Raw genomic sequence first — 55,988 nt, forward strand, 5'->3', positions numbered from 1 at the left:
CGGACCTGACGGCCCACCACCCGGACGCGCGGGTCTTCGAGGTGTTCGAGGAGGACGGCACCCCGCTGGGCCTGTTCATCGGCGACTTCCACGCCCGGGCGTCCAAGCGCGGCGGTGCCTGGATGGACACGCTGGTGGACCAGTCCGGGCTGACCGGGAAGCGGCCGGTGGTGCTGAACAACCTCAACATCCCGCGCCCGGCGCCCGGCGAGCCGGCGCTGATGGGCTGGGACGAGGTGCGCACGCTCTTCCACGAGTTCGGGCACGCGCTGCACGGGCTGTTCTCGGACGTGCGCTACCCGCTGTTCTCGGGCACCTCGGTGCCCCGGGACTTCGTCGAGTTCCCCTCGCAGGTCAACGAGATGTGGATGGTCCGGCCGGAGGTGCTGGCCAACTACGCCCGCCACCACGCGACCGGGGAGCCGCTGCCGGCCGGACTGGTCGAGCGGATGACGGCGGCCGAGGGCTTCGGGCAGGGCTTCCGGACGGTGGAGTACCTGGCGGCCTCGCTGCTGGACTGGGCGTGGCACACGGTGCCGCGGGGCGAGCGGATCGCGGACGCCGAGGAGTTCGAGGCGCGGGCGCTGGCCGCGGCCGGGATCGCGGTGGAGGCGATCCCGCCGCGCTACCGGACGGCGTACTTCCAGCACGTCTTCGCCAGCGGCTACAGCGCGGCGTACTACGCGTACATCTGGTCGGAGGTGCTGGACGCCGACACCGTGCGGTGGTTCGAGGAGAACGGCCTCGGCGTGCGGGAGAGCGGCGAGCTGTTCCGGCGCGAGCTGCTGGCGCGCGGGTTCAGCCAGGACCCGCTGGAGTCCTTCCGCGCGGTCGTCGGCCGGGCGCCGGAGACCGGGCCGCTGCTGGCCCGCCGGGGCCTGCTGTGACCGGCGCGCCCGGCTCTCCCGGTGCGCGCGACCGGCCCGGCGCACCCTGCGTGCCCACCGTGCTCATCGTGCGCTGAGCGAGACCGTCACGGTGGTGCCCGGGCGGGCGTGCGGGAGCCGGACGCGTACGGTTCCCGCACGCCCGTCCGTCGGCTGCTCGACCTCGACCCGGGCGCCGGCGGGGGAGACGGCCACCCGGGCGCCGCGCGGGAACGCGGCCGGGGGCAGCAGGAGTTCGCTGCCGCGGCCGGTGCCGTCGGCGCGCCAGCGCACGGTGCTGCCGCCGGGGCCGGAGCCGGTGCGGACCTCCGTGCCCGCGACGGCCACCGGGTACGGGCCGAAGGCGGGCTCGTCGCCGGGGGCGGGGCGTCCGGCCGGGTCGAGCGCGCAGTAGCCGCCGTCGCCCCGGCACCAGTACCACATCGTCCAGCCCTCGGCGAAGCCGTCCATCGCGGCGACCTGACGGCGGACCAGTTCGGTGTTGCCCGGGGTGCGGGAGTCCGGCGGGCCCCACTCGCCGACCAGCACGGGCAGGCGGTGGGCGGCCGGGTAGCCGGTGACCGCGGCGGTGTACCGCTCCACGAAGCCGCCGGCCGGGTCCCAGTCGGCGCCGCCCTCGACCGCGGTGTCGTAGAAGTGCGGCGCGTAGCCGAGCCGGGGCGCGCCGGGGCGCGGGTCGGCGAGCCCGGGCAGGTGGGTGGGCACGCCCTGGCCGACCAGCACGGTCGGCTCGACGAACAGCCAGGAGCGGGAGTCGACCCGCCGCACGGCGGCGATCAGGCGGCGGTACATGTCGGGGAGCCGGCCCTCCTCCAGGGCGGCGGAGGCGGCGGCCAGCACGGCCGGGTCGCTCGGGTCGCCGTCCACCGGGCCGAACGGCTCGTTGAACAGGTCGTAGCCCAGCAGGGAGCGGTGGCCGCGCAGTTCATGGGCGAGCCGGGTGTAGAAGTCGGCCTGCCAGGCGCGCAGGTCCGGATCGTCGTAGAGGTGCTGGAAGGCGGCCTGGACGGCCGGCTGGAAGTAGCCGGCGAACCAGTCGTCCGGGTCCGGGGTGAACGGCAGCCCGTCGTCCCGGGTGGCCCAGACGGGGATGCCGTTGGTGCCGCCGCCGAACTTCGGCCCGTACACGTCCTGGTGGAAGTCGACCAGGACCAGCAGGCCCAGCCGGTCGGCCCGGTCGAGGAGCCGTTGCAGGCGGTGCAGCTCGGTGGGGTCGAGCCGGCCGCGTTCGGGCTCCAGCCTGGTCCAGGAGACCGGCAGCCGGACCAGGGTGAAGCCCTGGGCGGCGACGGCGTCGAGGTCGGCCGGGCTGGCCTCGGCGTACTTGTCGAGGTTGAAGCCGCGCAGCCGCAGGCGGCGGCCCTGAGCGTCGGTGAGGGCGGTGCGGCCGTCGTCGGCGGTGACGGTGCCGGTGGGGAAGCGGTCCGGTGGCCCGCCGTGGTCCGAGGCGGGGGCGGTGGGGGCGGCGGTGAGGGTGGCGGCGGCGGCGAGCAGCAGGGCGACGGCGGTTCGGCGCAGGCGCATCGGGGACCTCGCACGGCGGGGGGTGGGGTGGGGCCCGATGATGCCCGGACCGCCGTGCGCGGCACAAGAGTTCGGTCCGCGAACGGTCCGGCCGGCGGTCGGTCGGCGGTTCGGCGGGCAGGCGGTTCGGCCGACGTCTCGGCCGACGTCTCGGCCGGCGGACGGCTCAGTCGGCGGACGGTTCGGGTGCCGGCGGCAGGACGGCGGTCGGGAGCTCCGCGGCGGCGGCCAGCCGGCCCCAGAGGAGGTCGGCCAGCGCCTGCACCATCCGGGTGCGCGAGCAGGGCCTGGCCTCCAGCCACCAGTCCCCGGCGGCCAGCACCATGCCGGTGATGCCCCGGCCCCAGGCCTCGGCGAGCAGCTCGCGGTCGGCGCCGAGGTCGACCTGGCTCTGCACGGCCCGGGTGATCTCCTCGGCGATCTGCCTGAGCGCGGGAGCGAGCGCGTTGCCCGCGCCGCTCGGGTCGCCCGGCTCCGGGTGGGTGAGCAGCCGGTAGACCTGGGGGCGGGCCTCGATCCCGGCGAGGTAGGTGTCCAGCACGTGCTCGACCCGGTCGCGGCGCTCCAGCGGTTCGGCGAGGGCGGCCCGGACGGCGGCCAGCAGTCCGCTGGTGTGGCGCTCGGTCAGGGCCCCGATCAGGCCGTTCCGGTCGCCGAAGTGGCGGTAGAGGATCGGCTTGGTGATGCCGGCCTCGGCGGCGATGGCGTTCATGCTGGCGCCCGGCCCCTCGCGCTGGATGACCCGGTCGGCGGCGTTGAGCAGCTGCTCGCGGCGGGGCTCTCGGGACATGCGCTGCTCCTCGGGATCGGGTTCGACGGGGCCTGCCTGGGCGTTGACACCGGTTACCAATCAGTAGCAGACTCCGACGATGTTACCCGAGGTAACACCCCGGTCGGCCGCAGGTCGGACGCCCACGTCTTGGGAGGAAAGCATCATGAGCAGCACGTTCTCGCTGGACCCGGGCGCGGACCAGCTCGCCGTACGCGACTGGCTGCACGGCTTCGCCGCCGACGTGATGCGGCCGGCCGCGGCCGAGTGGGACGAGCGCGAGGAGACCCCCTGGCCGGTCATCCAGGAGGCCGCCAAGCTCGGCATCTACTCGCTGGACTTCTACGCCCAGCAGTACTTCGACCCCTCCGGCGTCGGCATCCCGATCGCCATGGAGGAGCTCTTCTGGGGCGACGCGGGCATCGGACTGTCCATCGTGGGCACCACCCTGGCCGCCGTCGCGGTGCTGGCCAACGGCACCGACGAGCAGATCGGCACCTGGACCCCGCAGATGTTCGGCACCCCCGAGGACGTCAAGGTGGCCGCCTTCTGCTCCTCCGAGCCCGACGCCGGCTCCGACGTCTCGGCGCTGCGCACCCGGGCGGTCTACGACCGGGCCAAGGACGAGTGGGTGCTCGACGGCACCAAGACCTGGGCCACCAACGGCGGGATCGCCGCCGTCCACGTGGTGGTCGCCACCGTCGACCCGGAGCTCGGCGCCAAGGGCCAGGCGTCCTTCGTCGTACCGCCCGGCACCCCGGGGCTGAGCCAGGGCCAGAAGTTCAAGAAGCACGGCATCCGCGCCTCGCACACCGCCGAGGTGGTGCTGGACGGCGTCCGGGTGCCCGGCAGCTGCCTGCTCGGCGGCAAGGAGAAGCTGGACGAGCGGCTCGCCCGGGCCCGCGAGGGCGTCAAGCGCCCGGGCGGCCGGGGCAACGCGGCGATGGCCACCTTCGAGGCCTCCCGCCCGGCCGTCGGCGCGCAGGCGATCGGCATCGCCCGGGCCGCGTACGAGGTGGCGCTGGACTACGCCAGGACCAGGGAGCAGTTCGGTCGGCCGATCATCGACAACCAGGGCGTGGCCTTCCAGCTCGCCGACATGCGGACCCGGATCGACGCGGCCCGGCTGCTGGTGTGGCGGGCGTCCTGGATGGCGGTCAACAACCAGCCGTTCACCGCGGCCGAGGGCTCGATGTCCAAGCTGTACGCGGGGGAGACGGCCAAGTACGTGACCGCGCAGGCGATGCAGATCCTCGGCGGCAACGGCTTCACCCGGGAGTACCCGGTGGAGCGGATGCACCGGGACAGCGCCATCTACTCGATCTTCGAGGGGACCAGCGAGATCCAGCGGCTGGTGATCGCCCGGGCGATCTCGGGGATGCCGATCCGCTGACCGCTACCGGGCCAGCCAGAAGGTGAGCCCGGCGGTGAGCGCGCCCACCACCGCGCCGACGACGGTCTGCGCGGTGGTGTGGTCCCGCAGCACCACCCGGGACCACCCGATCACCGGGACCAGTGGGAGGAGCAGCAGCCAGAGCGGGCCGAGCGCGATGGCGAGGCAGACCACCGCGCCGGTGGCCACGGCGGTGTGCACGGAGACCTTCCACCAAGCGGTGATCACCAGGATCGGCACCAGTGAGGCGAACATCGCCAGCACCAGTGCGGTCAGGTCGGCCGGGGCGTCCAGTCCGATCATCACCCCGAAGCTGAGCAGCACCGAGCCCATGATCAGCGGCAGGACGGTCAGCCGGCGCTTCCGCTGGCCGACGTGACGGTCCGCCACGGTGCCCCTGCGCATGCCGTACCGGATGATCAGGGTCGGGACGACGGCGGCGAACACGACGGCGAACAGCGCCCAGCCGATGCCCGGCCGGCCGTAGCGGAGGCCGCCCAGCAGCGGGAGCAGCGCGATGATCACGTTCTTCGGCTCCAGGCCGTCGGTGATGCGGCGGGCCCAGGTCGTCCGGGGGGTGGGGGCGGGTGCGGCCGCGGTCTCGGCGGTCATCGGGGTGGGTGCTCCGGGGGGCGTGAAGGGGTGGACGGGTTTCGGGTGGACGCTCGTGCAGGGGGGCGGATGCCCGGAACCGGGGTCGCCCGGCACCGGGGGGTGCTCAGAACCGGGCGGGGCGGCCCTCCAGGAAGGCGGCCAGGCCCTCGCGGACGTCCGAGCCCTCGCGGGAGCGGAGCAGCCAGGGTGCCAGGGCCTCGTCGGCCCGCTCGGCCGGCGCGTCCAGCACGGCCTTGGCCGCGCCGATGGTGTGGGTCGAGCGGCGGGTCAGCAGCCGGGCGAAGTCGAGGGCGGCGGCGTCCAGTTCGGCGTCCGGCAGGACGCGTTCGGCCAGGCCCAGCGGCAGGGCGTCCCGGCCGGTCACCAACTCGCCGGAGAACAGCAGGTACTTGGCCCGGGCCGGGCCGACCAGCCGGGCCAGCCGTACGGTCGGCACCGCCGGGTAGACCACGCCGAGCTTGGCCGGGGTGATCCCGAGCCGGGCGTCCTCGGCGACGAACCGCAGGTCGCAGGCGACGGCCAGTTGGCAGCCGCCGCCGACGCAGGCGCCGTGCACCACGGCGAGGGTCGGGTGCGGGAAGGCGGCCAGCGCCTCCTCGGCGGCGACGTTGGTCTTGTGGTAGGCCTCCGCGCGGTCCGGATCGCCGTACACCTCGGAGAGTTCGGCGATGTCCGCGCCCGCGCTGAAGGTGTTGCCGGCGCCGGTGAGCAGCAGGACGCGCACGCCTTCGTGGCCGGCCAACTGGTCCAGCACCTCGGGCAGCGCCCGCCAGATCGCCAGGGTCACCGCGTTGCGGCGGTGCGGGCGGGCGAACTCCAGCACCGCGACGCCGTCCTCGCCGACGTACGCGTTGAGGCCCTCGGCCCGCGCGGGCAGGGCGGAGCGGTCCCGCGTGAGCAGCGGCTGGTCCATGCGCACCTCCGGTCGGTCGTGGTGCGCCAACTCTCTCAGGCGGCGCGGGTGCAGTAGTCGCCGAGTCCGTGTTCGACCAGGGTGAAGGCGCGGCGGGCCTCCTCCAGCGCGGCGGGCAGGGCGTCGGCGGCGCGCTCGCCGGCGAGCATCCGGCGGTGGTTGGCGGCGATCAGCGAGACCCGGACGGCCAGCACCTGGGCGGTGGCGACCCGGGCGGTCAGCTCGTCGTGGGCCGGGTCCTGGGCGAGCAGTTCGGCGGACAGCGCGGCGTGCGCCAGCTGGTCGAAGCCGAAGGTGGCGCGCGCGGTCAGCACCGGGGTGCGGTGGATCAGCCGGACCACGTCCAGCACCATCCCGTCGTCGTTCAGCCCGCTGGCCGGGTCGAAGCGCCCCAGGGCGGCGAGGAAGTGCTCGCGCAGCGCCGTCACCGCCGAGGTGCCCGGGGCGCGGTCGCGCACCGCCCGGGCCGGCTCGTCGAGGTGCTGCTCCATCGGGCCCATGACCAGGTCTTCCTTGGTGGGGAAGTAGTTGAAGACGGTCATCTTGGACACCTCGGCGGCGGCGGCGATCTCCGCGACCGAGACCTGGTCGAAGCCGCGCTCGGTGAAGAGCGCGATGGCGGTGCGGAAGATCCGCATGCCGGTCTGGAACTTCTTGCGCTCGCGCAGCGGGAGCGCGTCGAGGTCGACGTCGGGGCCGAAGTCCTGTGCGGGTCGCATCGCCATGGGGGGACTGTACCAGGCTCAAATGTTGACCCGGCAGAAAGATTTGCTCGGCCAAAAGATTGGTCTGGATGAAGAATTGACCCGGTCCAAAAACGCTGTCATGGTGGTGCCGTGCCCGCCGGACCGCACCGGTCCGGCCCTGACTCCACGGACCCTGGGGGGACTCGACCATGGCCACCGCCGTCGCAACCGCACCGCCCGACCCCGCCGCCGCCGCGCTGATGACACCCGCCCAGCGGAAGGTGGGCATGCTGCTCTGCCTGGTCACGATCGTGCTGGCGGTGCTCGACATGAACATCGTGTCGGCGGCCACCGTGCCGATCGTCCGGGAGCTCGACCCCGTCCACGGCGTCGACCGGCTGCCCTGGTTGGTCAGCGCGTTCGCCCTGGCCGCCACCGCGCTGCTGCCGCTGTACGGCAAGCTCTGCGACGTCTACGGCGCGAAGCGGGTGCTGCTCGGAGCCGTCGGCACCTTCCTGCTCGGCTCGGGGCTCTGCGGCGCGGCGCAGTCGATGGACCAGCTGATCGCCTTCCGGGCGGTGCAGGGGATCGGCGGCGGCGGGCTGATGAGCGTCACCATGGTGGTCATCGCCCAGCTCAAGGACCCGGCGGAGCGCGGCGCCGGCAAGGGCGGGGCGGTGGGCGGCATCGTCGCGGGCCTCGGCATGGCGGTCGGACCGCTGATCGGCGCGCTGCTCACCGACCACCTCAGCTGGCGCTGGATCTTCTACGTCAACCTGCCGCTCGGCTTGCTGGTGCTGGTCGGCGTCGCCCTGGTGGTCAAGGTCCCGTCGGTGCCCGGCCGCCGGAGCCTGGACTTCGTCGGCGCGGCCCTCGCGGCGGCCTTCGCGACCGGGCTGCTGCTGGTCACCGAGTGGGGCGGCAAGGACTACGGCTGGACGTCCCCGGTGATCCTCGGGCTGGCCGCCGCCACCCTGGGCGCGTTCGGTCTCTTCCTGTGGCGCCAGGCCACCGCGGCCGAGCCGGTGCTGCCGCTCTCGCTGTTCCGGATCCGTGCGGTGCGGCTGGGCTTCGCGGTCCAGGGCCTGGTCGGGATGGGCATGATCGGCTCGATCATGTACGTGATGCTCTACCTGCAGGTCGCCCGGGGCGTCAGTCCGACCGCGGCCAGCCTCTACCTGGTTCCGCTGGCGGCCGGGATGACCGGGGCCGGGATCCTGGTCGACCGGCTGACCGGGCGCGGCCACCCGCCCCGGACCTCCCTGGCCGTCGGCGCCGGCTGCGCGGCGCTCGCCCTCGCGCTGCTCGGCCTCAGCGGACCGGACACCGGGCTGTGGGCGGTGCTGGCCGAACTCGCCCTGCTGGGCTGCGGGCTGGGCCAGCTGATCGGCCAGTTGATCACGGTGGTGCAGGAGGCCGCGCCCCGGCACCAGCTGGGGGTGGCGACCACCGGCATCCGGTTCTTCCAGAGCCTCGGCAGCGCGCTCGGCGCGGCGCTCTTCGGCACCGTGCTGGCCCGGGCCTTCGAGGCGGGCGAGCCGGGGCGGCCGCTCGGCGCGGTCCGCACGCTGACCGGCGCGGCGCACGAGCACGCGGTGCGCAGCTTCACGGACGCGGTGGACGTGGTGTTCCTGTCGGCGGGCGGGGTGCTGGTCCTGGCGCTGCTGTGCGTGCTGCGGCTGCGGACGGCGCAGGAGGCGCCGGCGGCCTGACGGCCGGAGGCGCGGTGCTCGGAGGCGCGGTGCGGTTGCGGGGCCCGGTGGACGGGGAGTCCACCGGGCCCCGTGCCGTACGGGTTTCAGGCCTGGCTGGTCCACTCGGAGGCCAGGATGGCCCAGATCTCCTTGTCGTAGCGGACCCCGTTGTACGGGTACCACTCGCGCAGCACGCCGTCGCGGGTCATGCCGAGCCGCTCGGCGACCGCCCGGCTGCGGGCGTTGACGGAGGAGCACCACCACTCGGCGCGGTGCATGCCGCGGGTGACGAAGGCGTAGTCGAGCAGCTGCCTGACGGCGCGGGTGATCAGCCCGTGGCCCTCGCCGGCGGGCTCGGTCCAGGCGCCGATCTCGCAGACGCCGGACCGGGCGTCGAAGCTGACGAACATCACGCCGCCGACCAGCGTGCCGTCCAGCCAGATGCCGTAGATCCGCTTCTGGTCGGCGGCCAGGCCGTCGGCGTAGCGCTGGAGGGTGGCGCGGGCGGAGTCCAGGTCGACCGAGAAGGTGGCCCAGGGGATCCACGGGTCGGTGTGGGCGCGGGCGCGGTCGAGGTGGGTCAGGAACTCGGGGGCCTGCCAGGGCTCCAGCGGGCGCAGTTCGGCGTTCTCGGTGAGCGGTACGGCAAACACGGGCGGCCTTTCACGGGTGGTGCTGAGGTTGGCTGGACCATTCATAACAAACGTTTGGTATGTACGATAGCCCCCATGACACCGGCCCGTGGAGACCATGACGCCCGACGCTCGGAGGTTTCCGAGGGGGTGTGGCGGGTGCTCTCCACCCGGGGCTTCGAGGGGCTGACCCTGCGCGCGGTGGCCGCCGAACTGGGCGCGTCCACCGGGATGTTGACGCACTACTTCCCGAACAAGCGGGCGCTGCTCAGCCACGCCCTGGAGGAGCTGGACCGGCGCTCGCTGGCCCGGCCCCGGCGCACCGCTCCCGCCGACGGCAGCCCGCCGCCGGCCGGGCTGGCCCGGGTGCGGGCGTCGCTGCTGGACGTGCTGCCGCTGGACGGCGAGAGCGCGGCCGACAACCGGATCTGGGTCGGCTCCTGGGACCACGCCCTGGCCGACCCGGAGCTGGCGGCCGCGCACGCGGCCCGCTACGCGCGCTCGCGCACGGCGCTCACGGCGCACGTCGCGGAGGCCCAGCGGCTGGGGGAGCTCCCGGCGCAGGCCGACCCGGCCGCGCTGGCGGCGGGGGCGCAGGCCTTCGTGCTGGGCCTGGTGGTGCAGGCGCTGTTCGCTCCGGAGGAGTTCCCGGCACGGCGGCAGACGGAGTTGCTGGACGCCTATCTGGCCGGGCTGGCGGGCTGACCGGCGAGAGTCGGGGTGGGCCGTCGCGAGCCGGTGCGAGGTCGGCGCGAGCCGGTGCGAGGTCGGCGTGAACCGGTGTGGAGCGGCGCGAGTCGCGGTGGTCGCACCGGCCGGAATTCCGCTTGTTCCGATTGACCCCGTTTTCGGCCCCGTTTCCGCCGCGGGATGACACGGGTGGACACCGGGTCCGCGCGGCGGTCGCGCGGAGGCGGTCGGTGTACGGGATTACCGGGTGGCCCGCATCGGACACGGAAGGTGTCCGTCGGTGCGGCGGCCTGCGGGAATTGCGGGTGGTGCCCCCAGCAGGATTCGAACCTGCGACCTACCGCTTAGAAGGCGGGTGCTCTATCCGCTGAGCTATGGGGGCGGGACGGGCGGCGCCCTGGCGGGTGCGACCGTGGCCGGGATCGGGCTGGCGGGCGCCGGGGCGCGCGCTGTCCGGCCCCGTACCTGAGGGTGGGGGTGGGGGTGGTGGGCCCTCGCCCTGTCGGGGACAGGATAAGGGTGACCGGTTCCCCGGCCGGGTGTGACGACACCGCCGTTGGTGTGTCGGTTCGGTGGAGCGGTCCGATAATCGCAGGTGAAGGCCGTGAGTGCAGCGGTCTGGGAGTGTTCCGCGCCGGACGTTGTGCAGTCGTTACGGGGCTGCCTCCTCACCCGTTATGGATTCGGCACGGAGAATGTGTCGCCGACGGCGCGGGTGGGGGGCCGTAATCGCGGTTGCGCCGGTGGGGTGACGTGCGCGGACGGCTGTCGGGGCGCGTTCCGGGCGGCGTTCCCGGCGGCTTCCGGGGCGGGTTCGGCGGTGGTTCGGGGGTGCGCCGGAGGGGCGGCGAGCAGCGGGTTTGTTGTCATGGCCGCGAAAAATGAGGGCGGAAGCGGCGATGGAAGGCTGAAATTCACCCCTGCGAGTGACAAGAGTTGCACAGGCCCGAGTTATCCACAGGATTTCGGAACTCGGTGGCCCGGATTTCCTTCGGAGCGCACGCTCAAGGCGCACCGTCGATTCCGTACGGTGCACCGGTGAGAACGGAGGGTGTGCCGTGAGCGAGACGCACGTGACGGTGATCGGCAATGTGGCGACGGAGGTGAGTTACGGCGAAACCAGCGGCGGGGTGCCGATGGCCAACTTCCGGCTCGGCTGCACCGAGCGGCGGTACGACCGGCAGCGCGAGTGCTGGGTGGACGGCGAGACGCAGTGGCTGACGGTGACGGCCTGGCGGGCGCTGGCGGTCAATCTGATCGGTTCGCTCGCCAAGGGCGATCCGGTGCTGGTGAGCGGCCGGCTGCGGGTGCGCGAGTGGATGGAGGGCGAGGTGCGGCGGAGTCGGGCCGAGATCGACGCCCGATCGGTCGGACACGACCTCACCCGTGGTACCACGGCGTTCCGTTGGGCGGCCGGGGTGCGCGGCCAGCCGCCGGGCGGCGCCGGGCCGGCGGGGGCGGACGCGGGGGGAGAGGTGGTGCCGGAGTGGATCGTCAGCGCCGTGGAGGCGCGCAGGGGCTCCGCGGCGCCCTCCCCGGCGCCCCCGGCGGCGGTCACGGCGCCCGTGGTGCGGGCGCTGCCGCCGGGCGGGCGGTCGGGCGCGGGGGAGCCGGGCGAGGCGGACGGCAAGGAGCGAGGGGGTGATGCCGTGGAAGCTCCGTTCTGACCGGCCGACGACCTTCCCTGTCGACAAATATGTTGATCGAGAAGGCGGTTGTACCCGCACGTGCAATCCGACCGGATAACCGAATCCGACCCGTGACTTTCTGTCCCGCCGTCAGCTTGTGTGGGAGTTGGGAGGATTGATAACGATCCAGATACGGAATCGTCCTGATTTCGCATGGGGGTTTCGGGGCCTCCGGGGCTCAATAGGATTCGTCTGGTTCATACCCGCAGCAGCGCCACAGGGGGCATGCGCGGAACGGCAAGTCGGCGGGCCGCCCACTCGGAGCGGCCCGGCCCGGAGGGATCCCAGATGTTCCAGAGGCAGGGGCGGAGTCTGTCCCGGATAACCACTGTCATGCTCACGACCAGCTTGGCGCTGGGCGGTGGCCTGTTCGCGGCCGGTGCGGCGGCTGCGGCCGGCACCCCGAGCTCGGGCGTGACCGCGGAAGTCCAGAACGAGATGCTCGGCGAGAAGATCGACGTCGACGGCAGGACCGTCGACGGCGGGCTGTTCACCCTCAAGACGAGCGCCGGCGAGAAGCTCCGGACGTACTGCATCGACTTCGACAACCCGGTCTACCTGGACAGCAACGCCAAGTACCACGAGGCGGACTGGGCGTCGAGCTCGCTCAACAGCAACGCGAACGCCCCCAAGATCCGCTGGATCCTGGACAACTCGTACCCGCAGGCGAGCCTGGCGTCCCTGGCCGCGGCCATCCACGTCGACAACCTGAGCGAGGCGGACGCCGCCGCCGGCACCCAGGCCGCGATCTGGAAGTTCTCGGACAACAAGACCGCCACCCCGCGCAACGACAAGGCCAAGAAGCTGCGCGAGTACCTCGTCGGCGACGCCAACAAGGGCGTCGCGGCCGAGCCGAAGCCCTCGCTGACCCTCTCCCCGGACTCGGTCTCCGGGAAGTCGGGCGGCAAGCTCGGCCCGTTCCTGCTGAACTCCAGCGCCAACGAGGTCAAGCTGACCGTCACCGGCGACGCCGCGGACAAGGTCAAGCTGCTGGACAAGGACAACAAGCCGGTCAACGGCAGCCTGGCCGGCCCCATCGGCAAGGACACCCCGCTGTTCCTGGACGTGCCGGCCGGCACCCCGGACGGCAAGGCCGCCATCAACGCCACCGCCGAGGCCAGCGTGCTCGGCGGCCGGGTCTTCATGAGCGACGTGGACTCCCGCGGCCGTCACAGCCAGACCATGATCCTGGCCAGCTCCACCAAGGTGAACGTCGCGGCCGGCGCCAAGGCCACCTGGAAGCAGGGCAAGGGCGCGCTGATCGACAGCACCGCCAAGGAGGAGTGCGCCGCCGGCGGTGTGCGGGTGTCCGTCACCAACACCGGTGACGAGGCCGCCACCGTCACGGTCGGCAAGCAGCAGGTCGCCGTCCAGCCGGGCAAGACCGAGAGCGTCGTCGTCAAGGTCGAGGAGAAGACCCGCTACGACATCACCGTGTCCGGTCCGAACGGCTTCTCCAAGCAGTTCACGGGCACCCTGGACTGCAAGGTCGGCGTGACGCCGACCCCGGCCCCGACCACCCCGGCCGCGACCGGCAAGCCGTCCGGCACCCCGACCGCGACCGCGTCGAGCACCCCGAGCAACGGTGCCGGCCAGCCGGCCCCGGCGACCACCAGCGCCGCCCCGGGCACCGGTGGCCTGGCCCAGACCGGTGCCAATGACTCCACCCCGATCCTCGCCGCCGTCGCCGGTGGCCTGGTCGTGGCCGGTGGCGCCGCCGTCTTCGTCCTGCGCCGCCGCGGCCGCCACGGCCGCAGCACCGCCTGAACCGGCTGAACCGCCCGACCGGGCCGGGAGGCAGTGACCTCCCGACGCCCTGAGCGCGGCCTGGACGGCCCGGCTCCCCGCACCCGCTGCGGGTAGCCGGGCCGTCGCCTTTCCGGCACCGGGGAGGTGGAGACGGGGCCGGGCGGGCAGGGGTCGTCCCGGATACCCCCGCGGGGTCACCTGGGCGATTCGGGGCTCCGGGCCGGGTGCGGCACAATGGAAGGCTGCAAGCCGAATACTCCCGACGACGCCGGAGCGATCTCACGTGGCGGAATACATCTACACGATGCGCAAGGTGCGCAAGGCTCACGGAGACAAGGTCATCCTTGACGACGTGACGCTCAGCTTCCTCCCCGGAGCGAAGATCGGCGTCGTGGGCCCCAACGGCGCCGGTAAGTCGACCGTGCTGAAGATGATGGCCGGTCTGGAGCACCCCTCCAACGGCGACGCCTTCCTCTCGCCCGGCTTCACCGTCGGCATGCTCCTCCAGGAGCCGCCGCTGGACGAGTCCAAGACCGTCCTGGAGAACGTCGAGGACGGCGTCAAGGAGATCAAGGGGAAGCTCAACCGCTTCAACGAGATCGCCGAGCTGATGGCGACCGACTACTCGGACGCCCTGCTGGACGAGATGGGCAAGCTCCAGGAGGACCTGGACCACGCCGAGGCCTGGGACCTGGACGCCCAGCTGGAGCAGGCCATGGACGCCCTGGGCTGCCCGCCCGGCGACTGGCCGGTCACCAAGCTCTCCGGTGGCGAGAAGCGCCGCGTCGCGCTCTGCAAGCTGCTGCTGGAGGCCCCCGACCTGCTGCTGCTCGACGAGCCCACCAACCACCTGGACGCCGAGTCGGTGAACTGGCTGGAGCAGCACCTGGAGAAGTACAAGGGCACCGTCGTGGCCGTCACCCACGACCGGTACTTCCTGGACAACGTCGCCGAGTGGATCCTGGAGCTCGACCGCGGCCGCGCCTACCCGTACGAGGGCAACTACTCCACCTACCTGGAGACCAAGCAGTCGCGTCTCAAGGTCGAGGGCCAGAAGGACGCCAAGCGCGCCAAGCGGCTCAAGGAGGAGCTGGAGTGGGTCCGCTCCAACGCCAAGGGCCGCCAGGCGAAGTCCAAGGCCCGTCTGGCCCGCTACGAGGAGATGGCGGCCGAGGCGGACAAGATGCGGAAGCTGGACTTCGAGGAGATCCAGATCCCGCCGGGCCCGCGCCTGGGCAGCGTCGTCATCGAGGTCGAGAACCTCAACAAGGCCTTCGGTGAGAAGGTCCTGATCGACGACCTGAGCTTCACCCTGCCGCGCAACGGCATCGTCGGCGTCATCGGCCCGAACGGCGCCGGCAAGACCACCCTGTTCAAGATGCTCCAGGACCTGGAGACCCCGGACAGCGGCACGGTCAAGGTCGGCGAGACGGTCAAGATCAGCTACGTCGACCAGAGCCGCGCCAACATCGACCCGAAGAAGACCCTCTGGGAGGTCGTCTCCGACGGCCTGGACTGGATCAACGTCGGCCAGGTCGAGATGCCGTCCCGCGCCTACGTGTCGGCCTTCGGCTTCAAGGGCCCGGACCAGCAGAAGCCGGCCGGCGTGCTCTCCGGCGGTGAGCGCAACCGCCTGAACCTGGCGCTCACCCTCAAGCAGGGCGGCAACCTGCTGCTCCTCGACGAGCCCACCAACGACCTCGACGTCGAGACGCTCTCCTCGCTGGAGAACGCCCTGCTGGAGTTCCCCGGCTGCGCCGTGGTCATCTCCCACGACCGCTGGTTCCTGGACCGGGTGGCCACCCACATCCTCGCCTACGAGGGCGAGAGCAAGTGGTTCTGGTTCGAGGGCAACTTCGAGTCGTACGAGAAGAACAAGATCGAGCGGCTCGGCGCCGACGCCGCCCGTCCGCACCGGGCCACCTACAAGAAGCTGACCCGAGGCTGACACCCAGCCGTCACGACGGCCCGGCGGACCGCCCTGCGGGGCGGCCTGCCGGGCCGCGGCCCGTCGCCGCCGTCCGCCGCACCGGCGGTGCGCGGCGGCGGGCGACCGGACACCGAGGAGAACTCCCGTGGCTCGCCACATCTACGCCTGCCCGCTGCGCTGGTCCGACATGGACGCCTTCGGGCACGTCAACAACGTGGTCTTCCTGCGCTACCTGGAGGAGGCCCGGATCGACTTCATGTTCACCCAGGCCGCCGCGGCCGGTGCCGGGGAGTTCGCGGGCGGCTCGGTGGTGGCCCGCCACGAGATCGACTACAAGCGCCCGCTGGTGCACCGGCCCGAGCCGGTCACCATCGAGACCTGGGTGACGAAGATCGGCGGCGCCTCGCTGACCGTCTCGTACGAGATCAAGGACGTCGCCGAGGACGGTGAGGACATCGTGTACGTCCGGGCGTCCACCGTGGTCGTCCCCTACGACCTGGCCGAGGGCCGGCCGCGCCGGATCTCGCCGGTGGAGCGGGAGTTCCTCGGCCGCTTCATGGACGAAGAGCCGGTAGTCGCCACCGTCTGACCCCACCTGACGATTCGGACTGAACCGCTGTGACCATCACCGCCCGTCTCGCCCTGACCGACACCGGGGAGGCCGCCGACCTCTCCGCCTTCCTGCTGCGCCTGCTGCGCTTCGACCGGGCGGCGGCCGTCCGGCTCCAGGCGGTGGGCCCGGGCGAGGGGGACGGCGTGCTGGCGGTCTTCGGGCGGCTGCCGCTGGGCGGTTCGGGCGCGCTGGCGATCCGTACCGTGCGGTTGGACGGACTGGACGAGCCGGTGGACCTGACCGTCTCGGCGGGTCAGCTGCTGGACGGCGTGGACGCCGAGGCGGGCGCCGTCGCGCTGCCCGCGCCGGTGACCGGCCCGGCCTGGGCCGGGCTGCTGCCGCCGCGCACCGGCTGGCGGCCGGTCGGCGCCCCGCCGGTGGCCGAGGTGTACCCCGAACTCATGGCCGGGGTGCGGGAGTTCCGCGAGCGCAGCGAGGCCGTCCCGGCGCACCACCGGACCCGCGCGGTGCTGGACGCGCTGGCCGACGAGATCTGGTCCCGCCCGGTCACCGTGCTGCCCGAGCTGCCGCTGCGGGCGCCGCACGCCGCGTACGTGATCGGCTTCCTGAAGCCCGGCGCCCCGCTGACCGTGCACCGGGCGGGCGGCTGGCTGCGGTTGAGCGCCCCGGCGGGCTCGGTGGCGGTGCGCACCACGGCCGCGCCGGGCGCGGGGCTGGGGCTCAGCCCGGTCCGGTGACCCCGGGGGCCCGGCTTGGGTTCGTCCCGGGGTGGTGACCCCCAGGGGCCCGGTGGGGGCTCAGCCCGGGGTGTTGATCATCGAGGCGGCGGCGTAGGTCAGGTACTCGAGCAGCTGCTGCTCGTGCTCGGCCGGCAGCTCCAGGCTCGCCACGGCCGCCCGCATGTGGGTGAGCCAGGCGTCGTGCGCGGCCTTGTCGACCTTGAACGGCGCGTGCCGCATCCGCAGTCGCGGATGGCCGCGCCGGTCGCTGTAGGTGCGCGGGCCGCCCCAGTACTGCATCAGGAAGAGGGCCATCCGCTCCTCGGCCGGCCCGAGGTCGTCCTCGGGGTACATCGGCCGCAGCAACTCGTCCTCGGCGATGCCTTCGTAGAACCGGTGGGCCAGCCGCCGGAAGGTCGGCTCACCGCCGACCTGGTCGTAGAAGGTCTCCTCGCTCAACGTGCCTCGCCGGATCTCTCTCACCCGACCATGGTCGCAGACGCCGACGGGGTCGTACACCGGGACCAAAGGCGTACGACCCCGTCGGGACCGGACCGGCGGACGCCGGCCGAGGGCGTCGCATGGACGTCAGGGGAGGAGGGTCAGTCCTCCCAGCGGAACAGCTTCCAGGAGATGCCGGTCAGCACGGCCGCGAAGAGCAGCAGGCCGCCCATGGTCGGCACGGCGTCCATGACGCCGCCGCCGCGGGTGAGCACCGACTGGGCGGAGTCGACCAGGTAGTGCAGCGGCATGACCTTGGAGACGGCCTGCAGCCAGTCCGGGGCGCCGTCCATCGGGAAGAACGAGCCGGACAGGAACGACATCGGCAGCACGATGATCTGCGAGATGCCGTTGGCCGCCTCCTCGGTCTTGGCGACCGAACCGGCCAGCAGGCCGATCGACATGAAGGCGAGCGTCGCGCAGGCCACCAGCGGGATGATCAGCCACCAGTTCCCGGTGAGCTTGAGCCCGAAGAAGCTGGTCGCGACCACCAGGAAGACGGCGGTCTGCAGGAACGCGGTCAGCAGCGAGACCAGGACCCGGGAGCTGACCACGGTTCCCGCGCTGATCGGTGCCAGTCGCAGCCGGCGCAGCACCTTGGTCTTGCGCCAGTTGACCAGCGTCAGCGCCGCGCCGAACACCGCGCCGGTGGCGACGGCCCAGCCGAGCAGGCCGGGGGTGAGGAACTGGATCGGCTTGAGCGACTTGTCCTCGACCTGCTGGGAGTCCAGCACGAAGGCCGGCTTCTGGCCGGTGGCCGCCTGGTTGGCGCTCTGGACCACCGAGTTGAGGATGCCCTGGAGCGCGCCGGCGCGGACCTGGTCGGCGGCGGTGTAGCGCAGCTCGACCTTGCCGTCCGGGCCCTGCTTGATCAGCGCGTCGTAGTCGCCCTTGCGGACCTTCTCCAGCGTGGCGGCCTCGTCGTCGGTCTTCGTGATGGTGAGGACCTTCTCCAGCCCGGCCCGGTCCTCGCCCTGGATCGAGTCGAACAGCTTCACCGCGCCGACCTGCGCCACCTTGGCGTGCGGGCTGCCGGAGCCCTTGGTCACGGCGCCGAAGAACACCAGGAACACCAGCGGGAACAGCAGGATGAAGAAGGTCGCGGTGCGGTCTCGCTTCATCCCGAGCAGCATGGCGCGGGACAGGCTCCAGAACGCGCTGACCCGCTCCCGCTCGCCGGTGGCCGGGCCGCCGCGCCGGGCGGGGGCCTGCGGCTCGGTGGGAAGGGTGGCGGTCATGCGCGGAACTCCCGTCCGGTCAGCTGGAGGAAGACGTCCTCCAGGGTGGCGCCGCGCACTTCCAGGCCGCGCAGCGCGTTCTGCTCGGCCAGGACGCTGAGCACCGGGGCCGGAAGGCGGGTGGAGACGGAGAGCGAGACGGTGTCGTCCTCCAGGGTGGCGATGTCCGCGCCGGCCGCGGTGAGCAGCTCCCGGGCCCGGTCCAGCGGGAGCTGGCCGGAGGCCACGCTGATCCGGACGGTGTCGTCGATCTCGCGGATCAGCGCCGCCGGGGCGCCGGTGTGGAGGATCTTGCCGTGGTCCATGATCGAGACCCGGTCGCAGAGCACCTCGGCCTCGTCCAGGTAGTGCGTGGTCAGCACGACCGTGCGGCCCTCGGCGTTGATGTCCCGCAGGAGGTCCCAGAGGTTGCGCCGGGACTGCGGGTCCAGACCGGTGGTGGGCTCGTCCAGGAAGACGAGCTCCGGGTCGTGGGCCAGTGCGCAGGCGATCGACAGGCGCTGGGCCTGGCCGCCGGACATCTTGTCGGTGTGGGTCTCGGCCTTCTCCGAGAGGCCGACCCGCTCCAGCATCGCGTCGGCCCGCTTGGGGCCGACCCCGTAGAACGACGCGAAGGTGCGGATGGTCTCCCGGGCCGTCAGTTTCCGGAAGAAAGCGGTCGCCTGGAACTGCACGCCGATTCGCGGCAGCAGTTTCGGATTGCGCGGCCAGGGCTCCATGCCCAGCAGCTGGATCCGGCCCTCGTCAGGCTTCCGAACGCCTTCCAGGATCTCCATCGTGGTGGTCTTCCCGGCCCCGTTGGGGCCCAGGATCCCGTAGAACTCGCCGGCCTCGACGGTGAAGGACACCCCGTCGACAGCCTGCACATCCCCGTACCGCTGGCGGATGCCGTCAGCGGATATAGCAGCAGTCATGTGCCCTGAGCCTAGGGGTTGTGAAGCCTCCTGTGCACGTCGGAGCCGACGAATTTGCGGATATTTTGAGGAACGGGGAAACAAAGCCGGGCCGGGCGGATGTCTAATTCCGCCCGGCCCGACCGGAGTTGTCACTGACCGGCCATCAGAAAATCCTTCGACGGTCTTTCAGCGGACGCCGTTTCAGCCGGCGGCCCGGTCAGCCCCGGTGCACGGTGATGGTGGTCCAGGCGCCGATGTGGATCCGGTCGCCGTCGTTCAGCGGCACCGCGGTGTGCGGGGTGACCGGCTCCGCGCCGCCGTTCATGGTGGTGCCGTTGGTCGAGTCCTGGTCCACCAGCACCCAGCTGCCGTCCGCCTGTTCGGCGAGCAGCGCGTGCTGGTGCGAGGCGCCCGGGTCCTCCGGCGGGACGGACAGGTCGATCTCCGGCACCGTGCCGCGGTGCTGGCTGCGCCGTCCGATCCGCAGCTGGCCGCGGCCGGTCAGCGGGATCCGGCGCTCGGGGCAGTACGGCGGGAAGAACAGGCCGGCCGCCTCGGGGCCGCTGCGGGCCATCATCTCGGTGAAGTAGTCCCGGTCGGCCGAGACCACGGCGATCCAGTTGGCCCGCACCGGCTCGGCCGCAACGGGTTCCTGGGGCTGCTGGGGCTGCTGGTGCTGCGGCGGGGCCAGGTGGAAGGAGGTGCCGAAGTCGCCGCCGCGGCTGTTCGGGCCGGGGCCGGCCGGCTGGGCGTACACCGGGCCGGAGTCCTCGCGCACCGGGCTGTCGGGGAACGCGCCCTCCGGCGCGGACCCCTCCGGGCCGCCGGCGGGCTGGGCGGGCGGGTAGCCGTAGGTGTGCTGGTGCGCCGGGGCCTGCGGCTGCTGCGGTACGGGCGGGGCGACGGCCTGCTGGGCGGCCGGCGGCTGCCCGTACGGCGGCTGCCCGTACGGGTCCTGCGGCGGGGTGCCGCCGTACGACGCCGGGATGTTCAGCGGCGGCTGCTGGGCCGGGCCGGGCGGGGTGTGGCCGGCGCCGGGTACCTGGCGGCGCGAGGGCGTGGAGAGCTCGTAGTCGTAGCCGCACTCCTCGCAGAACCGTCCGGTCTGCGGGCTGCGGCAGATCGGGCAGACGACCAGGCCCGCGGTGAGGCCCTGCTGCCCGGCCTGCGGCGGGACGGCTCCGTGCGAGGGCACGGCCCCGTGCGGGGGCATGCCGCCGTGCGGCGGCGGGGGCGGCACGGTGCCGGGGGGCGGCAGGGGCGCCCCGGGCGGCGGGACGGCCCCCGGCGGCATCGGCGGCGGGGGCGGAGGCGCGCCGAAGGAGGCGCCGCCGTGCCCCGGGTATCCGGGGTGCGCGCCGGGCGCGGGGTCGCCCCCGGGCGCCCCCGGGTAGCCGCCGTGCGCCCCCGGGGCGGGGGCCGGCGGAGTCATCGGGAAGCCGCAGAAGTCGCACCAGTCCTCGGCCTGCGACTCGTGGCCCCTCGGGCAGATCGGCATCAGGTCCCCCTCGTTTCCGGCCGGCTCGGTGCGGCGTCGCGCCGGGGCGCCGGCCCGGTCACGTCTTCAGCGGTCACTTCTTCACACGTACCGTCTTGGTCGACCGGGTCTCAAGGGTCATCGAGTCGGCCTCGCTCACGTTCTTACGGAACCGAACCGTACCCTCCTTCGGGTCCACCACGTCCACCACCTTCTGGAGCAGCTTGTAGGTGCCGTCGTTCCCGGTCGCGTGGGCGATCCGGACGGCGGCGCCCAGCTTGGCGGTCGCGCGGTCGACGTCCCCGGCCCGGTGGGCCTCCAGGCCCTCCTGGATGGAGGAGGCGAGCTCGGCCTGCCCGGTGTAGTGGGCGACCTGCGGGCTGATCCGGGTGGAGGAGGCCAGATCGTCGGTCCAGACCGCCTTGACCAGTCCCTGGGTGAGCACCTCGGGGGTGCCGCCGGCGACCTGCTCGGGCAGCACCAGGCTGACCCGGGCGGCCAGCATCTCGTTGCCGACCGCGGCGGCCGGCACCTCGACGCAGACGTGGTAGTCGCGGCTCTCGTCGCCCCAGGAGCCGGTGGGGTAGTCGCCGGCCCGCGGGCCGGCGTCGGTGCGCCGGGAGGTCAGGTCCTCGACCGCGGGGGCGACCTGCTTGACGAACCTGACCGTGGCGTTGGCCGGGGTCCAGATCCGCAGCGCGACGTCGGCGACCTGCTTGCCCATCGCGCCGGCCATCATCGAGCGGAAGTCCTCGGCCAGGCCGGAGGGCTCGGCGACGATGTCGGTGGTGCCGAGCAGCGCCGAGGAGATCCGGCGCAGCTCGTCGATCCGCCAGTCGGTGCCCACGCCGCGGCAGTCGGCGGTGAAGTGGCCGGTCACCCGCTCGACGGTGCGGGCCAGGTCCTCGGCCGACTCGTGCTCGTTGTTGCCGTCGGTGAGCAGGACGGCGTGCCGGATGGCGATGTCGCGGCGGGTGAGGAAGAGCGTGTCGGCCTTGGCCAGCCAGGTGCCCATCGCGGTGCCGCCGGCCGCGGTGAGCCGGCGCAGCGACTCCTTGGCCTGCTGGCGGGTGGCGGCCGAGGCGGTGGCGAGGGTGCCGTCGCCGGGGTAGATGTCGCGGGCCTCGTGGGTGCCGGCGACCACGGCGAAGGCGGTGCCGTCGCGCAGCGCGTCGATGGCGGCGGCGGTGGCCTCGCGGGCGCCGTTCAGCTTGCTCTTGGGGTAGTCCATCGAGCCCGAGCAGTCCACCAGGATGACCACGGCCGCCGCGGTGCCGGCGCCCGCCGGGGTGGCGTCGGCGAAGCCGAGCGGCCGGCCGCCGGAGGTGCCGCCGCCGGTCGCGGTGACGGTGACGATGGCGTTGACCTCGCGGGCGCCGTCCGCCAGGTACTCGTTCTGGAAGATCTCCACGTCGAACCTGGGCAGGTTCGGCTTCGCCAGTGTTGCCATGGGGCGGTCGGCTCCCGTCGGGTGAGGGGTGGACGTGCTCAGGACGGTGGGGCGGCCCGCCGGACGGGCCGGCGGGCCGTGGTGCCGGAGCGTCCGGCGGGGTGGTCGGTCAGGCCGTCGGCGGGTGCGGCGGCTGCGGCGGGACGGGCGGTACGGCGGGCGGGGCGGGCGCCGCGGGGGCGGTCGGCGGGACGGGCGGAGCCTGGGGTGCGGGCGGAGCCGGGGGCACGGGCGGGGCCGGGGGCAGCGGGGCGGCGGGGGAGCCGATCACCGGGATGTCCGGCAGGGTCGGCTCGTAGGCCTCGTCGTCCTCCGCGGCCGGCGGACCGGCGGGCCGGGGGACGACCACCGGCAGGTCCAGCGCGGTCGGGCTCTGCTCGGCCTCCGCCACGGCGGCGGCCGGCGGGTCGATCGGCAGCACGGCGACGGTGATGTTGTCGTGGCCGCCGGCCGCGACGGCGAACTTCACCAGGGTCTGCGCCGTGGCGAGCGGTTCGGTGCGGGCGTCCGGGCGCACGTAGTACGCCAGGTCGGTGGCCGCCTCGGCGTAGTTCCACAGCCCGTCGGTGCAGATCAGCACCACCCCGGGGACGTGCGGGGTGAAGTCGAGGGTGTGCGGCACGACCTCCTCGGCGTCGGCGCCCAGCCAGCCGGTGATCGCGTGCGCGCGCGGGTCGGCGTAGGCCTCGGCCTCGCCCATCAGCCCGGCCTCGACCATCCGGGCCGCCCAGGAGTCGTCCTGGGTGAGCCGGAACGGCTCGGCGGCGGCGCGGTCGTCCGGGATCCAGTACGCCCGGGTGTCGCCGACCCACCCGATGGTGACCCGCCCGCCCGCGGCTATCGCGCTGACGTAGGTGCAGGCGGGCGCGTTGAGGTCGGGCCGGGTGGGGCCGGCGCCGTCGGTGGCGAGGTCGGCGACGGCCTGCGCGGCGTCGGCGATGGCCTGGCGCATCGCCTGGTTCGCGTCCCGGCCGGCCTCCAGGGCGGTCAGCAGCGACTCTGAGGCGGCGTCCACGGCCGTCTCCGAGGCCTCGTCCGGACGGTCGGAGGAGGAGACGCCGTCGCACACCACGGCGACCACGACCGGCTCGCCGCCGGGCAGCGAGGTCGCGGCGACGGTGAAGGAGTCCTCGTTGCGGTGGTGGCGCACGCCGCGGTCGCTGACCCCGGCGACGCCGCCGAGCGACTTCTCCATGTGGTCGCGCGGGCGCGGCTGGGCGCCGCCGCAGCCCTCGCAGTAGCCGTCCGCGGCGACCTGCGGCTGCCCGCAGTGCACGCAGACCGGACCGCGCGGCGACGGTACGGCCTCGCCGCGCGCGGCGGCCCAGCTGGTCGGCATCGAGCCGGGGGCCGCCCGGCCGTCCCGGCCGGTCCCGCAGGAGCCGCAGTAGGCGTCCTCCGGGTCCATCGGCTCCGAACAGCTCGGGCACTCGGTCTGCTGCGGCATCTGCTACACCCACGTCCTGGGACGGGCACGGTTGGCCCGTTCCACCATCTCGATCCTGGTCTCCGCCCGGTCGGCCAACCGGGCGAGTACCCGGTAGGACTGTTCCAGGGCGAAGCGCAGTTCCCGCTCCTGTGCGGGACGTCCCAGTACCACCAGGTCGGTGGCCCGCCGGCCGGCGGCCGCCTCGGCGCCGACCCAGCCGAGGGCCGCGTCGAGCACCTCGACTGAGAGCTCCTCGCGGCGGCGGGCGTCCAGCCGCAGCGCGGTCAGCTGCGCGGAGCTCGCGCCGAGGTCGGCGGCCAGGTCGTCGGTGGGCCGGCGCTCGCGCAGCCGGGCCCGGACGGCGGCGATCCGGGCGGCGGTGTACTGGCTGGAGGTGGCCGGGACGGTCTCCAGGACGCGGACCGCGCCGGTCCGGTCCTCCTCGGCCAGCCGGACCCGGGCCAGCCCGAAGGCGGCGCTCAGGTAGGCGTGGTCGGTGGCCCACACCAGCCGGTAGAACTCGGCCGCGTCGCCGCCGTCGCCGAGCAGTTCGGCGCAGACGGCGAGGGCCAGCTTGGGGGCGGCCTCGCCGGGGAAGGCGTCGTAGACCGCGTCGAAGGCCTCGGCGGCGATCCGCAGGGCGTCGGCGCGCCCCTCGGCCCGAGGCGTGTCGGACGAGCCGCCGACCAGTGCGGTCAGGCCGCGGTACCAGACCACCCGCCAGTCGTCCGGCTGGTCCCGCTCCAGCTCGGCGAGGCGGCCCACCGCCTCGTCGTGGCGGCCGAGTTCGAGCAGGGCGCGCAGTTCGCGCAGCCGGCTCTCCAGTGAGACGGCGGGTGCGGCGGCCAGCGCGGCGAGGGTCTCCCCGGGGTCGGGGGTGACCAGGACGGCCAGGAACCCGGCGTTGGGGTCGCCGGGGTCGACCCGGGGGACGGGCAGCGCGAGGGCGGCGGCGGCCGGGTCCAGCGGGGCCACCCGCAGCTGCCCGGGCTGCTCGGTGGGCAGGACCAACTCGGTGTCCACGACGCGTAGTTCGGGACCGAACAGGGTGGACGGCGCGGGCCGGGGCCGGTCGTCCTGGAGGGCCAGGACCTCGCGCAGCACGCCGGTGAGCTGGTCGGCCATCTCCTCGGCGGAGGCGAAGCGGCGCGCCGGGTCCGGGTCGGTGGCGCGGACCAGGAAGCGGTAGTACGACTCGTACCGGGCGAAGACCTCGACCTGCTCGGGGCCGGGCAGCGAGTCGCGGTAGGTGCCGCTGTAGCCCTGGAAGTCGAAGGTGAGCACCGCGAGGGTGCGGGCCACGGTGTACAGGTCGGAGGCGACGGAGGGGCCGTCGGTGGCGATCTCCGGGGCCTGGTAGCCGATGGTGCCGTAGATCGGGCCGTCGTCGTCGAGCCGGCGGACCGCGCCCATGTCTATGATCTTGAGCGCGTCGCCGCTCTGGATCACGTTGTCGATCTTGAAGTCGCAGTACACCAGGCCCCGGCCGTGCAGGTAGCCCAGGGCGGGCAGCGCCTCCAGCGCGTACGCGATCGCCTGCTCGACCGGCAGCGGCTCGCGCCGGCCGTCCTGGGTGCGGCGCTCGTTGGCGATGTCCTTGAGCGACTTCCCGCCGACGTACTCCATCACGATGTAGCCGTCGGTGGAGCCGGTGCGCAGGTCCGGGTGCTCGGCGAAGTTGATGATCCGGACGATGTTCGGGTGGTCCACCTCGGCCAGGAAGCGCCGCTCGGCGACGGCCACCGCGAGCGCGTCCTCGTCCCCGGTGTCCAACAGGCCCTTGAGCACCACCCACTTGTCGTTGACCCGCCGGTCCACCGCCAGGTAGATCCAGCCGAGCCCGCCGTGCGCCAGGCAGCCCACCACCTCGTACTGCCCGCCGACCAGGTCGCCGCGGCGCAGCTTGGGCGTGAACGAGTACGGCGTTCCGCACTTGGTGCAGAAGCCGTCCGGGCGGCCGGGGCGGCCGTTCTTCTCCCGGCCCACCGGGGCGTCGCACTTGGAGCAGAACCGCTTGCGCTCGGGCACCTCGGGGTCGGCCAGCACCGCCCGGGCCGGGTCGGCCGCCTCGACGGTGGGCACGGTGACCAGGCCGGCGCCCAGCCGGCTGCGGGTGCCCGCGCTGACGCCGCCCCGGGTGGAGCGGACCGAGAGCGAGCGGCCGCTGCCGGTGCGGGTGGAGCGGTGCGAGCGGGAGCGGCCGGACATCGAGCGGGCCGAGCCGGTGCGGGTCGACGCCGAGCGGGCCGAGCCGTGCGGGCCGGAGCCGGCGGAGACCCGGGCGGAGGGGACGTGGGGCCGGGTGGCGCCGGTGTCGCCGGCGGGCGGGGTCAGGCCGCACTCGTCGCAGTAGCCGTCCGGGTCGACGGTGCCGGAGCAGTCGCGCGGGCAGGGCGAACCGGGGCCGGCCGCCGTGGCCCGGAAGCCGGACGTCCCGGCCGCCCGGAGCGCCCCGGACGCCTGGAGCGCCCCGGCGGTCCCGGACGCCTGGGGCGGCGCGGCGGTCCCGGCCGCCGGGGGCGTCGGGGTGGTCCGGCCCGCCGGGGCGAGCCCGCACTCGTCGCAGTAGCCGTCGGCGTCGATCCTGCCGCTGCCGGAGCACTCCGGCCGTTCGCACGTCCCGCCCATCACCCTCAGCCCCCCTGGACCTGTCCGTCGGCCGGCGGCTGGCCGGCCCCCTCCTGAGCCTGCCCGGGCCCGGCCTCGGTGGGGGCCGGCCGCAGCGACTGCTGGAACCGGGCCACCGCGGCGGCCGCCGCCCGCAGGTCGCAGGGCGCGCTCCACAGCAGCCAGCGCGCCTTCTCGTACCGCTCGATCACTTCCGGGTCCTCGGCGACCCGCAGCCGGGCCGCCATCGCCTTGTAGGCGTCCAGCCGGCCGCGCAGTTCGGCCCGGACGGCCAGCGGCTGGGTCACCTCGGTGAGCGACTGCCGGGCCCGGCCCAGCTCCTTGGCGGCGGCGTCCTCCAGCGCGTCCAGCATCGGCGCCAGCCGGCCCCACTGCCCGGCCTGGCGCAGGTCCAGCGCGGCGACGATCCGCTCGCGCAGCGCCGAGGCCGGTCCGGGCACCGCCGGGACGTCGCTGGACGCTATCTTCGCCAGCACCTCGCCGCGCGCCCGGCGGGCCTCGGCCAGCGTGGCGTCGGCCCGCTGGAGCAGGTCGCCGACGCCCTGGAGGCGCTCCTCGGCCTCGTCGCGCAGCCGCAGCAGGTCCTCCAGCTCCAGCCGGACGCCGTCCAGCGCCCGCCCGGCCCGGTCGAACCGCTCGGTGTCCACCACCCCGGCCGGCCCGGCGAAGGCCGAGCCCTCCGGGACCGTGCCGCGCTGGGCGGGCACCCGGGCCGGGCGCCACAGCGCCAGCGGGTCCCCGCGCACCTCGGCGCGCAGCGCGGTGAGGTCCTTCTCGATCCCGGCCAGGTCGTCGGCCAGCGGGTGGCCGCCGGTGCGCACGCCGAGCGAGGCGGCCAGGGTGCGCACCCGCTGGAGCTCGGCCAGCAGCAGGTCGATCCGGGCCGGCAGGGCCGACCAGACCGCGTCGGCGGCGCTGACCACCTCCAGCACGGTGGCGTACCAGGAGTTCATCCGGGCCATCAGCGCGTCCAGGCTGATCCGTTCGACCAGCTTGGCCGGCGCGCCGAGGACCTGCGGGCCGTCCGGCGCCACCCCGCCCGGGACGGTCACCGCGTCGCCGGTCAGCAGTTCGCTCAGCTCGGCGAGTTCGGGCGCGCCGGGCTTGGCCTTGCGGGCCCGGACGGCGCGGGCCGAGGCCAGCGCCTCGGAGTAGCGGTCGAACAGCGCCCAGAGCAGCGGCAGGCCCCGGCCGGCCACCGACCAGCGCTCCAGGGTGCGTCCGGACAGCTCGGCGCCGTCCAGCAGCCGCAGGCCCGCGTGGTCCTGGAGGGCGAGCAGCGCCGACTCGACCGCGTCCCGCTCCGCGCCGAGGCGGGCGAGCGCGCGGTCGACCTCCTCCCGGCTCAGTACCGGGCCAGCCGATGCCGCCACCGCGGTGTCCTTCCTTCCTCGCGTGCGATCCCGACGTTCCTGACGTGCGGTCCCACGACAACCCCCGTGTCCACCACCGGTCTCCCCGCGGTGATCGTCCCGAACCCTAGCCGGTGGCCGTTCGGGCGGAGCGGGCGCGGGGCGTCCACCTGCCGTCAACGCCCCGCTGACGGCGCGTGCGCTACCTCTCCCGCGCCGTCCTCCGCGTCGCCCGTCGGGCTGCCCGCCCCGTCGCCGCCGGCCGGCTCAGCGGGTGCCCGGCCAGTAGTGCTCGGCCTCGTTGAGCATGTACGGCTTGAGCCAGTGCTCGTACGAACGGGCCCAGTCGCCGCGCGCGTAGTAGTCGGCCAGCACCTGGTTCACCCGGGCGGTCAGGTCGGTGCCGTCCTTCGACATGGCGACGCCGATCACCTCCGGCTGGGCCTCGCCGTCCACGATCCGCACGGTCTGGTCCTGCGCGGCCTGGCCGGCCGCCAGACCGTTGTCGGTCATGACGGCGTCGACCTTGCCGAGCTGCATCAGGACCAGGCAGTCCAGCTGGTTCTCCACCGTGACGACCTGTCGGGCGGTGTTCTTCTCCTTGACGATGTTCAGCGCGGTGGAGCCGTCGGCGGCGCAGACCCTCCGGTCCCTGACCGCGTCGTCGATGTTCTTCGCCGGTGACGTCTTCGGCACCAGGACGCGCTGGCTGATGTTGAAGTACGGCTTGGAGAAGGCGACGTCCTCCATCCGCTTGCAGTTGATCGTCATGGTGCGGACGATCAGGTCGACCCGGCGCTTCTTGATGGCGTCGATCCGGTCGGCCGTGGCCACCGGCTTGAGCACCACCTTCTCCGGGTCGCCCATGACGGCCGCGCCGATCGCCCGGGCGAGGTCGATGTCGAAGCCCTCGATCTGGCCGGTGTTCGGGTTGCGGGCGCCCCAGCGGTAGCTGTTCTGGTCCACCCCGATCACCAGGCTGCGCTTGTCCTTGACGGCCTTCACGGCCGGTCCGTCCTCGCTGCTCGGCGGCACGCTCCTGTACACGTCGCAGCCGTCGGCCTGCTCCTGCTGCTCCTGCTGTTCCTGCTGGACGGCCGTCGGCGCGGTCGCGGCCGTCGGCGCGGCGCCGACCGGCCCGCCCCCGGCGAGCACGGCCGCGCCGGCCGCCAGCAGGGCCAGCGCGGCGGCGGGCCTGGTCCTTCTCCTGGAACCCCTGTTGCGCATCGGTCGGTCTCCCCTCGCCCGTTACCGGTACTCGGCCAGTCGCCGGCCCAGGCCCCGCAGCGCGGCGGCCGCGGCCAGCAGGCCGAGCAGCGCGGTGGCGACGGCGGCGGCGCGCAGGTCCCCGCCGGTGCCCTCGGCGGCCTGCGTGAAGCGGTCCTGCTCGATGTCGGCGGCCCGGGCGAGCGCCTTGTCGGTGGCGTCGAAGGCGGCGTCGGCGGTGGCCGCGTCGCCCCTGGCCGTCACGGTGGCCTCCAGGGCGCCCTGGTAGTCGGCGTTCTCGACCTCCTGCGCCCGGGCCGCGTCGTGCCGCCGGCGCCACTCGTCGAACTGCTGCGCGGCGTCCCGGACGCTCGCCACGGCGGCCGACGGCGCCAGCTGGGCGGCCTCCGGCAGCGAGCCGTCGGAGCGGTCCGGCGGGAGGCCCTCGGAGCCGGCCAGGTGCTCGGTGGCCTTCGTCCACTGTTCGGCGTACCGGGTGGTCGAGCCGCGGGCGACGAAGTGCAGGTTCTCCGCCAGCCGGGCGGTCAGCACGTCCACCCGGGCGGAGTTGAGCGCCCGCAGCGGGGCCGCGCCCTCGCGCCGGCTCTGCTGGAGCGCCGAATTGGTGGCCAGTCCGGTGACGGTCAGCCACAGCGCGCCGGACAGGACGGCGGCGGTGGCGCCCAGCAGCCCGATGTTGAACACCCGGTTGGTGCGGCGGAACAGCGTCAGCTGCACCCAGGCCAGCGCGGCCAGGGTGACCACCGCCAGGCCGTACGCCGCCCACGGCACCGCCCTGGCCTCGGCGTAGTCGTCGGCCAGCTCCCGGTTCTCCACGGCGGCCAGTTCGGCGGCGGCCGGCAGCAGCACGGTCTGCATCTGCTCGGAGGCGTACCGCAGGTAGGCGCCGCCGAGCGGGATGCCCTGCCGGTTGTCGGCCCGTGCCGTCTCCACCAGGCCGGCGTAGGCCGGGAGTTGCTGGTTCAGCCGGGCGAGCGAGCCCTGCGCGGGGGAGGTCGCCGTGGTCCGGGCGGCGGCCTGGGCGATCAGCTTGGCGGCGCTGGCGATGTCCTGCTCGTAGCGGCCGCGGACCGCCTCGGGCTCGGCGCCGGCCAGCAGGAATCCGCTCGCCGCGGTGGTGGCGGCGTCGGCCAGGTTGCGGTGGATCTCGGCGGCGTCCCGGCTGAGCGGCTGGCTGTACGAGACCACCCGGTCGGCGGCCTGCGCCCTGGTCTCCAACTGCCAGGCGGTGAGCCCGCCGAAGGCGACGGTGAGCACGGCGAGCAGCACTCCGGCCAGGCGCAGCCGGCCGGGCGGCGTGCGGGTGGCCTGTGCGAGCCGGGCGCGCACGCCGGTGGCGACGGCCGCCGGGGGGCGCTTCGCGGGCGCCCCGCCAGGTCCGGGCGCCGCGAGCGGGGCCGCTCCGGGGACGGCCGGGGCCCCCGAACCGGCCGCCGTCGGCCCGGCCGTCGCCACGGCCGCGCCCGCGGCGCCGGGCGTGCCGTTGCCTACTGGTGTTGCCACCCGACTCATCCTCCCCTGTGGCCCGGCCCGTTCCGGGGCCCGACCGATGGCAGCAGTATGGCCGTGACTCCCCCCGACCACACCCGACTTGCGCCGGACTTGAGCATGTCGTGCACGCTCCCCGGGACGGCTCGTGCCGCTGGTGCGGCCGGTGCTGCCCGGGCCGCCGGTACGGGCCGAACCGCTCCCGCCGTTCCCGCCGCTCCCGCCCGTCGCCCCGCGAGGCGGCGAACCGTCCGACGCGGCCCGCACCCTACGCGGTTCCCCGACCGGGCGGAACGCGGGGGTCCGTTCACCGGCGGGCAATCACGGGTGCGGCACCCCCTCGCTCCGTACGATGGGGGCATGCGCCTGCTTGGAACGATCTCGCCCGACCGTCCGCTGCTCGTCGTCGCCGTGCGCGAGGAGGCCGCCCACCTGGACGACCGCCTGCCCGTGCTGCTCACCGGGATCGGGAAGGTCAACGCCGCCGTCGCGCTGGCCACCGTGCTCGCCCAGGGCGAGAAGCCCTCCGAGGTGATCAACCTCGGTACGGCCGGCGCGCTGCGCCCCGGCTGGGAGGGCACCCACCACGTGGTCCAGGTGATCCAGCACGACCTCGACACCGCCGCCCTGCACGCGCTCACCGGGCGCGAGTACGGCGCCCCGCTGGTGATCGGCAAGGGCGACGGGCCGGTGCTGGCCACCGGCGACCTCTTCGTCTCCGACACGGACGCCCGCGACCGGCTCGCCGAGCACGCCGACCTGGTGGACATGGAGGGCTACGCCGTCGCCACCGTCGCGCACCGGGCCGGGGTGCCGGTGCGGCTGGTCAAGCACGTCAGCGACGAGGCCGGGGACGGCGCGGGGCACACCTGGAAGGAAGCGGTCGACGGGTGCGCCCGGCACCTCGCGGACTGGGTGGTCGCGCAGGGCTGGTGACGCCGCGCGCGGCTGGGCGGCGCCGTCGGGCGCCGAGGGCGGCGGAAGAACGACGGAACGGGGTGGGGAGGCAGCGGCCTCCCCACCCCGTTCCGTCGCCGCTTCCGGGCGTCCTACCGGTCCCGGAAGGCCGAGAGGTCCAGGGCCGCCAGCCGGTCCGGGTCGGTGAGCACGTCGATCGCGACGATCGCGCCGTCCACCACGGTGAACGCCATGACCGACAGCGCCCGCCCGTTGTCGCCGATGACCACCGCGCCCGCGGTGCCGTTGACCAGCGCCGGGCGGGCGAACGGCGACAGGGTGCCCCACAGGACGGCCTGGCCGGCCACCGTGGCGGCGCCGGAGAGCACCACCGTGTGCCGGGCCATCACCGCGCCGCCGTCCGAGCGCAGCACCACGTCCGGGTCGAGGACGGCGAGCAGCGCGTCCAGGTCGCCGTGGCGGGCGGCGGCGAAGAACGCGTCCACGGCCACCCGCTGCCGGCCGAGGTCCGGGTCGGGCGCGGGAGCCTGCCCCTGGACCTTGCGGCGGGCCCGGCTGGCCAGCTGGCGGGTGGCGGCGGCGGTCTTCTCGATCAGCGGGGCGATCTCCTCGAACGGCACCGCGAACAGGTCGTGCAGCACGAAGGCGACCCGTTCGGCGGGCGAGAGCGACTCCATCACCACCATCAGCGCCAGTCCGACCGAGTCCGCGAGCATCACCTCCTGCTCCGGGTCCACCACGTCCTCGCGCCGCAGCAGCGGGTCGGGGATGCGCGGCGGGCCCGGCTCGCCGTCCGGCCCGGCGGGCTCCAGCGGCTCCTCGCGGCGCTGGGCGCGGGCGCGCAGCAGGTTCAGGCAGACCCGCGAGACCACCGTGGTCAGCCAGCCGCCGAGGTTGGCCACGTCGGCGGTGTCGGTGCGGTCGTAGCGGAGCCAGGCCTCCTGGAGGGCGTCCTCGGCCTCGCTGATCGAGCCGAGCATCCGGTACGCGACCGCGCGCAGGTGCGGGCGGTGCTCCTCGAAGAGCAGGGCTCGGGCAGATTTCTCGTCCGCCTTCTCGTCCACGTGTCACATTCCTTCGTCGCCAGGGGTCAGGGCAGCAGGAGTCACCCAACAACGGCTGCGGCGGGGAGATCAACTCCCCTCCCGGGACGAATCGGAGACGATCATGACGAAGCGGACCGTGCTGGTCACCGGCGGTACCGGCACCCTGGGCCGGCAGGTGGTCCCGCTGCTGCGCGCGGCCGGGCTGCCGGTGCGCGTGCTCAGCCGCCAGGAGCGCCCGGCCGCCGACGGCGTGGCGTACGTGCGCGGCGACCTGCTCGGGGACGCGGCGACGGCGGCCGGGCGGCTGGACGAGGCGCTGGCGGGTGTGGACACCGTGCTGCACCTGGCGGGCGGCCCCAAGGGCGACGACGTCGCCACCCGGCTGCTGGTCGCCGCCGCCCAGCGGGCCGGGGTGCGGCACCTGGTGTACATCTCGGTGATCGGCGCCGACCGGCTGCCGCTCGGTTACTTCCGGGCCAAGCACGCCGCCGAGCGGGCGGTCGCCGACTCGGGCCTGCCGTACACGATCCTGCGGGCCGCGCAGTTCCACGACCTGGCGTTCACGGTGGCCGAGAAGATGGCCAAGCTGCCGCTCGTGCCGGCCCCCGGCGGGGTGCGCTGGCAGCCGGTGGACGTGCGGGAAGTCGCCGCCCGGCTGGTGGAGTTGGCGCTCGACGAGCCGGCCGGGATGGTGCCCGACCTGGCCGGTCCCACGGTGTACGAGATGCGCGAGCTGACCCGCGGCTACCTCGCGGCGCGCGGCCGCAGCCGCCGGCAGCTGCCGGTGCGGGTGCCGGGCAAGGTCGGGCGGGCGTACCGGGCGGGGGACAACCTGACCCTGACGGGGGCCGAGCACGGGCGGCGGACCTGGGAGGAGTACCTGGCGGAGCGGCTGGCGTCCTGAGGCCGGGGTGCCGCGGTGCCGCGGTGCCGCGGGTTCGGTTCGGGCCGCCCGGCTGTCCGGCCGCCCGGCCGTCCGGGGCGCGCCGTAGGGTGCGGTCATGTCCCTCCTCGATGCGATCCGCGCCGACTCCGCCACTGCCGACTTCCTGGCCTGGCCGGGCGAGTTCGACCCCTCCCGCAGCTACCGGCACGTCGAGGAGGTCGTCCTCGCCTCGGGCGCGGCCCTGGAGCCGGTGGCCAAGGACGGCGCGGGCGGCACCTACTTCCTCTGCGGCGAGGGCGGCGAGGAGCGGCCGGTGCTGTACGCCGACTCCGAGGGCGGCGCGGCGCTGCTGGCCGTCGGGGTGCCGGAGCTGGTCCGGCTGCTGCTGGCGGTGCCGTGGTGGCGGGACTGCCCGCGGCTGACGGTCGGGGAGAGCCTGGAGGCGGCCGAGGAGTACCTGGAGGACGAGCCCGGCCTGCTCGCCGAGCGGGACGCGGCGGCCGCCGCGCTCGGGCTCGACGTCCCCTCCACGGCCGAGGCCCTGGCGCGGCTGCGGGAGCTCGCGCTGGGCCTCGGGGCCTCGTACGTGCTGCTCAACGCGGAGGAGGGGAACGCGTACCGGCCGCTGCTCAGGCCTTAGCGGCCTGGAGCACCTGGTCCGTCGTCACCACCTTGGCGAAGCGCATGGCGTGCAGGGTGGTGGCGGTCGCGCGGGCGAGGTCGGCGGCGGGGACGGTGGTGCCGTCGGGGCCGGTCATGTCGAAGGAGTGCATGGCGTCGGTGGGGAAGATCGCGTCGTAGCCGAGGTTGCCGGCCATCCGGGCGGTGGTCTCGTTGCACACGTTGGTGATGATCCCGGTGACCACGAGCTGCCGGGCGCCGCGCTCCTGGAGCCAGGCGTGCAGGTCGGGGGTGCCGTAGAAGGCGCTGTTGACGGTCTTGGTGATGTGCAGATCGGGGGTGACCTCGGCGACGAAGTCCTTCAGCTCGTACCCCGGGGTGCCCTCGACCAGCGGGCCGCGCGCGGAGGCGTGCTGCACGGTGACGACCGGGCGGCCGGTGGCCTGCCAGGCGGCGATCAGCTCGGCCATCCGCTGCTCGGCCTGCGGGTTGTCGCGGGGGCCCCAGAAGGCGCTGTCCTCGAAGCCCTTCTGGACGTCGATGAGCAGCAGGACGGCGTCGTTGTCGAGGGTGAGCGGGGCGTCGAAGGCGTCGGTGTTCGTCATGTCCTCCATGGTGGTCGGTGGGGCGGGGGAGGCGTGATGGGCAGAGAAGTCACCCATCGATAGATTCCTGCCAGGGGTGTTCCTGCTCTAGGTTTCCTGCCATGCGAACGGTGGGTTGCCTGATCTTCGACGGTGTCCGGGCTTTCGACTACGCGGTGATCGGCGAGGTGTGGGCGAACCGGAGCTCCCGGCCCGGTCTGCCCGTCTTCGACCTGCGGGTCTGCGGGCCCGAGGGGGCCCGGGTGCGGCTGGGCGGCGGGCTGGAACGCGTTCCCGACCACGGGCCGGCGGCGCTGGCCGACTGCGACCTGGTGGTGGTGCCGGGCGTCGAGGACGCGGCCGCGCGGCGGAGCCCCGAGGTCCTGGCGGCCCTGCGGGCCGTCGCCGCCGCCGGTGTCCCGATCGCCTCGCTCTGCGCGGGCGCCTTCGTCCTCGGCGAGGCCGGCCTGCTGGACGGCCGGGAGGCCACCACCCACTGGGCGCTGGCCCCCGAACTCGCCCGCCGCTTCCCGGCGGTGACGGTCCGGCCCGAGGTGCTGTTCACCGGCGGCGACGGCCTGTGGACCTCGGCCGGCGTCGCGGCGGGCATCGACCTCTGCCTCCACCTGGTCCGCACCGCCCACGGCCAGCAGGCCGCCGCCACCATCGCCCGCGCCATGGTCACCGCCCCCTTCCGGGCGGGCGGCCAGGCCCAGTTCATCCCCACGCCGGTCCCGGACGCCGCCACCGACGACGACCCGCTGGCCCGCCTGCGCGCCGAGGTCCTGGCCTCCCTCGACACCCCGTGGACGGTCCGCCGGATGGCCGCCGCCGTCCTGATGTCCGAACGCACCTTCGCCCGCCGCTTCACCGCCACCGCCGGCACCACCCCGGTGCGCTGGCTCCTCGACCAGCGCGTCCTCACCGCCCAGCGCCTCCTGGAGGAGACCGACCTCCCCGTCGACACCGTCGCCACCCACTGCGGCTTCGCCTCCGCCGTCTCCCTGCGCCCGGTCTTCACCGCCCGGGTGGGCGTCGCCCCGCGGGAGTACCGCCGTGCCTTCCGCGGCCGCGACGAGGGCGATCGGGCGATGTCGGCATCGCCGCACGCGCCGCAGCCATCTGTCGGGGACGGCGGAGCACCGCGATGAGGCGCAGCCGGTTCCTAGCGCCACGGATCGAGGGCGAGCTTCCCCCGGGTCCGGCCCGCTTCGAGTTGTCGCAGCGCTGCCGGCCCCTCGGCCAGAGGATGAAGCCGGGGGGTGCCGGGCGGGTACACGCCGTGGGCGATGAGCGACTCGATCTCGACGAGCAACGACCGGTAGAGGGCCGGGGCTCTGGTCGCCAGCGCACCGATGTGCAGACCCTTGACCTGCACCTGATGGGTGAAGACCAGATCGTGTGTGGTCAGCGTGGCGTCGCCGGAAGCGGCACCGAACACGACGACGCGTCCGGTGAAGGGTTTCGTGACCGACAGGCTCACCTCGAACGTGGCCCGTCCCACCGATTCCAGGACCAGGTCGACGCCTCCGGTCAGGCGGGTGATCTCCTCCGCCAGATCGGGGCGTCGGCTGTCCAGGACCTCGTCGGCGCCGAGCGCTCTGACGGTGTCGTGCTTGGCTGGTGACGCCGTGGCGATCACGCGCGCACCGTAGTGGCGGGCGAGGCGGACCGCGGCCTGCCCCACACCTCCGGCCGCGGCGTGGACGAGCACCACCTCATCCGCCTTGATCTCGCCCAACGGCTTCAGCGCCGCCAGCGCGGTGGCCCAGTTCAACACGAGACCGAGGGCCTGGGCGTCGCTCCATCCGGAAGGCACGGGAAGCACCCCTGCGGCCGGCATCGTCATGTACTGCGCGAAAGCACCCGGACCGGCTCCGACGACGCGGGTGCCGAGCGGCAGCGGGCTCTCGACCTCCGGGCCGACACCCACGATTTCGCCGGCGGCCTCGAAGCCCGCCACGTAGGGCGCCTGCGGCCCACCTCCGTACGTTCCACGGGTCTGCATGACGTCGGCGAAGTTGACACCGGCGGCGCCCACGCGGATGAGGTACTCGCCGGGTCCCGGGGTGGGGCGGGGGTGATCGGTCGCGAGGTCCAGATCCTTCGGTCCTCCGTGCGACCGCTGGACCAGCGCTCGCATCGTCTGCTCGGTGGTGTTCTGCTGCTCGTCGATCTCCATGCACGCAACGTAGGAGCCTGACACTTGTGTCAAGGTCAAGTGGGGGTCAGAGATCAGTGCGGCGGGCCCGGCGAAGGTAGGCGTCGAGTGCGGCCTGCTGATCACTGAGGATCGCGATACGTGCGGCGAGCCGATCCCGGTGGCTCTGCACCTCGTCCAGGAACTCCGCGCACACCGCACCCGTGCCGACACCGGCCTCGTCGGTGAGGCCGGGCAGGAACTCCCTGATCAGCCGTACGGGCAGCCCGGACTCCAGCAGCGAGCGGATGACGAGCACCCGGTCGACAGTGGACTGGCAGTAGTCGCGGAACCCGTTGCCGAACCGGCCGGGGACGATCAGGCCCTCGTCCTCGTAGTGCCGCAACGACCTCGCGCTCACCCCGCTGACCCTGGAAGCCTCGCTGATCTTCATGACCGGAGGCAACGCTCCGGAGCACCGTGGTCTTCCGCCACTGACCGCTACGCCGGAGTGGAGACCTGCTCAGGCGTCGGAGAACCTCATGTGCCCCGACAGCCTCGGGGGAGGGGTGGCGGCCCTCAGCGCCGCCACCCCGTTGGCTTCTCGGCACGGGGCCGTGGTTCGTTGAGCCAAACCCCACGTTGGGGTGAAGCCGGCCCGTCCCGGGGCCGGGGCCGGGGACGGGCCTGGGCGCGGGGTGGGGCTCAGGCCGTGGCCGCCTCGCGCAGGCGCTTCTTGTCCGGCTTGCCGACGGGCGTCAGCGGGATCTCGTCCACGAGGTGCAGGGCCTCGGGCGCGTAGATCCGCCCCTTGCGGTCGGTGACGAAGGCGCGGAGGTCGTCCAGCCGCGGCCGCTGTCCCGGGGCGGGGACGACGGCGACGTGGACGTGTTCCGCCTCCTGGTCGTCGCGGACCCCGAAGACCGCGCAGCGGGCGACCGCCGGGTGGGTGACGAGGAGGTCCTCCACCTCGGACGGGTAGACGTGCCCGCCGACCACGATGATCAGGTCCTTGGCCCGGTCGGAGAGGTAGAGGTAGCCGTCCTCGTCGAAGTAGCCGACGTCTCCGGTGTTCAGCCAGCCGTCCCGCAGCACCGCCGCGGTGAGGTCGGGCTGCTTCCAGTACCCGGCCATGACGGCGGAGGAGCGCAGGTGGACCTCGCCCTGCTCACCGGTCGGCAGGTCGGTGCCGTCGGGCGAGCGGATCGCCACCTCGACGCCCGGGGCGGGCCGGCCGACCGGGACCTGGCCGCCCGGGCCGATCCGGTCGTGCTCCTGCGGGGTGAGCAGGGAGATCAGCTGCGCCTCCGACATCCCGTAGACCCCGAACAGGACCGGTCCGATGACCTTGAGGGCCTCGCGGATCCGGGTCGCCGAGGCGGCGCTGCCCCCGTACAGGACGTGCCGCAGGCTGGACAGGTCGGTGCGGCCGATCGTGGGGTGGTCGAGCAGCTGGTGGAGCAGCGGTGGCAGCAGCCAGAGGTCGGTGATGCGTTCGCGCTCGATGGCGGCCAGGACCGCGCCGGGCTCGAAGGAGCGCTGGAGGACGACGGTGCCGCCGCGCTGGAGGACCAGGTCGGACATGATCCCGGCGAGGTGGGCGAGCGGGGTGGCGGCGAGCAGACGGGGCACCCCGTCGGCGGGGTCGCTGCCGACCGGGGCGTCGAAGACGCGGCGGTACGGGCCGTGCAGGCTGAGGACGCCCTTGGGGATGCCGGTGGTGCCGCCGGTGTGGCGGATGCCGAGGTCGTCCTCCGGCCCGACCCGGACGTCCGGGGGCTCGGCGGGACGGTGGGCGGAGGCGGCGACGACGTCGTCGCCGATGGCCGGGACGGCGCCGCCGGCCGGCCCGGGGCCGAGGGCGAGGACCGTCGGCACGTCGATCAGCGGGAGCAACTCGGGCGCGTCGGCGTACCGTTCGGCGTCCACGAGAAGGACGGTGGTGTCCACGCTGGCCGTGATCTCGGCCAGGACCGGGGTGCTCATGCCGTCGTACAGGTTCACCACCCGGGCGCCCGCGAGGCCCGCCGCGTACCGGGCGCTGAGGGCCTCGGGGGTGTTGCCGGTCAGCAGGGTCACGGTGGTGCCGCGGGTGACGCCCCGGGCGATCAGCTCGTGGGCGAGGCGGTAGGTGGCGGCGGCGAAGTCGCCGGCGGTGATCCTGGCGCCGTCGGCGGTGACGACGGCCGTCCGGTCGGGGCCGGACGCTAGGGACCGGAGGATCAGCAGGGGGCCGCTGACGAACTCCGCGTCACGCACGGCTACTTCTTCCTTGCGGTTTGCAACCATGGCCACAGGCTAACCCCGCCCTCACCGCCGTACCGGGGGCGGCCGGCCGGTATTTGGCCTGAACGGGCCGTCATCGGCGCGATCATGACGGTGCATCAATGACCGTCGCCCGACTGCGCCCCCTCGTACGAGTGAATCGCGGGGTGGGGTACGGCTCCGCTCAGAACGCCGCCGGGGGCCGGAGGGCGAGATCGGTGGCGGTGGCCCAGTGGGCGGCGCCGGCGGTGACGATCGCGTAGCCCCGCTGGGAGGGGGGCAGCGGGATCAGGGCGCTGCGGCAGCCCTGGCTGTGGTGCACCTCGACGGGGACGGGGACGCCGTGCAGCAGGACCTCGCCCGGGGTCGGCGGGCCGTCGGGCGGGGCGAGGTGGGTGCGCGGGTCGAGGCGTCCCGAGGTGGCCAGGAAGGTGGCGAGTTGGGACTGCGGGGTGGTGAGGGAGCCCACCCAGTGGCCGGCCGGGACGGGCCGCGAGGTCTGGACGACGGCGACGGGTTCGCCGTCCAGGTGGTAGTTGAGGTCGAGGTGGCAGAGGAAGCCGTCGGAGGAGAGCCGCCCCAGCAGGAACGACCAGCCGGGCGGAGCGGCGCGCAGCGCGGCGACCTGCTCGCCCCACTCCTCGGCGGTCTCCCGGTGGCTGGGTATGCGGATGCCGCGCGGGCGGGTGTCGTGGAACAAGGGCTTCCCCCAACGGGCGGTACGTGAATGGCCGTTGGGACGAGTATGCGGGTGCGGCCCGACGGTTCGGGGGCGGACCGGCCGGTAGGCTCGCGCGCGACGCGGGGCGCGCGAGCACGGCGCACGTCGCGGGGCGCGGTCCGTTCCGGCTGGGGAGTGATCCATGACGACGTACGTGCTGATCCACGGCGCGGCCACCGACGCCTGGTGCTGGGAGCCGCTGACGGCCGAGCTGCGCGGGCGGGGCCATGCGGTGGTCGCCCCGGACCTGCCCTGCGACGACGACGCGGCCGGGCTCGCCGAGTACCCGGACACGGTGGTGGACGCGGTGGCCGCGGCTGCCGCCGGGGCGGGCGGGGCGGGTGGCGACCGGGCGGGCCGGCCCGTGGTCGTCGCGCACTCGTTCGGCGGCTTCACCGGCCCGCTGGTGTGCGAGCGGCTGTCGGCGGACCTGCTGGTGATGCTCCAGGCCCAGGTGCCGGCTCCCGGGGAGCCGCCGGGGGAGTGGTGGGAGAACACCGGCTACGGGCCGGCCCGCCGTGAGTCCGACCGCCGCAGGGGCGTGGCAGAGGGCGCGGAGGAGGACGAGCGCGCCCTGTTCCTGCACGACACCCCGGCCGCGCTGGCCGACGGACTCCTCGCGGACCACCAGCGACGGCAGTCGGCGACCCCGCTCGGGACGCCGTGGCCGCTGAAGGCCTGGCCGGCGGTGCCGACCAGGTTCCTGCTGGCCACCGGGGACCGGTTCTTCCCGCCCGGGTTCCTGCGGCGGCACGTCGAGGAGCGGCTCGGCTTCCGGCCGGACGAGATGCCCGGCGACCACCTGCCCATGCTCGGCCACCCGGAGGAACTGGCCGGGCGGCTGGAGGCGTACCGGCCCGCGCGGGAAGCCGGCGGGGCCGACTTCCCGCGCGGGCGGCGGGTCCGGCGGAGTGTGCGCTGGTGATCAAGTGTCAGGTCCCTGACGGCACATGCGGGGACGGCGTGCGCGCCTAGCCTCCGGACGGAGCGTCAATGACCGGTCGCCACAAGGGAAGAGGCGACGGCGCCGGCGCACCGACGGCCCGCTACCCGACCACGAGGAATCCCCGCATGCTAACGATGAACGGACCCGGCGCGCTGGCGCGGGTGCGCCGACGACTGGCCGGCATACTGATCGCTCTCACGCTGGCGGTCGGGCTCATGGGCATGACGCCGACCTCGGCGCACGCCGACACCGGCGAGCGCCTCACCAACATCGACTGGGACATCAGCGACCTGAACGGCGGCGGCGCTTCGGCGCACCAGCGGTACTGGGACGTGATCTCCCGGCTCCACTCGCTCAGCAGCCACGACTGGTTCAGGACCGACCTGGACGAGACCGTGGTGGCGGACAACGACCAGCTCGTCCAGATCAGCCTGCACCGGAGCGGCACCTACCTGGGGGCGCTGTACTTCTGGCCGCACAGCCTGTACCTGGCCGGCTTCTACCAGGCCGGGGGCACCCACTGGGTCTTCGACGACGGGCTGGCGGCGAGGAACCGCTTCAACCGGGTCCTGGGCGTCCAGGCGAGCACCCTCCCCTGGTCCAGCAACTACAACAACATCCCCGGTGGCGGCGGCAGGGCGAGCCAGCAGATCAACGGGCCGCGGCTCAGCAACGCCCTGCAGCAGGTCCATCAGATCGCCGCTCTCCAGAACAGCGGCAGCGGGCGCGCCGTCCTGGCGGACTCCCTCGTCATGATGATCCAGGCGACCTCGGAGGCGGCGCGCTTCGGGCGGATCTTCGACAACGTCCGCACCAACATCCGCGACCACGGCCTCGCCCAGGTCGGCGTGGAGAACGTCAACCTGGAGACGAACTGGGGCGGGCTCTCGAACTGGGTGTACCGCGTCATGAACAACGCCGGTACGTCCCCCTACGTCATCGGCACCGGGGTCTTCGAGCGCAGGTTCTACACGCTGCCGCAGCTGATGCAGTACGTGTCCTACATGGACCTCTTCAGCGGCTCCCGCCCCAGGTAGTCACTCCCCACCCGGGTGCGCAGGAAGTCGGCCCCGCCGACTTCCTGCGCAGTGGCATGGGGCCGGTGTCGGCTCAGGCCCCGGCGGGCAGGAGAGCGGTGAGGTCCGCCAGGACCCGGGCGGCCCGCGCCGGGTGGACGAGCCAGCGCAGGTGGCTCCCGTCGACCGTCCGGACGTCGAAGGGGTTGTCGGGGGTGAGGGTGTCGCCCTCGCGGATCAGGCGGTCCTGCATGGCGGGCGGGATGCTGGCGTCGTCGGACAGCCGGACGTACGTCTTGGGGACGCGCCCCCAGGTGGCGGCCTGCGCCCGGTCGGCGGAGGTGCCGACGTCGAGGTTCTCGTCGGGCTGGAAGGTGTTCAGGAAGGTCCGGAACTCGTCGTCGGTGAGGTCGGCGGCGAACGCCTGCTTGAACGCGGCGAGCGCCGCCGGGTCGGCGGTGCGGAAGTTGACCCGCAGCAGGCCGAGTTCGGCCGGGTTCCCGACGAGCGAGGCGGCGAAGGCCCCCGGGTCGACGCCCGCCATCTCCGGCTCGGCGTAGTAGTCGTTCACGTCCAGGTCGACGGGGCACCAGGCGGAGACGTAGACGATCCGGTCGACCAGCTCGGGCCGGGCGTTGGCGACGGCGGTCGCCGTGATGCCGCCCCTGCTGTGGGACACGAGGATGGTGGGCCCGTTCTCCTTGGCCCGTTCGAGGACCCCGATCACCCGGGCGGCGTTGTCGGCGAGCGTGACCCCCTTGATGCCCCCGGGCTCCCCGGCGAGGGCGTCGAGGTCCTGGGGGGCCTGGTACGGCGCGGGGTAGGTCGCCTCGAAGCCGTGCCCCGGAAGGTCGACCGCGACGGACCGGTGCCCGAGCATGGCGAGTTCGGCCTGCAGCGGCGCGAACGAGAACGAGTTCGCGAAGGCCCCGTGGACGAGGACGAAGGTGGGTTGGTTCTGCATGGCCTCAGCCTCCAGCAGAACGATCTTCGAAACAAGATCGGACCGATGGGCCGGGGTTCAGTCGTGGGTGGTTTCCCGGGCGTGGGTGCGGCAGTGGGTGAGGGCGTTCTTGAGGCGGGGGTCGGGGTTGGTGGCAGTGAGGAGTCCGCCGGCCGGGCGGGAGGAGCAGCTCCCGGCCGTTCGCCGGGGCGTGGTCGGAGGCACCTCTCCGGATGGTCTATAGTTTTCCTCATCACCCAGATGCGCGGGTGGCGGAATAGGCAGACGCGCTGGATTCAGGTTCCAGTGCCCGAAAGGGCGTGGGGGTTCAACTCCCCCCTCGCGCACAGCGAACGGCCGGTCGATCTTCGGATCGACCGGCCGCTTTGTTTTCACCGGCTCCCCGTAGGGCGCGCGATCAGGCCCGTTTCGACGGGCCCGGGGCCGGATGGCACGGAGGCGGCCGGCCGATCCGAGGATCGACCGGCCGCCGGCGCTCACCGCGCGGGGCGGGTCACTGGGTGGCCGTCCGGAAGATCCAGTGGAGCCAGGCGGCACCCGAAGTGGGGACGGTGACCGTCGTGGTGTGGTTGAACACGCCGTCGCCGAGGTTCAGGTGCTCCTCGGGCGTCGTGTGGTTGGTCAGGAGCGTTCCGTTCGCGCCGTCGGGGGTGGCGCACCACAGGTAGCCGTCGTCGTTGGGGCGGTAGCCGCCCATGGTGACGGCACTGCCGTTCGACGGGTTCCCCGGGCTGGTCGCCGTCGAGTTGACGTACTGCCCCTGGTTGATCAGGTAGAAGCAGTTGTCCGAGCCGCTCCGGCCCGCGGAGACGACGCCGAACTGCTGGGTTCCCAGGTGCGCGTTCGGGGACAGGACCACCGGGCGGGGCGCCGGCGCGTGGTCCTCGACGGAGAGCGCGGAGGCTCCCGCGCCGCTCTCCTGCGACACGATCTCGCTGAGGTCCGCGGCCTCCCGCGGGTCCTGGAGGAACCAGCGCTGGTCGGGCGAGCCGTTGTAGTCGCGGCCCACGAGCGCCTGCCCCTGGCTCGCCGCGGTGAGGAACTGCCGGGTGACGTAGTTCTGCAGGGTCCAGGTGCCGTCGCCCTGGGGGACCGGCGCCCAGAGCTGGTCCTCGGCCGGGCTCGGCCACACCACCGTCCGGGCGTCGCGCGCGCCGCCCTCCTGGCCGAGGTATTGACCGGAGTAGGGCGCGCTGTTGTTGACCAGGCGGTAGTAGCCGGTGTACTCCGGGTCGGGTTCCACCGAGTACACCTGCGTCGCGATGGTGGCCCGGTTGACCGGCTGGTCGGTGACCACGTGGCTGGTGCGGGTCGGGGAGGCCGCGTTGGTGCTGGTGGCGCTGCGCAGCACGACCTGCCGCGACAGGCTCGGCGTCGGCGACGGGGTGGCCGACGGCCGGGCCGGCAGGTTGTCGAGGGTGTACACGACGGGGTAGTGGTCCGACGTGTTGATGTTGGCCCGCTCGATGTCGACGACGCGGGGCTGCCGGGGGCTGTTGTTGGGCGCGACGGCGTAGTCCAGGACCCGCGGGGTGCCGCTGCCGATCCGGTCCGTGGGGTGCGTGGGCCGGTCCTGGGCATGGACGGAGAGGTCGGTGCCGATCGCCGCGCGCAGGCTGTCCGGGGCGCGGTTGTAGTCGCCCAGGGCGATCCAGGGCAGGTTCGCCTGGGACATCTGGTCCTGGATGTTGCGCAGCAGCATCGGGTCGTCGTTGCCGCTGCCCGACCAGCCGTGCACCGTGAAGTACACGACGCCGTCGACGTTGACGCCCAGCGCGGGCCGGGAGTCGTCGCCGTTGGTGATGATGCCCTCCCGGGCGACGTAGACGTCGTTCCGGTCGACCCGGGTGCGGCTGTAGACGGCCAGGTTGACCCGTCCGTAGGCGCCGTTGCCGCTGTCCGTGCGCAGCCAGTACAGCCAGCCCGTCGGGCGGCTCGCGGTTCCCAACCGGTACTCCTGCACCGGGATTGTGTGCAGGCCGTCGTCCGTCCAGTAGTGGATGTTGGGGGTGTCGATGTTCTGCTGGAAGGTGGCACCGCCGGGCGGGGCGCCGGCCTCCTGCAGCGAGATGACGTCGGCGCCGCCCTGCCGGCTGCCCCGCCCGAACAGCTGGGGCAGGTCGTTGGCGTACTTGTTGCCGTTGGCGTCGGCGGTGTTCGCGCCCTGCATGTTCCAGGTGGCGACCTTGCGCTCGTTGGCGCTGCGCGGTTCGAGGCCGCCGGTGTCGGCGAGGAAGAGCGAGGGGCGCTTGCCCAGGTCGACCGGCACCACGCCCTGGCCGGTGTAGTCGAGGGTCTCCCGGCCGGTCCAGTCGGGGATGTTCTGGCCGCCCTGGGTCAGCGGCTGGAACCGGCCGGGGGCGCCGTTCGCGGAGCCGAACTGGTAGGCGGTGCCGGCCTGGCTGCCGTACGGCGCGTACGGCTCGAACGGGCCGCCGGGCGTCGCCTGCTTGACCATCGTGTTGTCGTAGAAGACGTTCTGCGGGCCCGAGGAGCCGGACCACTTGACCGCCTTGGGGCCGGCCGCCCACCACACCGGGTACCAGGTGCCCTCGTCGACCTCGCCGCCCTCACCGCCGCAGTTGGCCCGGCAGTTGCCGGAGCGGTGCTCGTACGGGACCCGCAGGGTGTTCTGCTCGAACAGGTTGTCGTGCTCCCAGCCGCCGTGCAGGTTCAGGTCCGAGTCGAGGTCGTTGCGGAAGGCCACGTTGCCGCTGGCCGACCACTGGAAGGTGAAGTGGCGCAGGTTGCGGCTCAGGTTGTAGGCGTACAGCGAGTCCCAGACGCGGCTGCCGCGCAGGTAGCCGTTGCCGCCCTTGCCCTTGTTCCAGGCGCCGTCGAAGCTGTTGCGCTCGATCTGCAGGTTGCGGGCGTCCTCGGTGACGACCGGGTGCGAGCCCGTCATCTCGGCCCTCAGGCCGCGCGCCCAGTCGTTGGCGGTCCACTTGAAGACGATGCCGTGCATCGCGTACTCGGGCGCCATGTTGCCGTAGTTGTGGACGGCCTGGGCGGGGGTCAGGTCGTACGTGCCGCCGCCCAGCCTGGGCAGGCCGGTCATGTCCTGGGTGAAGGCGAAGTCCTCGAAGCCGACGCCCTGGACGACCTTCAGCGGGGTGACCTTGCTGGCGTACGGCTTGTCGCCCAGCGCGGGGGAGCCGTCCGAGGTGGAGTCGACCGGCACGTCCCACTCCAGCGGGCGGTCCAGGTTGACGGTCTTCGCGGTGCCGTCGAAGCCGGTGACCCGGAACATCTGCTGGCGCATGTGCAGGTTGTCCATCTGACTGCGGTCGGAGACGCCCTGCTGCTCGTAGAACTTGACGCTGTTGGCCGCGCCGACCCAGACGTAGCCGCCCGGGGAGAACTTCTTCATGTCGGCCTTGGCGTCCAGCTGGACGGTGCTCTGCCCCTCCCGGGCCGCGTAGCCGGGGTCGTCGGCCCGGGCGGCCACCTTGATGCCGGAGGCCCAGTGCTGGTTGACGCTGCCCTCGAAGATGTCCTTGCGGTTGGCCGGGGACGCCGCCCAGTCGTCCTGGTAGCGCTCCGCGACGTCCCGGGTCTGCACCCGGAACATGCCGCGGCCCGGCCAGATCCAGCCACCGGTGCCGACGTCGCTGCCGCTGCCGGCCTTCATGCCGTCCTGGTCCCAGCGGCCGTTGACCAGGGTGTCGTAGCGGGTGTCGACATCCGGCCGGAACACCAGCCGGGTGCCGCCGTCGCCGGAGCCCTGGCCGCGCAGGACCAGGTAGTCGGCGTCGACGTAGACCTGCCGGGAGACGTCGATCCGGCCCGCCGGGAGGGAGATCAGCGAGAGCCGGTTGAAGCCGGCCCGCGGCGAGCAGTTGGCCTTGACGTCGTCGACGGCCTTCTGCAGGCCGGTGGTGTCGTCGGCGCCGTCGTTCGCCTTCACGCCGTACCCGGCGGCGAGCACGTCCGGGGTGATGCGGCAGCCGGGGTCGTCGGTCAGGTCGCCGTCGTCGGGCAGCTCCTGGCCGCCCCGGAAGCCGACCCGGGACCAGTCCGGCATGCCGGCGGCCGGTGCGGTGCGGTTGGCGTAGGTGAGGTCCGGGCCCTCGGCGCCGGGGCCGGCGGTCACCGCGGCGGCGGCCGAGGGGGCCGAGGCGGGTGCGGCCTCGGCGAAGGCGGGCAGTGCGGCGCAGAGCAGCAGGCCGGACAGGAGTGCGGCCGCTGGTCGTCGACGTTTCATGGGACTTCCTTCCGTGTCATCGGACGGTCCGGGGGGGGCGGACCGGGGCGTCGGGAGGGGGCACGGCGACGCCCCCGGCCCTTCACGGGTGCCGGGGGCGGGGGCGGTGGGGCGCAACGACGGCCGCCCCACCGAGCCGGAGCGGGTCGCTACGGGCACCAGAACTGGAGCGAGGAGATCCGGTCGTTGACGTAGGACTGGGAGGACCCGTTGCCGTAGTCGCGCTTCGCGCCCCAGTGCCAGGTCTCCGTGTAGTCCAGGTCGGACGGGTGGAGCTCCCCGTAGGGGTCGTCCATGAACTTGACCGAGCACTGCGAGTTGTTGATCCAGGACGACACCTGGTTGTCGGCGATCTCCCCGTTCAGGAAGTGGACCGAGTGGAGCCGCACGATCGCCGCGTTGCCGCCGGCCGGGGGAGGCGTGACGATCGCCTTCGAACCCGTGCCGCCCTCGTGCTGGTAGAGGCAGACCGCCCACGCCGGGCAGCCGTCGTAGGGGGCGTTCGCGGCGGCCGCCGGGGTCGCCGCGGTGAACAGCGCCGCGCCGGCGAGCGCGGTCGCGACGGCGGCGGTCTTGAGCCGGAGGGATTTCAGGGACATCGTGGAACTCCGTTTCGGGGTCGGCCGGTATCGCCGACGCGGACGGGGAAGCTGCGGTGCAAGCGTGTGCGACCGGACGGCGTCGGCGCATCGGTCATCCGACTGCACGGAGCGGGCGACCGATCGCATCCGCGCAGGTCGAGACGTAGGTCGTGCGGCGCGGCGGCTGGCCGGAAACGGACGGGAAAGTACGGAAAATGACTGACCGTCTCCCGTCATAATGGGTGCGGCCAGGCTGTTCGCGGCCGTGTCGAAGGGATTTCCCGCCGAGGAAATCCGCCTCGCACACGCGTGGGTCGGCCGGAATTGCGCGGGAGGGGAACGGTAGTGGTGGGCGGGGTGGGGACCGGCGTGCTCGGGGGCGGGCCGCTGGTCGGCAGGGACGGCGACCTGCGGCTGGTCCGGGACCGGCTCGGCATCGGGGCCGGCGGCGGGGCGCTGCTGCTGTCCGGCCAGGCCGGCATCGGCAAGAGCGCCCTCCTGGACACGGTCGCCGCGACCGCGCTCGCGGACGGCGCCCGGGTGCTCAGGGCCTCGGGGGTGGAGTTCGAGGCCGACTGCGGCTACTCCGGCCTCCACCAGGTCCTCTTCCCCCACCTGGGCGCCCTGGAGCAGCTCGACGCCGCGCAGCGCGACGCCCTGCGGGTCGTGCTCGGCTTCGCGAGCGGCCCGCCGCCCGAGCAGCTCCTCGTCTCCAACGCCGTCCTGCGGCTGCTCCAGGCCGTCGCCGGCGGGCAGCCGCTGCTGCTGGTCGTCGACGACCTGCACTGGGTCGACCCGGCCAGCACCGCCGTGCTCGGCTTCGTCGCCCGGCGGGTGACCGGCCTGGGCCTGGGCTTCGTGGCGGCCGCCCGCTCCGGCGAGCTCGGCCCCCGGGAGGCCGGGGCCTTCCCCACGTACGAACTCCCGCCCCTCGACGAAGAGTCGGCGGCCCGGCTGCTCGCCGACCGGTTCCCCGGCCTCGGGCGCGGAGTGCGCCGACGGCTGCTCGCCGAGGCGGGCGGCAATCCGCTGGCCCTGCTGGAACTGCCGGCCGTCGTGCCGCCGGCCGCCGCCGACGACCGCCCGGCCGTGCCGTCGCTCAGCAGCCGGCTGGAGACGCTGTTCGAGGCCAGGATCGCCCGGCTGCCGGCGGGCTCCCGGTACCTGCTGCTGCTCGCGGCCCTGGAGGGCACCGGCGACCTGGGCGTGCTGCAGGCGGCCGCCCGTCGGGCCGGGGCCGGGTACGGCCTGGACGACCTCGCCCCGGCCGAGCGCGACCGGCTGGTGGAGATCGAGGAGGGCGAGCAGCGGCTGCGGTTCCGGCACCCGCTCATCCGCTCGGCCATGGTGCTCCACGCGCTGAGCGGCGAACGGCGCGCCGCGCACGCGGCGCTCGCCCACGCCCTGGCCGACCGGCCGGAACGCCGCGCCTGGCACCTGGGCGAGGCCACCCTGGAGCCCGACGAGGAGGTCGCCGCGCTGCTGGAGCACGCGGCCGGGCTCACCCTGCGGCGCGGCGACGCCGCCGGGGCCATGCGGACCCTGATCCGGGCGGCCTCGCTCTCCCCGGAGGGGCCGAACCGGGCCCGCCGGCTCGCCGAGGCGGCCTACCTGGGGGCCGAGTCCACCGGAGCGCTGTCCAGCGTCCGCAAGCTCCTGGACGACGCGCGCCAGGCCGCGCCGGAGGCCGAGGACTCGCTGCACTCGGCCACCGCGTCGGCGCTGCTCGTGCTCAACGGGGGCGGGGGCGGGAACCCGGCGGACGGGAGCGGCGGCAACGTGTCCGGCGGGGGCGACGACGTGGCCACCGCGCACCGGCTGCTGACCGCCGCCATCGAGTCCACGGCCGGCGTCCACGGCTACCGGGCCGACGACCGGGCGCTCGTGGACGCGCTGCACGTCCTCGCGGTGGTCTGCTTCTTCGGCGCCCGGCCCGACCTGTGGCGGTCCTACGACCGGGCCGTCGAACGCCTCACCCCGGAGCCGCCGGCCATCCTGACCGTCCTGGGCCGTACCTTCTCCGACCCGGCCCGCACCGGGGCCGCGGCGCACGGCCGACTCGACGCCCTCATGGCCTCGTTGGCCCTGGCCGGCGAGGAGGCCGACCCGGTGCTGGTCACCCGCGTCGGCACCGGGGCGCTCTACCTCGACCGCCTCGGCGAGATCCGCGACGCGGCCTGGCAGGTGGTGCGGTCCGGCCGCGACGGCGGCCCGGCCAGGCGCTACCTCTCCGCGCTCATCCACCTGTGCCTGGAGGACTACCTCACCGGACGCTGGGACGAGGCGCTCGACCTGGCCGGAGAGGGGCTGCGGGCCTGCGAGGACCACGGGTACCGCGCCTTCGCCTGGTACTTCCTGTTCATCAGGTCCGTCGTCCTCGGCGCCCGCGGACACACGGAGGAGAGCCTCGCGACGGCCGGGTACGTCATCGACTGGGCCGAGCGCCACGGCGCCCCCTGCGCCGCCCACTACGCCCACCACGCCGCGGCCGTGGCGGCGCTCGGCCGCGGGGACCACGCGCTCGCCTACCGGCACGCCGAGGCCGTCAGCCCGGCCGGCACCCTGGCCTCCCACGTCCCCCACGCGCTGTGGGTGGCCGCGCACCTGGTGGAGGCCGCCGTCCGCACCGACCGGCGCGAGGAGGCCGCCGCGCACGTCGAGGCGATGCGCGAGGCCGGCCTGGGAGCGGTGTCCTCCCGGCACGCCATGCTGCTGGAGGCGTCGGCCGCCCTGTGCGCCGACGACGACCAGGAGGCGCTGCGCGGCTTCGCCCGCGCGCTGGACACCCCCGGCGGCGACCGGTGGCGCTTCGACCACGCCCGGGTCCTGCTCGCGTACGGCGAACGGCTGCGCAGGGCCCGGGCGATGGCCGAGGCCAGGGCCCGACTCGGCGCCGCGCTGGCCGTCTTCGAGGAACTGGACGCCCTGCCGTGGGCCGAGCGGGCCGGGAACGAACTGCGGGCGACGGGCCGGAACCGGCCGCGGCCCGACGACTCGAACACCCACGGGCTGAGCGCCCAGAAGCTGGAGGTCGCCCACCTCGCCGCCTCCGGCCTCACCAACAAGCAGATCGCCGAACGGCTGTTCATCTCGCACCGGACGGTCGGCGCGCACCTGTACCAGATCTACGAGAAGCTCGGCATCACCTCGCGCGCCATGCTGCGCGACGCCCTCGGCCCGCGGGAGCCGGGGCGGGACCGAGGACGGCCGGACGGGCGGTAGGTCCGCGGACCCACCGCCCGTCCGGAGTGGTGCCGCCGGCGTCGTCCTGACGGCCGGGCGGTGCGCCGCCGCCGGGCGGCCGACGGCCGGGTGGTGCGCCGTCAGCGCGTCCAGACGACCGGGCGGGAGGAGACCGGCTCACCGGCCGCGTCCAGTTCAACGGCGGTCCCGGCGACCACCCCGTCGTCGTTGATGAACTTGGCGTCGGCGTACGGACCGAGCGGGGACGGCGGGAGCGGCACGGCCGTCCCGTCGGGCCGCCACAGCAGCGCCGTGGTCCGGTTCCAGTCCGGCCCCTGCGCGACGCCGACCGCGGTGCCCGCGCTGTTGACGGCCATCGCCTCGCTCTGCCGGCCCGCCGGGTCGTCGAGCAGGGTCCGCGTGCCGTCCGGGTTCCAGCGGGCGGCGAGCGTGGAGCGGGCGGCGTCGAAGGCCGCCCCGACGACGGTGCCCGCGCTGTTGACGGCCCTCGTCCGGCCGGTCCCGGCGTCCCGGACGGTGCCGTCGGGCGTCCAGACCAGCACCCGGTCGAACTCCGTGCCGCCCGCGCGGCGGCCCTGTCCGAGGACCACGCCGCCGTCGGTCATCCGGGCCACCCTGGCCCCGTCGACCCCCGGTGGCAGCGGGAGCGCGGTCACGGCGCCCGCCGGGTTCCAGAGCACCGGGGTCTCCTCGTAGCGGCCGTCGGCGAGGCGCCGCTCGGAGGTGCCGGCGACGACGCCCGCGTTGGTGACCGAGACGGCCGAGCCCATGGTGTCGCCGGGCAGCACCGGCAGGTCGACCCTGGTGCCGTCGGCCTGCCACTTCAACGGCTTGGACTGGTACACGGCGTCGTACCAGCCCCCGACCACCACACCGGTGTTGTTGACCGCGCTCGCGCCACCGCCGCGGGCCCCGGCCGGCAGTTCCAGGGCCGTAGGGGTGCCGTCCGGGGCCCAGCGGACCGGGTGGTTGTCGCCCAGCGCGCGGTAGGACGCCCCGACCACGGTGCCCGTGTCGTCGAACCCGGCCGGGCGGCTGGACAGGTCGCCGGGCAGTGCTGCCAGGTCGGTGTAGCCGAGGTGGTCGGGATGCCAGCGGATGGCGTGCGGACCGATTCCACCGGGGGTGTTGCGGTAGTACTCGCCGACGACGGCGCCGTCGCGGCCCAGGCCCCACACCAGGCTCCAGGCGGTGTCCGGCGGGGTCGGCAGGAAGCGCGGGGCGGGCAGCGGGGCGGCCGTCGTGGCGGGGGTGGCCGCCGCGGCCGGGGCGAGGCCGAACAGGAGGGCGGCGGCCGTCGTGGCGGCGCCGAGGGCGGCGGGACGGATGGGGGAGAGGGATGCGGGACGGCGGGTGCGTAGGGCGGTCATCAGGCGGGCTCCTGGGTCGTGGGGGTGTGGGCGGGGGTGCGGGCGGGGGTACGGACGGGGCGCGGCCATCAGGGCTTCCACACCATCGCCCGCGGGAGGTCCCGGCTGTTGGGCGCGTCGTGCCAGCTCGCGTCCCCGGCGATCACCCCGGATTCGTTGACCAGCAGGGCCTGGGCGTAGGGGCCGAGCGGGGACGGTGGGAGCGGCAAGGCCGTCCCGTCGGGCCGCCACAGCAGCGGCGAGTCGCGGTACGGGCCCCGGCCCCGCGCGAAGCCGACGGCGGTGCCCGCGCCGTTGATCGCGCTCGCCCTCGTCGGCCGGCCCGCCGGGTCGTCGAGCAGCGTCGTGGTGCCGTCCAGGGTCCAGCGCGCGGCGTGCTCGGCGCCGGCGGCGTCGGAGGTCGTCCCGACGATGGTGTTCGCGCTGTTGACGGAGCCGGGCCGGCCGTGGGCGACGTCCCGGACGGTGCCGTCCGCCTCCCAGGCCACCACGCGGTCGGCGTCGGCGCCGCTCTCGCGCCGCCCCGGGCCGAGGATCAGACCGGTGGCGGTGATCCGGGTGCCCGCGGCCGTGATGATCCCCGGAGGGAGTCGGAGCTCGGTCACCTCGCCCGACGGACTCCAGAGCACCGCACGGCTCCGGGACTCCCCGCCGAGGCTCCGCTCGGACCGGCCGATGACGAAGCCCGCGTCGTTGACGGACGTCGTCCAGCCGGTCTCGTCGCCGTCCAGCAGCGGCAGGTCGACCCTGGTGCCGTCGGCCCGCCACTTCACGGGCACGGGACGGAAGGCCGCGTCGTAGGAGTTGCCGATCACCACACCGACGTTGTTGACCGCGCTCGCGCCGCCGCCGCGGGCCCCGGCCGGCAGCTCCAGGGCGGTCGGGGTGCCGTCCGGGGCCCAGCGGACCGGGTGGTTGTCGGTCAGCGTCCCGAAGGAGACCCCGACGGCGGTGCCGGCCTCGTTCAGGGTGCTCGGGCGGGTGCCGTTCTCGCCGGGCAGGGGTCGGAGGACGGTGACGCCCGGCTGGTGGGCGTTCCAGCGCAGGGCGCGCGGGGCGAACTGGCCGGGGACGTTCAGGTAGGTCTCGCCGAGCACGTCGCCCGCGTTGTTCAGGCCGTACACCGAGCTGAGCGGGGCGGCGCCCGCGGGCAGCGGCAGCAGGTACGGGGTCGGCGGCGGCCCCGGATCGGCCGCGGCGGCGGGCGCCGGGCCGAGCAGCAGGGCGGCGGACGCCACGGCGGCGGCCAGGGCGGCGGTGCGCGGGGCGGCGCGACTGGGCATGGGGGAACCAGCCATCCGAAAACTCCTGTCTCGTCAACGATGGTGCAGATCAAGTGAGTTGCTGTTCCATCGGATGCCGAGGCTGGTTGGGTGCCCGGTCCGGTGGCCAAGTCTCGCCCACTGTCCGTTCGTTGGCAGGAGGATCGGCGGAACGGCCGGATCCCGTCGGCTCGTTCGCGCACCGGTCGTCGGCCTGTGTCGGGCCTCGCTACCGGTCGGTGTCTCCCGGGTCGCCTCCGCCGCCGGTGCCCCGGACGCGCACGGTGAAGGAGGCCAGGCCGGGAGGGGGTGCCCAGGCCCCGGTGGCCCGGACGGACACCCTGCAGAGGTGCGGGCCGTCGTTCCGCTGGGCGGGCGCGGCCTGGGCGGTCGCCGCGGCCAGGGCGGTGAGGGTGGAGGCCGCTGTCGCCAACAGGCCCTGGCGCAAGAGCTTCTGATTGATCGTCATTGCTGCGATGGTCTGGAACTCCGGAGGCGCGGAGGCGACTTCGCGCCGGATTCATGCGAACGAGTGGTCGCGTTCCGGCCGAATCCGGTACGGCGGCGACGGACGGGCCCGTCGGAGACTGTCGCGGCCCCCGGAGGTCCTCCCTCGATCGGGGGAGGGCCGGGGCGGGACGGCCGGTGATACTGACCAGCATGATCAAGGGAATGCGGTTGCTGCTGCGCAGGTCGACGTACACGGGAGTGCTGTTCGCGGTGCTCGGGGCGCTGGCGTCGCTGCCCGTGGCGATGGTGGCGCTCGGGGCGACGCTGGGGGTGTCGGGCCGGCCGGACGCGGCCTGGGCGGCCCTGCCGCTGTGGGCGGTGCTGATCGCGGCGGCCGGGCTTCCCCCGGTGGTGCGCCGGGTGCTGGTGAAGGTGGCGCGGCGGCTGCTGGGCGTCGCGGTGCCCGACCCGGTGAAGGGAGCCGCGGGGGAGCGGTGGCGGACACCGGTCTTCCTGCTGGCGCACGTGGCGCTCGGGTGGACGGTGCTGGTCGGCGGCAGCACCCTGCTGGTGATGGGGCTGACGCTGCCGGGGCGGCGGGCGTCCGGTGAGGCGCGGGTGAGCCTCTTCGGCTGGGCGGCCGAGGTGACGGGCGTCTGGAGCTGGATGGTGGGGGCGCTCAGCCTGGCCCTGGCGGCGGCGCTGTTCGCCGGGGCGTCGGGTGCGCTGCGGTCGCTGGCACCCCGGCTGCTCGGGCCCTCGCCGGCCGAGCGGCTCGCGATGGCCGCCGAACGGGAACGGCAGCTGGCCGAACGCAACCGGCTGGCCCACGAACTGCACGACTCCATCGGGCACACCCTGACCGCCGCGACCATCCAGGCGGCCGTCGCGGGCGAGGTGCTCACCGCGGACCCGGCGGCGGCGCGGGCCGCGATGCGCAGCATCGAGGAGTCCACCCGGGCCGCGCTGGAGGATCTCGACTACGTGCTGGGCGTGCTGCGCGAGGAGCAGTCGGGCACCGCCCCGACCCGGACCCTCACCGACCTGCCCGAACTGATCGACCGGCTGCGGCACGCGGGCGCGGTCGTGGAGCCGCGTACCACCGGGGACCTGGCGCAGGTGCAGGGCACGCTCTCCCGGGCCGCCTACCGGATCGTCCAGGAGGGGCTGACCAACGCGCTGCGGCACGGCGCCGGCGGGCCGATCGAGCTGCTGGTGGCGGCGGGGCCGCAGACGCTGGAGCTGAGCGTGGTCAACGGGGTGGGCGGCGGCCAGGCCGCGCCGGGCTCGGGCGGCTTCCCGACCTCCGGCCACGGCCTGCCCGGCCTGGCCGAGCGGGTGCGGCTGCTGAACGGCGAGTTCGAGGCCGGGCCGTACGGGGAGCGGCAGTGGCGGCTGGCGGTCCGGCTGCCGATGCGGTGGTCGGCGTGAGCGGGCCGGGCTCCGGCCCGGACTCCCGCCCGGGCTCCGGCCCGGGTGCGTCCGGCGGAGACGCGGGCACGCCCGGCCGCGACGAGGGCGCGCCGCCCGACGTCACCGTGCTGATCGCCGACGACGACGCCGTCACCCGCAGCGGGCTGGGCACCCTGCTGGGCGCCCAGCCGGGCATCGCGGTGGTCGGGACGGCCGCCGACGGCGTCGAGGTGGTCGAGCGGGTCCGGCGGCTGCGGCCGGACGTGGTGCTGATGGACGTGCGGATGCCGCGCCGCAACGGCATCGACGCGACCCGCGAACTGCTGCGGGAGCACGCCGAGCCCCCCAAGGTCGTGGTGATCACCACCTTTGAGAACGACGCCTACGTCACCGCCGCGCTGAGCGCCGGGGCCAGCGGCTTCGTGCTCAAGCGGCGGCCCGTCCCGCAGATCGCCGAGGCGGTGCGGGTGGCGGCGGCCGGGGAGGCGGTGCTGTTCCCCGCCGCGCTGCGCCGGATGGTGGCGGCCCGGCCGCTGGACCCGGGCGAGGCGCTGCCCCGGGCGGCGCTGACCGGGCGGGAGGAGGGGGTGCTGCGGCTGATGGCGACCGGGCTGTCCAACCCGGAGATCGCCCAGGCCCTCGCGGTGAGCCAGGAGACCGTCAAGACCCACGTGGGCAACGTGCTGGGCAAGCTCGGCGCGCAGAACCGGACCCACGCGGTGGTGATCGCCTACGAGAGCGGGCTGGTGGTGCCGGGGCTGCCGGGGGTGTAGGGGTTCCGGCCTCACGGCCCCTCACGACCCCTCACGGCTCCACGGCTGCACGGCTTCACGGCCTCGGGTCGATCGGGGTGAGCGTGCCGAGGCGGTCCTCGACGGCCTGGGCGGCGGCCAGGCAGAGGTCCTCCCGGAACGCCCGGCCGACCAGCTGGACGCCGGTGGGCAGGCCGTCCGCGGCGAGGCCGGTGGGGACGGCGACGGCCGGGACGCCGACGAAGCTGGTCGCCGAGCAGAGCCGCATGGCGGTGGCGACCCGGTCGCGGCCCGCCTGGTCCCGGGACTCCAGGCCCGGTTCGACGGGCGGCTCGGTGAACACCGGGCCCAGCAGCAGCGGGTACTCCTGCAGGAACTCCGTCCAGGAGCGGCGGATGCCCATCCAGGTGCCCATCAGCCGGATCAGGCCGGGGGCGTCCGTGGGCGGGGCGACGCGCATGGTCAGGTCGATGTAGCGGTCGCCGCCCTCGCCCAG

At 74.1% G+C, this 55,988-nt stretch carries 47 protein-coding genes and 2 tRNA genes (2 of these 49 running past the window's edge); 19 read left to right on the forward strand and 30 right to left on the reverse strand.

The annotated features are described in order from the left end of the window. Positions 1-887, forward strand: partial view of a M3 family metallopeptidase gene (locus ACZ5GH_RS24835; RefSeq protein ID WP_387757809.1) — the 3' end only. Its footprint begins 1,138 nt before the window's first position; 887 of the gene's 2,025 nt are visible here — the last part of the coding sequence; its start codon lies off the left edge, out of view; the stop codon is at positions 885-887. 63 nt (positions 888-950) lie between these two features. Here the strand turns inward: ACZ5GH_RS24835 and ACZ5GH_RS24840 are convergent, their stop codons facing one another. Both ACZ5GH_RS24840 and ACZ5GH_RS24845 read right to left on the reverse strand, forming a co-directional pair. Then, the gene (locus ACZ5GH_RS24840; RefSeq protein WP_464335263.1) at positions 951-2,411 is read right to left on the reverse strand and encodes a cellulase family glycosylhydrolase; all 1,461 of its coding nucleotides are present in this window, start codon (positions 2,409-2,411) and stop codon (positions 951-953) included. 166 nt (positions 2,412-2,577) lie between these two features. Then, entirely contained in the window at positions 2,578-3,201 is a 624-nt protein-coding gene (locus ACZ5GH_RS24845) for a TetR/AcrR family transcriptional regulator (protein WP_387757812.1), read from the reverse strand. A 145-nt stretch (positions 3,202-3,346) separates the two neighbouring features. Between ACZ5GH_RS24845 and ACZ5GH_RS24850 the strand changes: the two genes are divergently transcribed. Further along, positions 3,347-4,573 (forward strand): acyl-CoA dehydrogenase family protein, encoded by a 1,227-nt coding sequence (locus tag ACZ5GH_RS24850; RefSeq protein ID WP_387757813.1) that lies wholly within the window; start codon positions 3,347-3,349, stop codon positions 4,571-4,573. A gap of 3 nt (positions 4,574-4,576) precedes the next feature. Here the strand turns inward: ACZ5GH_RS24850 and ACZ5GH_RS24855 are convergent, their stop codons facing one another. The 3 genes from ACZ5GH_RS24855 to ACZ5GH_RS24865 form a co-directional block, all read right to left on the reverse strand. After that, a complete protein-coding gene (locus tag ACZ5GH_RS24855; RefSeq protein ID WP_387757815.1) occupies positions 4,577-5,185 on the reverse strand; it encodes a phosphatase PAP2 family protein in 609 nt (202 codons plus the stop codon). 106 nt (positions 5,186-5,291) lie between these two features. Further along, positions 5,292-6,101, reverse strand: a complete 810-nt coding sequence (locus ACZ5GH_RS24860) for an enoyl-CoA hydratase/isomerase family protein (protein ID WP_387757817.1) — start codon at positions 6,099-6,101, stop codon at positions 5,292-5,294. Positions 6,102-6,136: 35 nt separating this feature from the next. After that, the gene (locus ACZ5GH_RS24865; RefSeq protein WP_387757819.1) at positions 6,137-6,826 is read right to left on the reverse strand and encodes a TetR family transcriptional regulator; all 690 of its coding nucleotides are present in this window, start codon (positions 6,824-6,826) and stop codon (positions 6,137-6,139) included. A gap of 170 nt (positions 6,827-6,996) precedes the next feature. Between ACZ5GH_RS24865 and ACZ5GH_RS24870 the strand changes: the two genes are divergently transcribed. Next, on the forward strand, positions 6,997-8,499 hold the full coding sequence (locus ACZ5GH_RS24870) for an MFS transporter (protein ID WP_464335264.1): 1,503 nt from the start codon (positions 6,997-6,999) through the stop codon (positions 8,497-8,499). Positions 8,500-8,585: 86 nt separating this feature from the next. Here ACZ5GH_RS24870 and ACZ5GH_RS24875 read toward each other — a convergent pair whose 3' ends face one another. Further along, positions 8,586-9,134, reverse strand: coding sequence for a GNAT family N-acetyltransferase (locus tag ACZ5GH_RS24875; protein WP_387757824.1), 549 nt, complete (start codon positions 9,132-9,134; stop codon positions 8,586-8,588). A gap of 75 nt (positions 9,135-9,209) precedes the next feature. Between ACZ5GH_RS24875 and ACZ5GH_RS24880 the strand changes: the two genes are divergently transcribed. Beyond that, positions 9,210-9,818 (forward strand): TetR/AcrR family transcriptional regulator, encoded by a 609-nt coding sequence (locus ACZ5GH_RS24880; protein WP_464335265.1) that lies wholly within the window; start codon positions 9,210-9,212, stop codon positions 9,816-9,818. Positions 9,819-10,109: 291 nt separating this feature from the next. On the opposite strand, the gene ACZ5GH_RS24885 is transcribed toward ACZ5GH_RS24880, so the two are convergent. Further along, positions 10,110-10,185 (reverse strand) — tRNA-Arg (locus ACZ5GH_RS24885). A gap of 676 nt (positions 10,186-10,861) precedes the next feature. Between ACZ5GH_RS24885 and ACZ5GH_RS24890 the strand changes: the two genes are divergently transcribed. The 5 genes from ACZ5GH_RS24890 (at position 10,862) to ACZ5GH_RS24910 (ending at position 16,481) form a co-directional block, all read left to right on the forward strand. After that, entirely contained in the window at positions 10,862-11,470 is a 609-nt protein-coding gene (locus ACZ5GH_RS24890; RefSeq protein ID WP_387757827.1) for a single-stranded DNA-binding protein, read from the forward strand. 354 nt (positions 11,471-11,824) lie between these two features. Beyond that, complete coding sequence (locus tag ACZ5GH_RS24895; protein WP_387757829.1) at positions 11,825-13,258, forward strand: Cys-Gln thioester bond-forming surface protein; 1,434 nt, start codon at positions 11,825-11,827, stop codon at positions 13,256-13,258. 265 nt (positions 13,259-13,523) lie between these two features. Next, a complete protein-coding gene (gene ettA / locus ACZ5GH_RS24900) occupies positions 13,524-15,188 on the forward strand; it encodes an energy-dependent translational throttle protein EttA (protein ID WP_387757831.1) in 1,665 nt (554 codons plus the stop codon). Positions 15,189-15,315: 127 nt separating this feature from the next. Beyond that, a complete protein-coding gene (locus tag ACZ5GH_RS24905) occupies positions 15,316-15,759 on the forward strand; it encodes an acyl-CoA thioesterase (RefSeq protein WP_387757833.1) in 444 nt (147 codons plus the stop codon). Positions 15,760-15,788: 29 nt separating this feature from the next. Then, a complete protein-coding gene (locus tag ACZ5GH_RS24910; protein ID WP_387757834.1) occupies positions 15,789-16,481 on the forward strand; it encodes a hypothetical protein in 693 nt (230 codons plus the stop codon). A gap of 60 nt (positions 16,482-16,541) precedes the next feature. Here ACZ5GH_RS24910 and ACZ5GH_RS24915 read toward each other — a convergent pair whose 3' ends face one another. From ACZ5GH_RS24915 to ACZ5GH_RS24960, 10 genes are all read right to left on the reverse strand, one after another. Further along, a complete protein-coding gene (locus tag ACZ5GH_RS24915) occupies positions 16,542-16,946 on the reverse strand; it encodes a globin (RefSeq protein ID WP_387757836.1) in 405 nt (134 codons plus the stop codon). A 119-nt stretch (positions 16,947-17,065) separates the two neighbouring features. Next, a complete protein-coding gene (locus ACZ5GH_RS24920; protein ID WP_387757837.1) occupies positions 17,066-18,202 on the reverse strand; it encodes an ABC transporter permease in 1,137 nt (378 codons plus the stop codon). Next, on the reverse strand, positions 18,199-19,116 hold the full coding sequence (locus ACZ5GH_RS24925) for an ABC transporter ATP-binding protein (protein WP_401111628.1): 918 nt from the start codon (positions 19,114-19,116) through the stop codon (positions 18,199-18,201). The genes ACZ5GH_RS24920 and ACZ5GH_RS24925 overlap by 4 nt, the downstream gene beginning before the upstream one ends. A gap of 199 nt (positions 19,117-19,315) precedes the next feature. Beyond that, on the reverse strand, positions 19,316-20,596 hold the full coding sequence (locus ACZ5GH_RS24930; RefSeq protein ID WP_387757839.1) for an FHA domain-containing protein: 1,281 nt from the start codon (positions 20,594-20,596) through the stop codon (positions 19,316-19,318). 73 nt (positions 20,597-20,669) lie between these two features. Then, positions 20,670-22,025 carry a vWA domain-containing protein gene (locus ACZ5GH_RS24935; RefSeq protein ID WP_387757841.1) on the reverse strand — a complete coding sequence of 452 codons (1,356 nt, stop codon included), beginning with the start codon at positions 22,023-22,025 and terminating at the stop codon, positions 20,670-20,672. A gap of 109 nt (positions 22,026-22,134) precedes the next feature. Continuing rightward, a complete protein-coding gene (locus ACZ5GH_RS24940; RefSeq protein ID WP_387757842.1) occupies positions 22,135-23,472 on the reverse strand; it encodes a protein phosphatase 2C domain-containing protein in 1,338 nt (445 codons plus the stop codon). A 3-nt stretch (positions 23,473-23,475) separates the two neighbouring features. Then, positions 23,476-26,082, reverse strand: coding sequence for a serine/threonine-protein kinase (locus ACZ5GH_RS24945; protein ID WP_464335266.1), 2,607 nt, complete (start codon positions 26,080-26,082; stop codon positions 23,476-23,478). A 5-nt stretch (positions 26,083-26,087) separates the two neighbouring features. Further along, positions 26,088-27,455 carry a hypothetical protein gene (locus ACZ5GH_RS24950; protein WP_387757844.1) on the reverse strand — a complete coding sequence of 456 codons (1,368 nt, stop codon included), beginning with the start codon at positions 27,453-27,455 and terminating at the stop codon, positions 26,088-26,090. 246 nt (positions 27,456-27,701) lie between these two features. Then, entirely contained in the window at positions 27,702-28,661 is a 960-nt protein-coding gene (locus ACZ5GH_RS24955) for a glutamate ABC transporter substrate-binding protein (RefSeq protein WP_464335267.1), read from the reverse strand. A 21-nt stretch (positions 28,662-28,682) separates the two neighbouring features. Then, the gene (locus tag ACZ5GH_RS24960) at positions 28,683-30,164 is read right to left on the reverse strand and encodes a hypothetical protein (protein ID WP_387757846.1); all 1,482 of its coding nucleotides are present in this window, start codon (positions 30,162-30,164) and stop codon (positions 28,683-28,685) included. A 345-nt stretch (positions 30,165-30,509) separates the two neighbouring features. Here ACZ5GH_RS24960 and ACZ5GH_RS24965 point away from each other — a divergent pair, with 345 nt between their 5' ends. Next, on the forward strand, positions 30,510-31,085 hold the full coding sequence (locus ACZ5GH_RS24965) for a nucleosidase (protein WP_387757848.1): 576 nt from the start codon (positions 30,510-30,512) through the stop codon (positions 31,083-31,085). 113 nt (positions 31,086-31,198) lie between these two features. On the opposite strand, the gene ACZ5GH_RS24970 is transcribed toward ACZ5GH_RS24965, so the two are convergent. Further along, positions 31,199-32,131, reverse strand: a complete 933-nt coding sequence (locus ACZ5GH_RS24970) for a sigma-70 family RNA polymerase sigma factor (protein ID WP_387757849.1) — start codon at positions 32,129-32,131, stop codon at positions 31,199-31,201. A gap of 103 nt (positions 32,132-32,234) precedes the next feature. On the opposite strand from ACZ5GH_RS24970, the gene ACZ5GH_RS24975 reads away from it, so the two are divergent. Next, a complete protein-coding gene (locus ACZ5GH_RS24975) occupies positions 32,235-33,017 on the forward strand; it encodes an SDR family oxidoreductase (RefSeq protein ID WP_387757850.1) in 783 nt (260 codons plus the stop codon). A gap of 97 nt (positions 33,018-33,114) precedes the next feature. After that, complete coding sequence (locus ACZ5GH_RS24980; RefSeq protein ID WP_387757852.1) at positions 33,115-33,639, forward strand: hypothetical protein; 525 nt, start codon at positions 33,115-33,117, stop codon at positions 33,637-33,639. Here the strand turns inward: ACZ5GH_RS24980 and ACZ5GH_RS24985 are convergent. Continuing rightward, complete coding sequence (locus tag ACZ5GH_RS24985; protein ID WP_387757853.1) at positions 33,629-34,225, reverse strand: cysteine hydrolase family protein; 597 nt, start codon at positions 34,223-34,225, stop codon at positions 33,629-33,631. The genes ACZ5GH_RS24980 and ACZ5GH_RS24985 overlap by 11 nt on opposite strands. Positions 34,226-34,326: 101 nt before the next feature. Between ACZ5GH_RS24985 and ACZ5GH_RS24990 the strand changes: the two genes are divergently transcribed. After that, positions 34,327-35,355 (forward strand): GlxA family transcriptional regulator, encoded by a 1,029-nt coding sequence (locus ACZ5GH_RS24990; RefSeq protein ID WP_464335268.1) that lies wholly within the window; start codon positions 34,327-34,329, stop codon positions 35,353-35,355. 14 nt (positions 35,356-35,369) lie between these two features. Here the strand turns inward: ACZ5GH_RS24990 and ACZ5GH_RS24995 are convergent, their stop codons facing one another. The 4 genes from ACZ5GH_RS24995 to ACZ5GH_RS25010 all read right to left on the reverse strand — a co-directional run bounded on the left by ACZ5GH_RS24995 (position 35,370) and on the right by ACZ5GH_RS25010 (position 39,309). Beyond that, on the reverse strand, positions 35,370-36,386 hold the full coding sequence (locus ACZ5GH_RS24995) for an NADPH:quinone oxidoreductase family protein (protein WP_387757855.1): 1,017 nt from the start codon (positions 36,384-36,386) through the stop codon (positions 35,370-35,372). A gap of 46 nt (positions 36,387-36,432) precedes the next feature. After that, positions 36,433-36,798, reverse strand: coding sequence for a MerR family transcriptional regulator (locus ACZ5GH_RS25000; RefSeq protein ID WP_387757857.1), 366 nt, complete (start codon positions 36,796-36,798; stop codon positions 36,433-36,435). 251 nt (positions 36,799-37,049) lie between these two features. Beyond that, positions 37,050-38,603 carry an AMP-binding protein gene (locus ACZ5GH_RS25005; RefSeq protein ID WP_464335269.1) on the reverse strand — a complete coding sequence of 518 codons (1,554 nt, stop codon included), beginning with the start codon at positions 38,601-38,603 and terminating at the stop codon, positions 37,050-37,052. A gap of 190 nt (positions 38,604-38,793) precedes the next feature. After that, the gene (locus ACZ5GH_RS25010) at positions 38,794-39,309 is read right to left on the reverse strand and encodes a hypothetical protein (RefSeq protein WP_464335270.1); all 516 of its coding nucleotides are present in this window, start codon (positions 39,307-39,309) and stop codon (positions 38,794-38,796) included. A 163-nt stretch (positions 39,310-39,472) separates the two neighbouring features. Here ACZ5GH_RS25010 and ACZ5GH_RS25015 point away from each other — a divergent pair, with 163 nt between their 5' ends. Together ACZ5GH_RS25015 and ACZ5GH_RS25020 are read left to right on the forward strand one after the other, a co-directional pair. After that, on the forward strand, positions 39,473-40,255 hold the full coding sequence (locus tag ACZ5GH_RS25015) for an alpha/beta fold hydrolase (protein WP_464335271.1): 783 nt from the start codon (positions 39,473-39,475) through the stop codon (positions 40,253-40,255). Between the two features lie 146 nt (positions 40,256-40,401). Next, positions 40,402-41,313 (forward strand): ribosome-inactivating family protein, encoded by a 912-nt coding sequence (locus tag ACZ5GH_RS25020; protein WP_464335272.1) that lies wholly within the window; start codon positions 40,402-40,404, stop codon positions 41,311-41,313. A 73-nt stretch (positions 41,314-41,386) separates the two neighbouring features. Here the strand turns inward: ACZ5GH_RS25020 and ACZ5GH_RS25025 are convergent, their stop codons facing one another. Then, complete coding sequence (locus ACZ5GH_RS25025; RefSeq protein WP_464335273.1) at positions 41,387-42,256, reverse strand: alpha/beta fold hydrolase; 870 nt, start codon at positions 42,254-42,256, stop codon at positions 41,387-41,389. A gap of 242 nt (positions 42,257-42,498) precedes the next feature. Between ACZ5GH_RS25025 and ACZ5GH_RS25030 the strand changes: the two genes are divergently transcribed. After that, positions 42,499-42,582: transfer RNA gene (locus ACZ5GH_RS25030), tRNA-Leu, on the forward strand. 167 nt (positions 42,583-42,749) lie between these two features. On the opposite strand, the gene ACZ5GH_RS25035 is transcribed toward ACZ5GH_RS25030, so the two are convergent. Both ACZ5GH_RS25035 and ACZ5GH_RS25040 read right to left on the reverse strand, forming a co-directional pair. Continuing rightward, on the reverse strand, positions 42,750-46,460 hold the full coding sequence (locus ACZ5GH_RS25035; protein WP_464335274.1) for an RICIN domain-containing protein: 3,711 nt from the start codon (positions 46,458-46,460) through the stop codon (positions 42,750-42,752). A gap of 149 nt (positions 46,461-46,609) precedes the next feature. Next, positions 46,610-47,059 (reverse strand): peptidase inhibitor family I36 protein, encoded by a 450-nt coding sequence (locus ACZ5GH_RS25040; protein WP_464335275.1) that lies wholly within the window; start codon positions 47,057-47,059, stop codon positions 46,610-46,612. 330 nt (positions 47,060-47,389) lie between these two features. Between ACZ5GH_RS25040 and ACZ5GH_RS25045 the strand changes: the two genes are divergently transcribed. Further along, on the forward strand, positions 47,390-50,263 hold the full coding sequence (locus ACZ5GH_RS25045) for an AAA family ATPase (protein WP_387757874.1): 2,874 nt from the start codon (positions 47,390-47,392) through the stop codon (positions 50,261-50,263). A gap of 101 nt (positions 50,264-50,364) precedes the next feature. Here the strand turns inward: ACZ5GH_RS25045 and ACZ5GH_RS25050 are convergent, their stop codons facing one another. The 3 genes from ACZ5GH_RS25050 to ACZ5GH_RS25060 form a co-directional block, all read right to left on the reverse strand. Next, entirely contained in the window at positions 50,365-51,615 is a 1,251-nt protein-coding gene (locus tag ACZ5GH_RS25050) for a hypothetical protein (protein WP_464335276.1), read from the reverse strand. 68 nt (positions 51,616-51,683) lie between these two features. Next, the gene (locus ACZ5GH_RS25055) at positions 51,684-52,913 is read right to left on the reverse strand and encodes a hypothetical protein (protein WP_464335277.1); all 1,230 of its coding nucleotides are present in this window, start codon (positions 52,911-52,913) and stop codon (positions 51,684-51,686) included. Positions 52,914-53,106: 193 nt separating this feature from the next. Continuing rightward, positions 53,107-53,346 carry a hypothetical protein gene (locus ACZ5GH_RS25060; protein ID WP_387757879.1) on the reverse strand — a complete coding sequence of 80 codons (240 nt, stop codon included), beginning with the start codon at positions 53,344-53,346 and terminating at the stop codon, positions 53,107-53,109. A 191-nt stretch (positions 53,347-53,537) separates the two neighbouring features. Here ACZ5GH_RS25060 and ACZ5GH_RS25065 point away from each other — a divergent pair, with 191 nt between their 5' ends. Further along, positions 53,538-54,758, forward strand: coding sequence for a sensor histidine kinase (locus ACZ5GH_RS25065; RefSeq protein WP_387757880.1), 1,221 nt, complete (start codon positions 53,538-53,540; stop codon positions 54,756-54,758). After that, positions 54,755-55,513: a response regulator transcription factor gene (locus tag ACZ5GH_RS25070; protein WP_464335278.1), complete on the forward strand. Its 759-nt coding sequence runs from the start codon at positions 54,755-54,757 to the stop codon at positions 55,511-55,513. Before ACZ5GH_RS25065 ends, ACZ5GH_RS25070 begins: the two co-directional genes overlap by 4 nt. 55 nt (positions 55,514-55,568) lie before the next feature. Here ACZ5GH_RS25070 and ACZ5GH_RS25075 read toward each other — a convergent pair whose 3' ends face one another. Next, positions 55,569-55,988, reverse strand: partial view of an amidase gene (locus ACZ5GH_RS25075; protein WP_464335279.1) — the 3' end only. It continues 993 nt past the right edge of the window; the window shows 420 of its 1,413 coding nt (coding positions 994-1,413); the start codon falls outside the window, past its right edge — the gene reads right to left on this strand; its stop codon occupies positions 55,569-55,571.

It is taken from the genome of Kitasatospora sp. Xyl93, assembly GCF_055383135.1.

Bases quoted from the DNA above. Each gene is read 5' to 3' on its own strand.
- ACZ5GH_RS24895 (WP_387757829.1), top strand. From the start codon at position 11,825: ATGCTCACGACCAGCTTGGCGCTGGGCGGTGGCCTGTTCGCGGCCGGT.
- ACZ5GH_RS24935 (WP_387757841.1), bottom strand. From the start codon at position 22,025: ATGGCAACACTGGCGAAGCCGAACCTGCCCAGGTTCGACGTGGAGATC.
- ACZ5GH_RS24940 (WP_387757842.1), bottom strand. From the start codon at position 23,472: ATGCCGCAGCAGACCGAGTGCCCGAGCTGTTCGGAGCCGATGGACCCG.
- ACZ5GH_RS25035 (WP_464335274.1), bottom strand. From the start codon at position 46,460: ATGAAACGTCGACGACCAGCGGCCGCACTCCTGTCCGGCCTGCTGCTC.
- ACZ5GH_RS24955 (WP_464335267.1), bottom strand. From the start codon at position 28,661: ATGCGCAACAGGGGTTCCAGGAGAAGGACCAGGCCCGCCGCCGCGCTG.
- ACZ5GH_RS25040 (WP_464335275.1), bottom strand. From the start codon at position 47,059: ATGTCCCTGAAATCCCTCCGGCTCAAGACCGCCGCCGTCGCGACCGCG.
- ACZ5GH_RS24860 (WP_387757817.1), bottom strand. From the start codon at position 6,101: ATGGACCAGCCGCTGCTCACGCGGGACCGCTCCGCCCTGCCCGCGCGG.
- ACZ5GH_RS25020 (WP_464335272.1), top strand. From the start codon at position 40,402: ATGCTAACGATGAACGGACCCGGCGCGCTGGCGCGGGTGCGCCGACGA.
- ACZ5GH_RS24945 (WP_464335266.1), bottom strand. From the start codon at position 26,082: ATGGGCGGGACGTGCGAACGGCCGGAGTGCTCCGGCAGCGGCAGGATC.
- ACZ5GH_RS24975 (WP_387757850.1), top strand. From the start codon at position 32,235: ATGACGAAGCGGACCGTGCTGGTCACCGGCGGTACCGGCACCCTGGGC.
- ACZ5GH_RS24985 (WP_387757853.1), bottom strand. From the start codon at position 34,225: ATGACGAACACCGACGCCTTCGACGCCCCGCTCACCCTCGACAACGAC.
- ACZ5GH_RS24840 (WP_464335263.1), bottom strand. From the start codon at position 2,411: ATGCGCCTGCGCCGAACCGCCGTCGCCCTGCTGCTCGCCGCCGCCGCC.
- ACZ5GH_RS24965 (WP_387757848.1), top strand. From the start codon at position 30,510: ATGCGCCTGCTTGGAACGATCTCGCCCGACCGTCCGCTGCTCGTCGTC.
- ACZ5GH_RS24930 (WP_387757839.1), bottom strand. From the start codon at position 20,596: ATGCCGATCTGCCCGAGGGGCCACGAGTCGCAGGCCGAGGACTGGTGC.
- ACZ5GH_RS25065 (WP_387757880.1), top strand. From the start codon at position 53,538: ATGATCAAGGGAATGCGGTTGCTGCTGCGCAGGTCGACGTACACGGGA.
- ACZ5GH_RS24980 (WP_387757852.1), top strand. From the start codon at position 33,115: ATGTCCCTCCTCGATGCGATCCGCGCCGACTCCGCCACTGCCGACTTC.
- ACZ5GH_RS25060 (WP_387757879.1), bottom strand. From the start codon at position 53,346: ATGACGATCAATCAGAAGCTCTTGCGCCAGGGCCTGTTGGCGACAGCG.
- ACZ5GH_RS24995 (WP_387757855.1), bottom strand. From the start codon at position 36,386: ATGGAGATCGACGAGCAGCAGAACACCACCGAGCAGACGATGCGAGCG.
- ACZ5GH_RS25015 (WP_464335271.1), top strand. From the start codon at position 39,473: ATGACGACGTACGTGCTGATCCACGGCGCGGCCACCGACGCCTGGTGC.
- ACZ5GH_RS25000 (WP_387757857.1), bottom strand. From the start codon at position 36,798: ATGAAGATCAGCGAGGCTTCCAGGGTCAGCGGGGTGAGCGCGAGGTCG.
- ACZ5GH_RS25050 (WP_464335276.1), bottom strand. From the start codon at position 51,615: ATGACCGCCCTACGCACCCGCCGTCCCGCATCCCTCTCCCCCATCCGT.
- ACZ5GH_RS25055 (WP_464335277.1), bottom strand. From the start codon at position 52,913: ATGGCTGGTTCCCCCATGCCCAGTCGCGCCGCCCCGCGCACCGCCGCC.
- ACZ5GH_RS24920 (WP_387757837.1), bottom strand. From the start codon at position 18,202: ATGACCGCCACCCTTCCCACCGAGCCGCAGGCCCCCGCCCGGCGCGGC.
- ACZ5GH_RS25025 (WP_464335273.1), bottom strand. From the start codon at position 42,256: ATGCAGAACCAACCCACCTTCGTCCTCGTCCACGGGGCCTTCGCGAAC.
- ACZ5GH_RS24855 (WP_387757815.1), bottom strand. From the start codon at position 5,185: ATGACCGCCGAGACCGCGGCCGCACCCGCCCCCACCCCCCGGACGACC.
- ACZ5GH_RS24870 (WP_464335264.1), top strand. From the start codon at position 6,997: ATGGCCACCGCCGTCGCAACCGCACCGCCCGACCCCGCCGCCGCCGCG.
- ACZ5GH_RS24845 (WP_387757812.1), bottom strand. From the start codon at position 3,201: ATGTCCCGAGAGCCCCGCCGCGAGCAGCTGCTCAACGCCGCCGACCGG.
- ACZ5GH_RS24865 (WP_387757819.1), bottom strand. From the start codon at position 6,826: ATGGCGATGCGACCCGCACAGGACTTCGGCCCCGACGTCGACCTCGAC.
- ACZ5GH_RS24850 (WP_387757813.1), top strand. From the start codon at position 3,347: ATGAGCAGCACGTTCTCGCTGGACCCGGGCGCGGACCAGCTCGCCGTA.
- ACZ5GH_RS24925 (WP_401111628.1), bottom strand. From the start codon at position 19,116: ATGACTGCTGCTATATCCGCTGACGGCATCCGCCAGCGGTACGGGGAT.
- ACZ5GH_RS24990 (WP_464335268.1), top strand. From the start codon at position 34,327: ATGCGAACGGTGGGTTGCCTGATCTTCGACGGTGTCCGGGCTTTCGAC.
- ACZ5GH_RS24880 (WP_464335265.1), top strand. From the start codon at position 9,210: ATGACACCGGCCCGTGGAGACCATGACGCCCGACGCTCGGAGGTTTCC.